The 56,959-nt window shown below is 68.3% G+C and carries 55 protein-coding genes and 2 pseudogenes (2 of these 57 running past the window's edge); 36 read left to right on the top strand and 21 right to left on the bottom strand.

Features of this window, described 5'->3' with window-relative positions:
* From OG729_RS37700 to OG729_RS37640, 13 genes are all read left to right on the top strand, one after another.
* On the top strand, positions 1–973 hold the 3' portion of the coding sequence (locus OG729_RS37700; RefSeq protein ID WP_405810587.1) for an aminopeptidase P family protein. 356 nt of this gene lie to the left of the window's left edge; only the last 973 of its 1,329 coding nucleotides appear in the window; its start codon lies beyond the left edge, outside the window; its stop codon occupies positions 971–973.
* Between the two features lie 77 nt (positions 974–1,050).
* Positions 1,051–2,199 (top strand): NAD(P)/FAD-dependent oxidoreductase, encoded by a 1,149-nt coding sequence (locus OG729_RS37695; RefSeq protein ID WP_405810586.1) that lies wholly within the window; start codon positions 1,051–1,053, stop codon positions 2,197–2,199.
* Positions 2,200–2,231: 32 nt separating this feature from the next.
* A complete protein-coding gene (locus OG729_RS37690; RefSeq protein WP_405810585.1) occupies positions 2,232–2,531 on the top strand; it encodes a (2Fe-2S)-binding protein in 300 nt (99 codons plus the stop codon).
* Positions 2,524–3,915, top strand: a complete 1,392-nt coding sequence (locus OG729_RS37685) for an FAD-dependent oxidoreductase (RefSeq protein WP_405810584.1) — start codon at positions 2,524–2,526, stop codon at positions 3,913–3,915. Before OG729_RS37690 ends, OG729_RS37685 begins: the two co-directional genes overlap by 8 nt.
* Positions 3,916–3,988: 73 nt before the next feature.
* Positions 3,989–4,897 carry a dihydrodipicolinate synthase family protein gene (locus tag OG729_RS37680; protein ID WP_405810582.1) on the top strand — a complete coding sequence of 303 codons (909 nt, stop codon included), beginning with the start codon at positions 3,989–3,991 and terminating at the stop codon, positions 4,895–4,897.
* A 16-nt stretch (positions 4,898–4,913) separates the two neighbouring features.
* Positions 4,914–5,915: a proline racemase family protein gene (locus OG729_RS37675; RefSeq protein ID WP_405810581.1), complete on the top strand. Its 1,002-nt coding sequence runs from the start codon at positions 4,914–4,916 to the stop codon at positions 5,913–5,915.
* Complete coding sequence (locus tag OG729_RS37670; RefSeq protein ID WP_405810579.1) at positions 5,912–7,282, top strand: aldehyde dehydrogenase family protein; 1,371 nt, start codon at positions 5,912–5,914, stop codon at positions 7,280–7,282. Before OG729_RS37675 ends, OG729_RS37670 begins: the two co-directional genes overlap by 4 nt.
* A 42-nt stretch (positions 7,283–7,324) precedes the next feature.
* Positions 7,325–8,044 (top strand): GntR family transcriptional regulator, encoded by a 720-nt coding sequence (locus tag OG729_RS37665; protein WP_405810578.1) that lies wholly within the window; start codon positions 7,325–7,327, stop codon positions 8,042–8,044.
* Positions 8,045–8,703: 659 nt separating this feature from the next.
* A complete protein-coding gene (locus OG729_RS37660) occupies positions 8,704–9,048 on the top strand; it encodes a MerR family transcriptional regulator (RefSeq protein WP_405810577.1) in 345 nt (114 codons plus the stop codon).
* A 354-nt stretch (positions 9,049–9,402) separates the two neighbouring features.
* On the top strand, positions 9,403–9,606 hold the full coding sequence (locus OG729_RS37655) for a cold-shock protein (RefSeq protein ID WP_046930152.1): 204 nt from the start codon (positions 9,403–9,405) through the stop codon (positions 9,604–9,606).
* A gap of 350 nt (positions 9,607–9,956) precedes the next feature.
* Positions 9,957–11,504, top strand: coding sequence for a DEAD/DEAH box helicase (locus OG729_RS37650; RefSeq protein ID WP_360885344.1), 1,548 nt, complete (start codon positions 9,957–9,959; stop codon positions 11,502–11,504).
* Between the two features lie 60 nt (positions 11,505–11,564).
* Complete coding sequence (locus tag OG729_RS37645; RefSeq protein ID WP_360885341.1) at positions 11,565–11,963, top strand: CBS domain-containing protein; 399 nt, start codon at positions 11,565–11,567, stop codon at positions 11,961–11,963.
* Positions 11,964–12,019: 56 nt separating this feature from the next.
* Positions 12,020–12,328 (top strand): SCO5918 family protein, encoded by a 309-nt coding sequence (locus OG729_RS37640; protein ID WP_405810574.1) that lies wholly within the window; start codon positions 12,020–12,022, stop codon positions 12,326–12,328.
* A gap of 132 nt (positions 12,329–12,460) precedes the next feature.
* On the opposite strand, the gene OG729_RS37635 is transcribed toward OG729_RS37640, so the two are convergent.
* The 4 genes and pseudogenes from OG729_RS37635 to dnaK form a co-directional block, all read right to left on the bottom strand.
* Complete coding sequence (locus OG729_RS37635; RefSeq protein WP_360885336.1) at positions 12,461–12,799, bottom strand: MerR family transcriptional regulator; 339 nt, start codon at positions 12,797–12,799, stop codon at positions 12,461–12,463.
* A 67-nt stretch (positions 12,800–12,866) separates the two neighbouring features.
* On the bottom strand, positions 12,867–13,124 hold the full coding sequence (gene grpE, locus OG729_RS37630; protein WP_405810572.1) for a nucleotide exchange factor GrpE: 258 nt from the start codon (positions 13,122–13,124) through the stop codon (positions 12,867–12,869).
* Between the two features lie 85 nt (positions 13,125–13,209).
* Positions 13,210–13,509: pseudogene (locus OG729_RS37625) on the bottom strand (nucleotide exchange factor GrpE); the annotation flags it as partial.
* A complete protein-coding gene (gene dnaK / locus OG729_RS37620) occupies positions 13,506–15,383 on the bottom strand; it encodes a molecular chaperone DnaK (RefSeq protein ID WP_405810570.1) in 1,878 nt (625 codons plus the stop codon). The gene dnaK and the pseudogene OG729_RS37625, both read right to left, overlap by 4 nt.
* 505 nt (positions 15,384–15,888) lie before the next feature.
* On the opposite strand from dnaK, the gene OG729_RS37615 reads away from it, so the two are divergent.
* The 5 genes from OG729_RS37615 (at position 15,889) to OG729_RS37595 (ending at position 22,070) form a co-directional block, all read left to right on the top strand.
* Complete coding sequence (locus OG729_RS37615) at positions 15,889–17,301, top strand: APC family permease (protein ID WP_360876638.1); 1,413 nt, start codon at positions 15,889–15,891, stop codon at positions 17,299–17,301.
* 337 nt (positions 17,302–17,638) lie between these two features.
* Positions 17,639–18,745 carry a PP2C family protein-serine/threonine phosphatase gene (locus OG729_RS37610; protein WP_405810569.1) on the top strand — a complete coding sequence of 369 codons (1,107 nt, stop codon included), beginning with the start codon at positions 17,639–17,641 and terminating at the stop codon, positions 18,743–18,745.
* A gap of 418 nt (positions 18,746–19,163) precedes the next feature.
* Positions 19,164–20,435, top strand: a complete 1,272-nt coding sequence (locus OG729_RS37605) for an MFS transporter (RefSeq protein WP_360876644.1) — start codon at positions 19,164–19,166, stop codon at positions 20,433–20,435.
* Positions 20,436–20,608: 173 nt separating this feature from the next.
* Complete coding sequence (locus OG729_RS37600) at positions 20,609–20,773, top strand: hypothetical protein (protein WP_405810568.1); 165 nt, start codon at positions 20,609–20,611, stop codon at positions 20,771–20,773.
* 85 nt (positions 20,774–20,858) lie between these two features.
* Positions 20,859–22,070: a cytochrome P450 gene (locus tag OG729_RS37595; RefSeq protein WP_405810566.1), complete on the top strand. Its 1,212-nt coding sequence runs from the start codon at positions 20,859–20,861 to the stop codon at positions 22,068–22,070.
* Between the two features lie 27 nt (positions 22,071–22,097).
* On the opposite strand, the gene OG729_RS37590 is transcribed toward OG729_RS37595, so the two are convergent.
* From OG729_RS37590 to OG729_RS37575, 4 genes are all read right to left on the bottom strand, one after another.
* The gene (locus OG729_RS37590) at positions 22,098–23,369 is read right to left on the bottom strand and encodes an ABC transporter substrate-binding protein (protein ID WP_405810564.1); all 1,272 of its coding nucleotides are present in this window, start codon (positions 23,367–23,369) and stop codon (positions 22,098–22,100) included.
* A gap of 80 nt (positions 23,370–23,449) precedes the next feature.
* Entirely contained in the window at positions 23,450–25,603 is a 2,154-nt protein-coding gene (locus OG729_RS37585) for a nitrate- and nitrite sensing domain-containing protein (protein WP_405810562.1), read from the bottom strand.
* Between the two features lie 416 nt (positions 25,604–26,019).
* Positions 26,020–27,291, bottom strand: a complete 1,272-nt coding sequence (locus OG729_RS37580) for an MFS transporter (RefSeq protein ID WP_405810561.1) — start codon at positions 27,289–27,291, stop codon at positions 26,020–26,022.
* Between the two features lie 84 nt (positions 27,292–27,375).
* Entirely contained in the window at positions 27,376–27,858 is a 483-nt protein-coding gene (locus tag OG729_RS37575) for an ATP-binding protein (RefSeq protein ID WP_360876663.1), read from the bottom strand.
* A 718-nt stretch (positions 27,859–28,576) separates the two neighbouring features.
* Here OG729_RS37575 and OG729_RS37570 point away from each other — a divergent pair.
* From OG729_RS37570 to OG729_RS37560, 3 genes and pseudogenes are all read left to right on the top strand, one after another.
* Positions 28,577–30,744 (top strand): annotated as a pseudogene (locus OG729_RS37570) (hypothetical protein).
* A gap of 107 nt (positions 30,745–30,851) precedes the next feature.
* Entirely contained in the window at positions 30,852–32,336 is a 1,485-nt protein-coding gene (locus OG729_RS37565) for an acyl-CoA carboxylase subunit beta (RefSeq protein ID WP_405810559.1), read from the top strand.
* Between the two features lie 60 nt (positions 32,337–32,396).
* Positions 32,397–32,597 carry an acyl-CoA carboxylase subunit epsilon gene (locus tag OG729_RS37560; RefSeq protein ID WP_405810556.1) on the top strand — a complete coding sequence of 67 codons (201 nt, stop codon included), beginning with the start codon at positions 32,397–32,399 and terminating at the stop codon, positions 32,595–32,597.
* A gap of 32 nt (positions 32,598–32,629) precedes the next feature.
* On the opposite strand, the gene OG729_RS37555 is transcribed toward OG729_RS37560, so the two are convergent.
* A complete protein-coding gene (locus OG729_RS37555; RefSeq protein ID WP_360876675.1) occupies positions 32,630–33,325 on the bottom strand; it encodes a GntR family transcriptional regulator in 696 nt (231 codons plus the stop codon).
* Positions 33,326–33,602: 277 nt separating this feature from the next.
* On the opposite strand from OG729_RS37555, the gene OG729_RS37550 reads away from it, so the two are divergent.
* From OG729_RS37550 to OG729_RS37535, 4 genes are read left to right on the top strand one after another with little or no spacing between them, the layout of a single operon-like run.
* Entirely contained in the window at positions 33,603–34,439 is an 837-nt protein-coding gene (locus OG729_RS37550; RefSeq protein WP_405811424.1) for a putative hydro-lyase, read from the top strand.
* A gap of 55 nt (positions 34,440–34,494) precedes the next feature.
* On the top strand, positions 34,495–35,259 hold the full coding sequence (locus OG729_RS37545) for a LamB/YcsF family protein (RefSeq protein ID WP_405810554.1): 765 nt from the start codon (positions 34,495–34,497) through the stop codon (positions 35,257–35,259).
* Positions 35,256–35,930, top strand: coding sequence for an allophanate hydrolase subunit 1 (locus OG729_RS37540; protein ID WP_405810552.1), 675 nt, complete (start codon positions 35,256–35,258; stop codon positions 35,928–35,930). Before OG729_RS37545 ends, OG729_RS37540 begins: the two co-directional genes overlap by 4 nt.
* The gene (locus OG729_RS37535; protein ID WP_405810551.1) at positions 35,927–36,823 is read left to right on the top strand and encodes a biotin-dependent carboxyltransferase family protein; all 897 of its coding nucleotides are present in this window, start codon (positions 35,927–35,929) and stop codon (positions 36,821–36,823) included. Before OG729_RS37540 ends, OG729_RS37535 begins: the two co-directional genes overlap by 4 nt.
* 48 nt (positions 36,824–36,871) lie before the next feature.
* On the opposite strand, the gene OG729_RS37530 is transcribed toward OG729_RS37535, so the two are convergent.
* The 3 genes from OG729_RS37530 to OG729_RS37520 form a co-directional block, all read right to left on the bottom strand.
* On the bottom strand, positions 36,872–38,146 hold the full coding sequence (locus OG729_RS37530; RefSeq protein WP_360876690.1) for an MFS transporter: 1,275 nt from the start codon (positions 38,144–38,146) through the stop codon (positions 36,872–36,874).
* A 207-nt stretch (positions 38,147–38,353) separates the two neighbouring features.
* Positions 38,354–39,646, bottom strand: a complete 1,293-nt coding sequence (locus OG729_RS37525; protein ID WP_405811423.1) for an RNA polymerase sigma factor — start codon at positions 39,644–39,646, stop codon at positions 38,354–38,356.
* A gap of 3 nt (positions 39,647–39,649) precedes the next feature.
* Positions 39,650–40,051, bottom strand: coding sequence for a YciI family protein (locus OG729_RS37520; RefSeq protein ID WP_360876693.1), 402 nt, complete (start codon positions 40,049–40,051; stop codon positions 39,650–39,652).
* 496 nt (positions 40,052–40,547) lie between these two features.
* Between OG729_RS37520 and OG729_RS37515 the strand changes: the two genes are divergently transcribed.
* On the top strand, positions 40,548–41,942 hold the full coding sequence (locus OG729_RS37515; RefSeq protein ID WP_405810549.1) for a M14 family zinc carboxypeptidase: 1,395 nt from the start codon (positions 40,548–40,550) through the stop codon (positions 41,940–41,942).
* Between the two features lie 99 nt (positions 41,943–42,041).
* On the opposite strand, the gene OG729_RS37510 is transcribed toward OG729_RS37515, so the two are convergent.
* The 5 genes from OG729_RS37510 to OG729_RS37490 are packed head-to-tail and all read right to left on the bottom strand — an operon-like array spanning position 42,042 to position 47,253.
* Positions 42,042–43,010, bottom strand: coding sequence for a hypothetical protein (locus OG729_RS37510; protein ID WP_405810547.1), 969 nt, complete (start codon positions 43,008–43,010; stop codon positions 42,042–42,044).
* Between the two features lie 15 nt (positions 43,011–43,025).
* Positions 43,026–44,021 (bottom strand): ROK family protein, encoded by a 996-nt coding sequence (locus OG729_RS37505; protein WP_405810546.1) that lies wholly within the window; start codon positions 44,019–44,021, stop codon positions 43,026–43,028.
* Positions 44,018–45,721, bottom strand: a complete 1,704-nt coding sequence (gene ptsP / locus OG729_RS37500; protein WP_405810544.1) for a phosphoenolpyruvate--protein phosphotransferase — start codon at positions 45,719–45,721, stop codon at positions 44,018–44,020. The genes OG729_RS37505 and ptsP overlap by 4 nt, the downstream gene beginning before the upstream one ends.
* Entirely contained in the window at positions 45,718–45,984 is a 267-nt protein-coding gene (locus OG729_RS37495) for an HPr family phosphocarrier protein (protein ID WP_405810542.1), read from the bottom strand. The genes ptsP and OG729_RS37495 overlap by 4 nt, the downstream gene beginning before the upstream one ends.
* 36 nt (positions 45,985–46,020) lie before the next feature.
* A complete protein-coding gene (locus tag OG729_RS37490) occupies positions 46,021–47,253 on the bottom strand; it encodes a PTS transporter subunit EIIC (protein ID WP_360876712.1) in 1,233 nt (410 codons plus the stop codon).
* A 257-nt stretch (positions 47,254–47,510) separates the two neighbouring features.
* Between OG729_RS37490 and OG729_RS37485 the strand changes: the two genes are divergently transcribed.
* The 6 genes from OG729_RS37485 to OG729_RS37460 all read left to right on the top strand — a co-directional run bounded on the left by OG729_RS37485 (position 47,511) and on the right by OG729_RS37460 (position 51,942).
* Positions 47,511–48,242 (top strand): GntR family transcriptional regulator, encoded by a 732-nt coding sequence (locus tag OG729_RS37485; RefSeq protein ID WP_360876714.1) that lies wholly within the window; start codon positions 47,511–47,513, stop codon positions 48,240–48,242.
* A 251-nt stretch (positions 48,243–48,493) separates the two neighbouring features.
* Positions 48,494–48,724, top strand: coding sequence for a glucose PTS transporter subunit EIIB (locus OG729_RS37480; protein ID WP_360876717.1), 231 nt, complete (start codon positions 48,494–48,496; stop codon positions 48,722–48,724).
* Positions 48,721–49,182: a PTS glucose transporter subunit IIA gene (locus OG729_RS37475; RefSeq protein ID WP_405810541.1), complete on the top strand. Its 462-nt coding sequence runs from the start codon at positions 48,721–48,723 to the stop codon at positions 49,180–49,182. Before OG729_RS37480 ends, OG729_RS37475 begins: the two co-directional genes overlap by 4 nt.
* Complete coding sequence (locus tag OG729_RS37470) at positions 49,179–49,916, top strand: HAD family phosphatase (protein WP_360876723.1); 738 nt, start codon at positions 49,179–49,181, stop codon at positions 49,914–49,916. The genes OG729_RS37475 and OG729_RS37470 overlap by 4 nt, the downstream gene beginning before the upstream one ends.
* Positions 49,913–50,923, top strand: a complete 1,011-nt coding sequence (locus OG729_RS37465) for a Gfo/Idh/MocA family protein (RefSeq protein ID WP_405810539.1) — start codon at positions 49,913–49,915, stop codon at positions 50,921–50,923. Before OG729_RS37470 ends, OG729_RS37465 begins: the two co-directional genes overlap by 4 nt.
* Complete coding sequence (locus tag OG729_RS37460; RefSeq protein WP_405810538.1) at positions 50,920–51,942, top strand: Gfo/Idh/MocA family protein; 1,023 nt, start codon at positions 50,920–50,922, stop codon at positions 51,940–51,942. The genes OG729_RS37465 and OG729_RS37460 overlap by 4 nt, the downstream gene beginning before the upstream one ends.
* A gap of 96 nt (positions 51,943–52,038) precedes the next feature.
* On the opposite strand, the gene OG729_RS37455 is transcribed toward OG729_RS37460, so the two are convergent.
* Together OG729_RS37455 and OG729_RS37450 are read right to left on the bottom strand one after the other, a co-directional pair.
* The gene (locus OG729_RS37455; protein ID WP_405810537.1) at positions 52,039–52,449 is read right to left on the bottom strand and encodes an ATP-binding protein; all 411 of its coding nucleotides are present in this window, start codon (positions 52,447–52,449) and stop codon (positions 52,039–52,041) included.
* A gap of 510 nt (positions 52,450–52,959) precedes the next feature.
* A complete protein-coding gene (locus OG729_RS37450) occupies positions 52,960–53,346 on the bottom strand; it encodes a helix-turn-helix transcriptional regulator (protein WP_405810536.1) in 387 nt (128 codons plus the stop codon).
* Positions 53,347–53,473: 127 nt separating this feature from the next.
* Here OG729_RS37450 and OG729_RS37445 point away from each other — a divergent pair, with 127 nt between their 5' ends.
* Together OG729_RS37445 and OG729_RS37440 are read left to right on the top strand one after the other, a co-directional pair.
* On the top strand, positions 53,474–53,965 hold the full coding sequence (locus OG729_RS37445; protein WP_405810535.1) for an STAS domain-containing protein: 492 nt from the start codon (positions 53,474–53,476) through the stop codon (positions 53,963–53,965).
* Positions 53,966–53,977: 12 nt separating this feature from the next.
* Positions 53,978–54,436 carry an SRPBCC domain-containing protein gene (locus tag OG729_RS37440; protein WP_405810533.1) on the top strand — a complete coding sequence of 153 codons (459 nt, stop codon included), beginning with the start codon at positions 53,978–53,980 and terminating at the stop codon, positions 54,434–54,436.
* A 41-nt stretch (positions 54,437–54,477) separates the two neighbouring features.
* Here the strand turns inward: OG729_RS37440 and OG729_RS37435 are convergent, their stop codons facing one another.
* Positions 54,478–55,584, bottom strand: a complete 1,107-nt coding sequence (locus OG729_RS37435; RefSeq protein WP_405810532.1) for a YihY/virulence factor BrkB family protein — start codon at positions 55,582–55,584, stop codon at positions 54,478–54,480.
* A gap of 105 nt (positions 55,585–55,689) precedes the next feature.
* Here OG729_RS37435 and OG729_RS37430 point away from each other — a divergent pair, with 105 nt between their 5' ends.
* Positions 55,690–56,028 (top strand): SsgA family sporulation/cell division regulator, encoded by a 339-nt coding sequence (locus OG729_RS37430; RefSeq protein WP_405810530.1) that lies wholly within the window; start codon positions 55,690–55,692, stop codon positions 56,026–56,028.
* A 193-nt stretch (positions 56,029–56,221) separates the two neighbouring features.
* Here OG729_RS37430 and OG729_RS37425 read toward each other — a convergent pair whose 3' ends face one another.
* Positions 56,222–56,455, bottom strand: coding sequence for a CsbD family protein (locus OG729_RS37425; RefSeq protein ID WP_405810528.1), 234 nt, complete (start codon positions 56,453–56,455; stop codon positions 56,222–56,224).
* Positions 56,456–56,873: 418 nt separating this feature from the next.
* On the opposite strand from OG729_RS37425, the gene OG729_RS37420 reads away from it, so the two are divergent.
* Positions 56,874–56,959: the beginning of a hypothetical protein gene (locus OG729_RS37420; RefSeq protein ID WP_360876752.1), read on the top strand. 211 nt of this gene lie beyond the right edge of the window; 86 of the gene's 297 nt are visible here — the first part of the coding sequence; the start codon lies at positions 56,874–56,876; its stop codon lies off the right edge, out of view.

The raw sequence follows: 56,959 nt of genomic DNA, 5'->3' as shown, positions 1-56,959 counted from the left end.
CCGCCGCTACGGCGAGTTCTGGGTCGGCCGGCGCCCCGACCTCGGCGAGGCGGAGCGGATGACCGGCATCCGCTGCGAGCACCTGGATGCGTACGGAAAACTGCCTCCCGGCCGCGACCCGTCGCGCGACAGGGAACTCGCCTCCGCGCTGAGCGAACTGCGGCTGGTCAAGGACGCCTGGGAGGTGGACCAGCTCCAGCTCGCCGTCGACCACACCACGTCCGGTTTCGAGGATGTCGTGCGGGCGCTGCCGCGAGCCCTGACACATCCGCGCGGTGAGCGCTGGATCGAGGGGGTCTTCGGGCTGCGCGCCCGCGCCGAGGGCAACGGCACAGGTTACGACACCATCGCGGCATCCGGCGCGCACGCCTGCGTACTGCACTGGATACGCAACGACGGCCCGCTGGACGCGCGGGAGCTGTTGCTGCTCGATGCGGGCGTGGAGACCGACTCCCTCTACACCGCCGACATCACCCGCACTCTTCCGCTCTCCGGGCGCTTCTCGTCCGTTCAGCGGCAGGTGTACGAGCTGGTGCTGGCCGCCCAGGAGGCGGGGATGGCCGCACTCAGGCCCGGCGCGAGCTTCCGGGACTTCCACCGGGCAGGCATGCGGGTGATCTCCGAGGGACTGGCCGAGTGGGGAATTCTGAAGAGCCCGGAGGGCGATCTGCACCGGCGCTACACGCTCTGCAGCAGTGGCCACATGCTCGGACTCGATGTCCATGACTGCGCGCAGGCCCGGGTCGAGACCTATCTGGACGGCGTGCTGACGGAGGGCAGTGTGCTCACCGTGGAGCCGGGCCTGTACTTCCAGCCGGACGACGAGACGCTGCCGGCCGAGCTGCGGGGCATCGGAGTGCGGATCGAGGACGACCTGGTGATCACCGGGGATGGTGCCCGCCTGATGTCCGGCGCACTGCCGCGGACACCCGACGGAATCGAGTCCTGGATGGGCGCGCTCCTCGACGGCTGACCGCCGCCCCGCGGTGCGCGTCCGGCCGGGCCTGGGAGGACCTTGGCAGAGAAAATGCCATGTGACATATTACTCTCGTGCCCACAGGAAAATCGCCGGACATCGTCGTCATCGGGGCCGGGGTGATCGGCGCGGCCTGCGCCTACTACGCCGCTCGGTCCGGCCTCTCCGTCACCGTGATCGACCGCGGCCCCGTCGCGGGCGGCACGACCGGTGCGGGTGAGGGCAATCTGCTGGTCTCCGACAAGGAGCCCGGCCCCGAACTCGAACTGGCGCTGCTGTCCGCCTCGCTGTGGCGGGAGCTCGCCGAAGCGCTGCCGCCGGACATCGAGTTCGAGGCGAAGGGCGGACTCGTCGTCGCCTCCGACGAAACCCGGCTGACCGCGCTGCGGGAGTTCGCCGCGGCGCAGTCGGCCGCCGGGGTGAAAGCGCTGGAGGTACCGGGCGACTCGTTGCACGAACTGGAGCCGCACCTCGCTCCGGGCCTGCCGGGAGCGTTCCACTATCCGCAGGACGCACAGGTCCAGCCCGCGCTCGCCGCGGCCCACCTGCTGCACGCCTCCGGCGCCGAAGTGCGGCTCGGCGAGGAGGTCACCGGGATCCTCACCGGCTCCTCGGGCGAGATTCGCGGTGTGCGGACCGCCTCCGGTGAGCTGCACACACCCCATGTGGTCAACGCGGCGGGCACCTGGGGCGGTGCAGTGGCCGGCCTGGCCGGCGTCTCACTCCCCGTCCTGCCGCGGCGCGGATTCGTACTCGTCACGGAGCCTCTGCCGCGCCTGGTGCGGCACAAGGTGTACGCGGCGGACTATGTGGCCGATGTGGCCAGCGGCTCGGCCGAGCTGCAGACCTCGGCCGTGGTCGAGGGCACCCCGGCGGGCCCGGTCCTGATCGGAGCGAGCCGCGAGCGGGTCGGCTTCGACCGTTCGCTCTCGGTGGAGGTACTGCGTCGGCTGGCCGCGCAAGCGACCACGCTCTTCCCGGTGCTCGCCGGGGTATCCGCGATGCGCACGTACGCGGGCTTCCGCCCGTACCTGCCGGACCACCTCCCCGCCATCGGTCCGGACCCCAGGGCTCCGGGCCTGTTCCACGCCTGCGGGCACGAAGGCGCGGGCATCGGCCTGGCTCCGGCCACGGGCCTGCTCGTCGCCGGCATGCTGAGGGGCAGCGAACTCCCGTTGCGGGCAGAGCCGTTCGCGCCGGACCGCTTCGAGGACCAGCGGTGACCGAAGACCCGTCACGGCAAGGAAGGAACAGCATGCCCACCCCCGCGGAACTCGTCCACGCCACTGGGCAGTCCTCGTTCGAGATCACGATGGACGGGCGCCCCCTGACCGCCCTGCCGGGACAGTCCGTCGCCGCCGCGCTGTGGGGCGCGGGCATCCTCGCCTGGCGGACCACCCGGGTCGGGGGCCGTCCGCGCGGCGCGTTCTGCGGGATCGGGCAGTGTTACGACTGCCTCGCCACCATCAACGGGCAGCCGAACCGGCGGGCCTGTCTGGTGCCGGCCCGGCCCGGCGACGCCGTCACCACTCAGGAAGGGCACGGCCGTGGCTGACCCGTACGACCTCGCGGTGATCGGCGCCGGGGCCGGCGGGCTCGCGGGCGCCGTGACCGCTGCCGAACTGGGTTTGCGTGTTGCCCTGCTGGACGCGGAGGCCCGGACGGGCGGGCAGTTCTACCGGCATCCCGACCCCGGGCTCGGCGCCGCGCGCCCCGAGAAGCTGCACCACGACTGGGCGGCGTTCACCCGGTTGCGGCGGCGGCTCGGGGACAGCGGCGCCGACCATCTCGCCGGGCACCATGTCTGGACGGTGACCCGCGGGCGGGAACTGTGGGACGTGCACGCAGTGACCGGGGACGACGGCGCCGATGAGCGGCCCGTACGGGTGCGCGCCCGCGCCGTACTGCTCGCCACCGGGGCCTATGAGCGGCAACTCCCCTTCCCCGGCTGGACGTTGCCCGGCGTGGTGGGCGCCGGTGGGGCCCAGGCCATGCTGAAGGCGGGTCTTGTCCTGCCCGGCAGGCGCATCGTCGTGGCCGGGAGCGGGCCACTGCTGCTCGCCGTCGCCTCCTCACTGGCCGCCGCGGGAGCGCGCGTACCGGAGGTGGTGGAGGCGTCCGGATATCTCGGATACGCACGCCGGCCACGCGCCCTCGCCACCAACCCGGGCAAGCTCAAGGAAGCCGCCGTCCATGGGGCGGCCCTGCTGCGCCACGGGGTCCGGGTGCGCACCCACAGCGCGGTCACCCAGGTGCACGGCACCGACCGCGTGGAGGGCGTCACGGTCTCCCGGCTCGACCGCGACTGGCGGCCGCTGCCCGGCACGGGCCGCCGGATCGCGTGCGACGCACTCGCCGTGGGACACGGGCTCGTGCCGCGGATCGAACTGGCCACCGGCCTCGGCTGCGCCGTCCGGCGTACGCCGGACGGCACCTTCGCCCTCGCGCTGGACGAGTACCAGGAGACCTCGGTGCCCGGCGTCTGGGCCGCGGGTGAGACCGGAGGCATCGGCGGCGCTCTCCTGGCGCTGGCCGAGGGGGAGCTGGCGGCCCGGGCGATCGCCGCACGGCTGCGTGGCACACCGGGCGTCAGTGACACGCTGCGCCGCCGCCGGACCCGGATGCGGGCCTTCGCCGACGCGATGGGCGCCGCACACGCGCCCGGCCCGGGCTGGCTCGAATGGCTCACCGACGACACCGAGGTCTGCCGCTGCGAGGAGGTCACCGCGGGTCGGATCCGCGCGGCCGTGGACGACCTCGGCGCCCGGGACGCGCGCAGCGTGAAGCTCATGACGCGCGCGGGCATGGGCTGGTGCCAGGGCCGCATGTGCGGCCAGGCCGTGACGTGCCTCGCAGGCGGGACCGACTCCCCCGAACGCCGCCCGCTCGCCACTCCGGTCCCGCTCGGTGTGCTGGCCGAGCTCGACCCCGCCGATTGAACCGCCGATACGGAGCCTTGCACGCTCCGTATCGGCATTAATAAAATGTCACACCTTACGGAAAGGCTCCTTCATGACCTCAAGCTCCTGGAACATCGCCCGCCCTTGGCGCGGGATCATGGTCGCCACCGCGCTGCCCCTGCGTGACGACCTGTCCGTCGACTACGACGCGTACGCCGAGCATGTCGCCTGGCTGATCGAGAACGGCTGCGACGGCGTCGTGCCGAACGGTTCGCTCGGCGAGTACCAGACCCTCACCGACGAGGAGCGGGCCCGGGTGGTCCGTACCGCCGTCGAGGCGGCGGGCGACGGCGCGCGGGTGATGCCCGGTGTCGCCGCCTACGGCAGCGCCGAGGCCCGCCGCTGGGCCGAGCAGGCCGCCGAAGCCGGCTGCGGCTCGGTCCTGCTGCTGCCCCCGAACGCCTACCGCGCCGACGAGCAGGCCGTCCGCGCCCACTACGCCCAGACCGCCAAGGCCGGGGTGCCGGTCGTCGCGTACAACAACCCCATCGACACCAAGGTGGATCTGACACCCGCGCTGCTGGCCGAGCTGCACGCCGCCGGGCACATCGTCGCGGTCAAGGAATTCACCGGCGATGTCCGCCGGGCCTACGAGATCGCCGAACTCGCCCCGGAACTCGACCTGCTCATCGGCGCGGACGACGTCCTGCTGGAGCTTGCCCTGGCCGGCGCGGTCGGCTGGATCGCCGGCTACCCCAACGCCTTCCCCGCCAGCTGCGCCGAGCTCTACCACGCCGCCGTCGCCGGCGACCTCGACACCGCCCTGCCGCTCTACAGGTCCCTGCACTCACTGCTGCGCTGGGACTCCAAGGTCGAGTTCGTCCAGTCCATCAAGCTGTCCATGGACATCGCCGGCCGCCGTGGCGGCCCGGTCCGCCCGCCGCGCGTTCCGCTCACGGGAGAGATCGAGGCCGGAGTCCGGGCCGCCACCGAAAAGGCCGTCGCCGACGGCCACCACTGACCACGGGAGCCCACGCATGCGTACCCGCCACGTCTTCCACGCCGTCGACTCCCACACCGAGGGCATGCCGACCCGCGTCATCACCGGCGGCGTCGGCGTCATCCCAGGCGCCACCATGGCCGATCGACGGCTGCACTTCATCGAGCACCTGGACCACATCCGCACGCTGCTGATGTACGAGCCGCGCGGCCACGCCTCCATGAGCGGCGCGATCCTCCAGCCGTCCACGCGCCCCGACGCCGACTACGGCGTTCTCTACATCGAGGTCTCCGGACTGCTGCCGATGTGCGGACACGGCACCATCGGCGTCGCCACCGTTCTGGTGGAGACCGGCATGGTGCCCGTGACCGAGCCGGTCACCACGGTCCGCCTGGATACTCCGGCCGGTCTGGTCTCCGTCGACGTACGCGTCGAGGACGGCGCGGCAAAGTCCGTCACGTTCACCAATGTGCCTTCCTTCAGCGTCGGCCTGGACCGCACGGTGGAGGTGCCGGGGTACGGGAAGGTGACCTACGACCTCGCATTCGGCGGCAACTTCTACGCCTTCGTCGAACTCGACGAGCTGGGTCTGCCCTTCGACCGGGACCGCAAGGACGATCTGCTGGCCGCCGGACTGGCGATCATGGAAGCCATCAACGCCACCGACCGACCGGTCCACCCGGAGAAGCCGGAGATCGGCGGCGTCAAGCACGTCTACCTCGCAGCACCAGGCTCGAACGCGCGCCGTTCCCGGCACGCCATGGCCATCCACCCGGGCTGGTTCGACCGTTCCCCCTGCGGGACCGGCACTTCCGCCCGGATGGCACAGCTGCACGCCCGCGGCCTGCTGGCGCTGCACCACGACTTCGTCAACGAGTCCTTCATTGGTACGGAGTTCACCGGCCGGCTGGTGGAGGAGACCACCGTGGGCGGACTGCCCGCCGTGGTGCCCACGATCACCGGCCGCGCCTGGATCACCGGCACCGCCCAGTACTTCCTCGATCCGGACGACCCCTTCCCCGGAGGCTTCCTGCTGTGACCACCGTCGTCTCCCACAATCCGGCGGAGCCCTCGGACCTCGTCGTCGAGGCTCCGGCCGCCGGCGCCTTCGCCGCCGCCGAAGTGGTGGAACGGACCCGCACCGCCCAGCCCGGCTGGCTGCTGGGCGGGGCGGCCGCCCGGTCCGCCGCGCTCACGGCGATCGCCGGGGCGATCGAGGCCGCGGCCGACGAACTCAGCGCGCTGGCCGTACGTGAAGTGGGCAAGCCGGTCACCGAGGCGCGCGCCGAGGTGGCGCGGACCGCCGCGATCTGGCGGTACTACGCCCAACTGCCGTACGACCCGGTCGGCGAGGTCCACGAGCCCGCGGCCGGCCCCGGGCTGCTGCTCACCCGCCGCCGCCCGCACGGGGTCGCCGGGCTCATCACGCCCTGGAACTTCCCGTACGCGATTCCCAGCTGGAAGGCGGCCCCCGCGCTGGCCGCGGGCAATGCCGTCGTCCTCAAGCCCGCGCCCGAGGCCACCGCCTGCGCCCTGCGCCTGGCCGAACTGATCCAACAGCCCCTGCCCAAGGGCGTGTTCACGGTGGTGACCGGCGGGGCGACCGAGGGCCGTGCCGTCGCCTCCACCGCCGACGTGGTGTCCTTCACCGGCTCCACGGTCACCGGCGGCGCGGTGGTGCGCGCCGCGACGTGGCGGGGCATACCGGTGCAGGCCGAGATGGGCGGCCTCAACGCCGCGATCGTGCTGCCCGACGCCGACATCGCCGCGGCAGCCGGGCAGATCGCCGCCGCGATCGCCGGATACGCCGGGCAGAAGTGCACGGCCACCAGCCGGGTGATCGCGGTCGGCGCCGCCCTCGGCCCACTGCGTGAGGCCCTGTCCGAGGCGCTGCGCGCCCTGCCGGTGGGCGATCCCGGCGAGCCCGCGACCGTCTGCGGCCCGCTCATCTCTTCGGCCGCACGCGACCGCCTCCTCAGATCCTGGGAGTCCGCTTCGGTACTCGCGGGAGGAACCGTGTCCGATGCCCCTGGCTGGTACGCGGCCCCGACCCTGGTCGAGAAGGTCCCTGTCGGCCACACCCTGCTGCGCGAGGAGGTCTTCGGCCCGGTGGCCGCCCTGCTGCCTGCCCAGGATCTGGCACATGCCGTACGGATCACCAATTCCGTCCCGTACGGCCTGGTCACCTCGGTGCACACGGCGGACCTGGACACTGCGTTGTACGGGCTCGACCAGCTCGACACGGGCATGATCCGGATGAATGCGCCGTCCACCGGCGTCGACTTCCATCTGCCTTTCGGCGGCGCCAAGGCCTCCAGCCACGGGCCGCGCGAACAGGGCCGCGCGGCCCTGGAGTTCTATTCCACCGGCCGCACTTATACCCTCGCACCTGCGAAAACAACGTGACATTGTACGCTGGTGCTCCGAGGCGGCACGGAGGGGAACACCATGGGGCATCTGAAGCGCAATCTGGTCACGGCCCGGGAGCGGCTGCGCGACCAGGTGGCCCACGCCCTGCGGGCCGCGCTCATCTCCGGCGAACTCCGCCCCGGCGAGGTCTACTCCGCGCCGGGGCTCGCGGAGGACTTCGGCATCTCCGCAACGCCGGTGCGCGAGGCGATGCTCGACCTCGCCCGCGAGGGTCTGGTCGAGCCCGTACGGAACAAGGGCTTCCGGATCACCGAGGTCAATGAGCGCGATCTCGACCAGTACACCGAGATCCGCACCCTGATCGAGGTCCCGATGATCGGCCGGATCACCCGCAGCGCCTCCCGCGAGGACCTGGAAGCGCTCCGGCCGGTGGCCGAGGAGATCGTCCGCGCAGCCCGCGAGCACGACCTCATCGGCTATCTGGAGGCCGACCGCCAGTTCCATCTCAGCCTGCTCGGTCTCACGGGCAACGAGCGCCTCGTCGAGACCGTCGGCGATCTGCGCAAGCGCTCGCGCCTCTACGGGCTGACGACGCTGGACGAGCGCGACCAGCTGCTGCCGTCCGCCGAAGAGCACCTGGAGCTCCTCGATCTGATGCTGGCCGGTGACGCCAAGGGCGCCGAGGCCTGTATGACCCGGCATCTGGGCCATGTGCGCTCACTGTGGGCGGAGGGCCTCAAGGACGCCGAGACCCCGGCGGGGCGCCGCCCCAAGCGCGGCCGGGCCGCCGCAGGCTGACGGCCGCTCGGCGCCCCAGGCACAGGCGCGCCCTCGCGCCATCACCTTTCCGCTGGACCACTCGACCAGCGCGACGCCGGCCGCAGCACGCCGGTCACCTCCCGTGCCGCGGCCCGCTTCGAGCTGCGACCCGCTTCGAGCCGTCGCTTCAGACAGGCAGTGCAAAGTAGCTGCCCTCCCGAGCCACAAAATCTATCGTGGCCAACATAGACATTGCATGCCCTCATGGTTAGAGTTTCTCTCGTAGCCGACGAAGTCAGCGATACGCGGCAGAGACGAACTGGCGCGAGCAGTACACGGCACGGCAATGGAGTCGCGGGGCCAGGAAAGCAAGAGGGCCTCGGGGCTGATGGCCGGGCCGGGCGGCCTCGGGGCCGCCGTGCAGCACCGCATGTTCAGATCAATGCAACCCGTAGAACAGAGAGGAGCAGACGCCATCAGGATCGCCCGGGCGAGGATCCAGTTCGCTCGGGTACCGCAGGCCCCGATTGGAAGGTGGTCCCCGGTCACGCATCCTCGATACCCGCACTGCCGACCTCAAGGACGGACAAGCGGAATACGAAAGCCAGCGCAGAGCGCCGGCAGATGGTGTTGATACCCCTCGGGGCCCCGGTGTGTATGCACCGGGGCCCCTCGACGCGTTCAAGAAAGAGGTGCAAATGCCCCAAGAGAACCCACCGCAGGCCACCGATCGATTCGACGATGACGACTTCCCCGCCTACACCATGGGTCGCGCCGCCGAGATGATCGGTGCTACGCCTGGCTTCCTCCGAGCCGTCGGCGAAGCCCGGCTGATCACCCCCCTGCGGTCCGAGGGCGGCCACCGCCGCTACTCCCGCTACCAGCTGCGCATCGCCGCTCGCGCACGCGAGCTCGTCGACGGCGGCACGCCGATCGACGCCGCCTGCCGCATCGTCATCCTGGAAGACCAGCTCGAGGAAGCCCTGCGACTCAACGAGGAACTGCGCCAGACCTCAGACTCGAACGGGGCCACCGACTCCTGATCGACGCCCGACCGACTCCCGAGGGACGGCCAACCTCACTCCCCGTTCCGCCCAGAGGCGCTCCCCGCACTCGAATATCTAGTGCCGCAGGCGCAGATATTCGAGTAATGCGCGATGAGGGTTTATGGCGCGACGGGCGGAGTGATATTACTCGCCGCGCCCGGCTGCTTGCGCCGTGCTATCGTTATGTCTCAGTTGCAGTTGTGGTTCCCAAAAGACTTCAAGTGCTCGTGCCGGCTTATACGCCGGAGCGTGCACTTCTTTATTTCCGGTGTTTCCGGACGGGGCAATCATCGCGGCGACACGGAGCTCGCACAGTGCGGGCTCCGGGCACTGCCCCGAAGGAGATATGACATGGCTACTGGCACCGTCAAGTGGTTCAACGCGGAAAAGGGTTTCGGCTTCATCGAGCAGGATGGCGGCGGCGCTGACGTGTTCGCCCACTACTCGAACATCGCCACCCAGGGCTTCCGCGAGCTGCAGGAAGGCCAGAAGGTGAACTTCGACGTCACGCAGGGCCAGAAGGGCCCGCAGGCTGAGAACATCGTTCCTGCCTGACACACGACGCAGCTGGGGCCCGCACCTTGGGGTGCGGGCCCCAGCTCGTTGCTTTTCCGGGTTTTGACCAAGGCCGCGGCTTCACCCGCGGCACGGAGCAATACGTTCCACTCCGTCCCGCGGGCAGTCCGCCCACGGCTCCCGACGGACATACAGGTCCCCCGTTCCCCATGATTCGGCATCCCAGCCGCTTCGGCGCATGTCAGTCATTTTGACGCGTCGGCCCCGACCCTTTTCAGGCCGCGGCCGGACTTCGTCTTCGTATTTTTTCGGCTCGTTCTTGCGATTTTCTGTGCCGCTCATTGCTGCCGAGAATCCCTCGATACGCGCCACATCGAGGAAGGTTCTGCATGAACCGCACAGCTCGCACGAACGACCGCTACTCCCGCACCCGCAAGGGCGGCAATGCAGGTTCCGGCAGAAGCGGCGGCTTCCGCTCGCAGTCGCAGGGACGCAACGGCGCTCCCGCGCGCTCGGCTGCCCCCAGCCGCTCCGGCGGATACGGGCGTCGTCCCGCAGCGCGCCAGGGAGAATTCGCGCTGCCCGTCACCATCACCCCGGCACTGCCCGCCGTCACCGCCTTCGCCGAACTGGACATGCCCGCTCCCCTGCTGGCCGAGCTCCGCACCCAGGGGGTGACCGTGCCGTTCCCGATCCAGGCGGCAACCCTGCCGAACACGCTGGCCGGCCGCGACGTTCTGGGCCGCGGGCGCACCGGCTCCGGAAAGACCCTCGCCTTCGGCCTGGCCCTGCTGGCCCGCACCGAGGGCAAGCGCGCCGAGCCCCGGCAGCCGCTGGCTCTGGTCCTGGTTCCCACCCGGGAACTGGCCCAGCAGGTCACCGATGCGCTCACCCCGTACGCCAGGTCGCTGAAGCTGCGCCTGGCCACTGTGGTCGGCGGTATGTCCATCGGCCGTCAGGCCGGCGCCCTGCGCGGCGGGGCCGAGATCGTCGTGGCGACTCCTGGCCGGCTCAAGGACCTCATCGAGCGCGGCGACTGCCGCCTGGACCGCGTCGGCATCACCGTCCTGGACGAAGCCGACCAGATGGCCGACATGGGCTTCATGCCCCAGGTCACCGAACTGCTCGACCAGGTACGCCCCGAGGGCCAGCGGATGCTCTTCTCCGCCACCCTCGACCGCAACGTCGACCTGCTGGTCCGCCGCTACCTGCACGACCCGGTGGTCCACTCGGTCGACCCGTCAGCGGGCGCGGTCACCACGATGGAGCACCACGTACTGCACGTCCACGGCGCCGACAAGTACGCCACCACCACCGAGATCGCCGCCCGCGACGGCCGGGTGATCATGTTCCTGGACACCAAGCACGCGGTGGACCAGCTCACCAAGCACCTGCTGAACAGCGGCGTACGGGCCGCGGCACTGCACGGCGGCAAGTCGCAGCCCCAGCGCAACCGCACCCTTGCGCAGTTCAAGACCGGCCATGTCACGGCGCTGGTGGCCACCAATGTCGCGGCCCGAGGCATCCATGTCGACAACCTCGACCTCGTCGTCAACGTCGACCCGCCCAGCGACCACAAGGACTATCTGCACCGCGGCGGCCGCACCGCCCGCGCCGGCGAGTCCGGCAGCGTCGTCACCCTGGTCCTGCCCAACCAGCGCCGCGACATGACCCGACTGCTGGCCGATGCCGGCATCACCCCGCAGACCACCCAGGTGCGCTCCGGCGAGGCCGAACTGAGCCGTATCACCGGCGCCCAGGCGCCCTCGGGTGTTCCCGTCACCATCACCGCACCGGTGGTGGAGAAGACACAGCGCGGCGCCTCCTCGTCCCGCGGCCGGCGCAGCCGTCCCGCTCAGACCCGCCGCTCCCCCGCTGCGTCCCAGGGACGGTCCGGTACCTCGCAGCGCCAGTCCTCGTTCCGAAGCGCCGCATGAAGTCGCAGCCCTCGTGGTCGTGAACCGGTCCACTGATCCACCGAACACGGAAGGTGTCCATTGACGCTGCTTCTCCCTCAGCCACGGCAGACGGACCGCATCGGCCTGACTGCCGCCGACGTCATGACTTCCCACGGACCGCAGGTCGGCGATGACATGATCGTCGACGTCGCCCTGTCCGTCCTCATCGGCGCGGGCGTGGGCCATGTGATCGTGCGCGGCGACGACGACCGCTGTGCCGGTCTGGTCTCCCGGGCCCAGCTCACCGCGTACCGCAGTGGCTCCTGGTACTCCGAGGACACACGGTTGCGGGACATCGTCCACGACCGGGGACCGTTCACTCTGCCGGAAACGTCCCTGCCCGAAGCGGAATACGCCATGCGGGCCCGGGACCTCGGCGCCTCGCCCGTCGTCGACGAGGACGGGTACATCCTCGGCGTCCTCGCCCTCACCCGCTGAACTGCCCGTGGCGGGCACTCCGTGTCCGCCCTTCCCTCCAACCTTGTTGAGGCATCATGCGCTGCGTCATCGCCCGTTTCCCCTTCGACCTGGTCAAGAGTGACGTGCAGCAGTCGATGAAGGGCATCAAGCCCGAACCCGTCACGGGTGAGTCCGTGACCATCGGCCGCCGGACCTACCCCGTCAAGCAGGTGGGCGAAGTGATCACCGGACAGGATCGCCGCGACTTCACCGCAGGCGAGGTGACCAGGGCACTCACCCGCCTCGGTTTCACCTGCCACACCGCCCCCGCGCTCGCCCATGCACCCGTCCTCAGCCCGCTCGAGACTGCGTCGGCGCAGCTCGGAACAGCGGCAATTATGTGACGGGACCCTTATGTGGCGCCCGCATGACGCATGTTCACCGTCGTTCACGACGCCGAACAGGCTGCCTCGCCCCTGGCACACAACAGGGGCCGAGGGGCGCGCAGTCATCACTCCCCTGTCCGGATGCGTCTCTCAGCCGGGGCGCTGCCCATCGGTGGGCAGTCGTCCGTGCTCGTCGGCCGTGTCGCTCGCGGCCAGTTCGGCCTCCAGTCCGCTGATGCGCTCCTGCAGGGTCAGCACCCGGCGGACGCCGACGAGCGTGAGTCCCTCGTCGATCAGCTTTATCGCCTCGGACACCTGACCGATCTCCCGGCGGGAGTAGCGGCGCTGCCCTCCCGCCGACCGGGCGGGAGCGACCACGCCGTGCTCGTCCAAGCGCCGCAGGAAGGCGATGCGGACCTTCAGCATGTCCGCGACCTGGCCGATGGTGTAGAGCGCGGCATCGGCGTCGTCGATGGGTAGCCCGCCCATCCGGTCCTCCTTCTACAGGCTGCGGCGCCCTACAGGCTGCGGTACCGCCCGTCCGCGACGATCTGGTTCACCGCGTCACCGGGCGCTCTTTGCTTCCGGGCGATGAACCGGCCTGCGGTTCGGCTACCGCCACTTCGGCGGGGCGCAGCAGGTGGTCGCCGACGCGGTATCCCAGGCGGAGGATCTCGGTGCAGGTGGGGTACTCGACCTGGTCGCTGGAGGTGTACGAGACGGCCTCGTGCACGACCGGGTCGAAGGGGTCGCCCGCAGTGCCGAAGGATTCCAGTCCGAGCGTCGCCAGTTCGGCCTCCAGCGCCTGCGCCACGCGCTCGAAGCCGCCCGGTCACCTCTCCCAGTTCAGTGGCCTCGGAGAGGGCGTCGAGCACAGGCAGGAGCCGGCCGAGCACGTTGGCCACGGCGATCTCGCGGACCGCGAGGCGATCGCGGCGTACCCGCTTGCGGTAGTTGTCGTATTCGGCCTTCAGCCACTGCAGGTCTGCCGTGCGTTCCCGCAGTTCCGTCTGGAGCCCGGACTCATGAGGTGGCGGCTCGGCGGCGGCCCGGTCACCGCGGCCGGGCGTCGCACCAACGGCCGGCTCGTCGCCGCCGGCGGCCCGGGTCGGGAGGGTGGCCGAGTTGTGTGGTGACCTGTCCCCGACGATCTCCAGCGGTGGGGCAGAGAGGCCTGGGACGTCAGTGGGACGCTTCATCCTGTGCTTCCCTCCTGCTTGTCCTCATCGACGATCTCCGCGTCGACGACCTCCTCCTCGCCGTCGGCAGCCGTACCCGACCCGGACTGGCCCGTGTCGCCGGTGGCACTGCCGGGGCTTTGGGCCTGCGCGTTGGCATACATCGCCTGGCCGAGCTTCTGGCTGACCGCCGCGAGCTTCTCGGTGGCGGTGCGGATCTCGGCGGTGTCCTCGCCCTTGAGCTTCTCCTTCAGCTCGCCGACCGCGGTCTCGACCTCGGTCTTCACCTCGCCGGGAACCTTGTCCTCGTTGTCCTTGAGGAACTTCTCGGTCTGGTAGACGAGCTGCTCGCCCTGGTTGCGGGACTCCGCGGCCTCACGCCTGCGGCGGTCCTCATCCGCGTGCCGCTCGGCCTCGCGGGCCATGCGGTCGATGTCGTCCTTCGGCAGCGAGGAGCCGCCGGTGACGGTCATCTTCTGCTCCTTGCCCGTGCCCAGGTCCTTCGCGGTCACGTGCATGATGCCGTTGGCGTCGATGTCGAAGGCGACCTCGATCTGCGGGACCCCGCGGGGGGCCGGCGGCAGACCGGTCAGCTCGAACATCCCGAGCTTCTTGTTGTACGCCGCGATCTCGCGCTCGCCCTGGTAGACCTGGATCTGCACGGACGGCTGGTTGTCCTCGGCCGTGGTGAAGATCTCGGACCGCTTGGTCGGGATCGTGGTGTTGCGCTCGATCAGCTTGGTCATGATGCCGCCCTTGGTCTCGATACCGAGGGACAGCGGGGTCACGTCGAGGAGCAGGACGTCCTTGACCTCACCCTTGAGGACACCGGCCTGGAGGGCGGCGCCGATGGCGACGACCTCGTCGGGGTTCACACCCTTGTTGGCGTCCTTGCCGCCGGTCAGCTCCTTGACGAGCTCGGCGACCGCGGGCATACGGGTGGAGCCGCCGACCAGGACCACGTGGTCGATCTCGGACAGCTGGATGCCGGCGTCCTTGACGGCGTTGTGGAACGGGGTCTTGCAGCGCTCCAGGAGGTCCGCGGTGAGCTGCTGGAACTGGGCGCGCGTGAGCTTCTCGTCCAGGTGCAGCGGGCCCTCGGCGGAGGCCGTGATGTACGGCAGGTTGATCGTGGTCTCGGTTGTGGCCGAGAGCTCGATCTTGGCCTTCTCGGCGGCTTCACGCAGCCGCTGCGTGGCCATCTTGTCCTTGGTCAGGTCGATGCCGTGCGCGTTCTTGAACTGCTTGGCCAGATGATCCACGATCCGCTGGTCCCAGTCGTCGCCGCCCAGGTGTGTGTCGCCGTTGGTGGCCTTCACCTCGACGACGCCGTCGCCGATCTCCAGCAGCGAGACGTCGAAGGTGCCGCCACCGAGGTCGAAGACGAGGATCGTCTGGTCGTCCTTGTCGAGGCCGTAGGCCAGGGCTGCCGCAGTCGGCTCGTTGATGATCCGCAGCACCTTCAGGCCCGCGATCTCGCCGGCTTCCTTGGTGGCGGTGCGCTGGGAGTCGTTGAAGTACGCCGGGACGGTGATGACGGCGTCCGTCACGTCCTCGCCCAGGTAGGCCTCGGCATCGCGCTTGAGTTTCTGCAGCACTCGTGCGGAGATCTCCTGTGCCGTGTAGCGCTTGCCGTCGATGTCGCCGCTGTCGGGAAAACGCCAGTCCGCCTCACCCACGTGGCGCTTGACCGACCGCGCGGTGCGCTCGATGTTGGTGACCGCCTGACGCTTCGCAACCTCACCCACGAGCACGTCGCCGTTCTTCGCGAACCCGACCACCGACGGGGTGGTCCGGGCACCCTCGGTGTTGGTGATGACCGTGGGATCGCCGCCCTCCAGGACGCAGACCACCGAGTTCGTCGTTCCGAGGTCGATACCTACTGCTCGTGCCATGGTCTCACCTGCCGATATGGAGCAAATCTCCCTGTAAACCGGCATAGAACGTCATGGCGAGCCTGTCAAGATGCTCCACTTCGAGGCATATAGGCGATATGTGGCCCTACCACTGCGGGGAGCGTACAGCGGGGCGACCGACCGGCAGTGGACGCGGTCCGGACTACGGACGGGATTGCGGCGAGTTTCTGGACCGTTGCTTCGGATATCGCAACAACGGCATGAAACGGGTGACGCATGCACTCGACCCAAACCATCTTCGATTGCATGGTCATCATCCGATTTCGTCTGGTGATTCCGTACCAGTGACGCGATCGGCCATGGAAGTCGCACAACGTATACTCAGAGGCAAGTACGGATTCCGTAGGTAAATGGCCGTTGACGTTGCGGTTTTCGCAGGGTTGCATGACGCCCCGGGAGCAGGTACCACCCAACACACAGCCGCCGGAGGCGATAGCGCTCCCCCTCGATACCCGTTGTACGAGTCGATCGGAACCACCACTCCATGACCGAGACGCTTCGCACCCCCGCCCCCGCAGTCCCCGAAGTCCCCGTGGCGGTGGATGACAGCACTCCCCAGAAGCTCAAGCGTTCCATCGGTGTCGTGGGCGGCACCCTGCTCACGCTGTCCTGCGTGACCCCCGCCTCCACGCTCTTCGTCGTTGTTCCCGACCTGTTCTCCAGCCTCGGAACGGCGACCGCGCTCACCATCGCGATCGGCTCCCTGCTCTGTATCGCCGTCGCCTTCTGTTACTCGGAGCTCGGCACCCTCGTCCCGAGTGCCGGCGGCGAGTACGCCATGGTGTCGACCATGGCCGGCCGGCTCGCGGGCTGGCTCGTCTTCGTGCTGTCCCTCCTCGTCGTGATGATCGTGCCGCCGGTGATCGCCATGGGCACAGCGGACTACCTCGCCCCGGTCATCCACCTCAACCCCTCGTACGCCGGCGCCGGTGTGATGCTGCTCGCCACCCTGGCAGGCCTGCTCGATCTGCGGGCCAACGCCTGGATCACCGGCGTCTTCCTGGTACTCGAAGTGATCGCCGCGGCCGTCGTCGCCGTCCTCGGGTTCGCGCACTCCCAGCGCGGCGCGGGCAGCCTCGTCGACCTGACGGTGGCCGGTTCCCAAGGGAAGGCCGACCCGGTCACGGCGATGCTGATCGTCTCGGGGCTGGCCATCGCGCTCTTCGTCACGCAGGGCTTCTCCACCGCCGTCTACCTCTCCGAGGAACTGGACAACCCCCGCCGCAACGTCGCCCGCACCGTCCTCACCACCCTCGCCATCTCCACAGTGATCATCCTGGTACCGGTCATCGCCATCACCATGGGCGCCTCCGACCTCCAGGCCCTCACGAGCGGGGACATCAGCGGCATGGTCACCGCGTGGAGCAACTCCGCCGTCGGCACCTTCGTCAGCCTCTGCGTGGCACTCGCGATCATCAACGCGGGCATCGTCATGGTCATCCAGAACTCCCGCGTCCTGTTCGCCTCCGCCCGCGACAAGGCCTGGCCGCAGCCCGTGAACAACGCGCTCGCGAAGCTCGGCCGCTTCGGCTCCCCGTGGGTCGCCACGCTCCTCGTGGGCGTGCCCGGAGCGCTCCTGTGCTTCGTGAACCTGGACACGCTCTACGGCGTCACCGGCGTCTCCGTCACCGGCATGTACCTCCTGGTCGCCGTGGCCGCGCTGCTCGCCCGCCGCGGCTCGCACGCCCACCAGCCCGCCTGGCGGATGCCGCTGTGGCCCGCCATGCCCGTGCTGCTGATCGCCGTGCTCGCGTACATCCTCAGCCAGCAGGAGGTGACCTACCTGCTCTGGACCGGAGGGATCACGGCCGTCGCCACCCTGTACTGGGTCGGCTACCTGCGGCCGCGCCGTGCGACGAGGTGGCTGGTCTCCATCCCTGAGGACGCACAGGCTTGATGCTTGTCGGCCGACGAAATCCCGGTATCCAGTGGGGTCAGCCTCGCCCAGGAGACCTTCGGTGCAGTCCGCGCCCGAGAAGCTGCCCGGGCCGGACGTCGCAGGCGCCCGCGTCGCGTTCCATGCCCACCCTCCTCAACTGAGCACCGCGCGTGCGCTGTTCAGGTCTCCTGGCAAGGCGCTGCACGCACGGGGGTTCCACCAGCGTCTCGGGCCAAATGCTCGCACGGGGCATCCCATGACAGATGCCGTGACGGGATGCCGGCGAACAGCCTTCCCCTACGTTGCACCGCAGCGATCAAAGGCGCGGGGACCGTCGCAGGTGTAAGCAGAAGGTATGAGCGTTCGCCACGGTCTCACCCGTCTCGGCAGGTCCGGACGGTCGAGCCGTGGGTTGGTCGCCGTCCCGCTCGCGATCATCGTGGCGATCACTGTGCTCGACATCCACTCTCCGACGACCATCCACCTGGGGCCGTTCCTGGTCGCAGCGCCCGCGATCACCGCGTCATTCGCCGGGCCCGGGCTCACCGCCGCCATCGGAGCCGTCGCCGTCGCGGCCCAGATCGTCATCGGCCAGCTGCACGGCGGTCTGACGACACCGAACCACCAGGCGCAGATCGCCGCCCTCATCGTGATCTCCGCGTTCCTGACACTCTTTCGCTATGCGCTCGACCGGCACGAGCGAGCGCTGGGCCAGGTGCGGTCGGTAGCCCTCGCGGCGCAGCAGGTCCTGGTGCGGCCCCTTCCCCACCGGATCGGACCGCTGCGCATCGCCTCCGCGTACATCGCGGCCGAGGCCGAAGCGCAGATCGGCGGTGACCTGTACGCGGCGGTGCCCGCGCCTGGCGCGACCCGCCTGGTCATCGGCGACGTCCGCGGCAAGGGCCTGTCGGCCATCGGGGAGGCCGCGGGCCTGGTGGGCGCCTTCCGGGGGTCCGCCTACCGGAACCTTTCGCTGCCCGGCATCGTGGCGCACCTGGGAAATTCCGCGTACTGGAACACGACCCACCTCGCCAAGAACGACCCGGAATCCGAGGAGTCGTTCGTGACCGCCCTGGTGCTGGACGTCCATGACCACAGCCCCTCTGTCGCGATGGTGAACTGTGGGCATCCTCCGCCGTTGCTGCTGCGTGACGGGGGTGTCCAGACACTCGAGGTCAGCGAGCCCGCGCTCCCCTTGGGCCTCGGCGCCACATCGCCGAGCGACTACAAGGTCGAAACGTTCGTCTTCGAGCCCGGCGATCTCCTCCTGCTCTACACCGACGGGGTCATCGAGGCCCGAGACCACGCCGGCACCTTCTACCCACTGGCCGATCGGCTCGCCTCCTGGAACGCGGCCGACCCTCAGTCCCTGGTGCAGAACCTCCACGACGATCTGCTCCGGTACGCCGGCGGAAACCTGGGCGACGACGCGGCCATGGTCGCGATCGCAAAGTCCGCCTGAATTCCGGGGCCAATCCCCTCATCCCGGGTCGGCCGCTCATCCAGCGGCCACTTGCGCGCGCCCACCCGCCCCGCGCCGTCGGCGATTTCGCGGACGCGACGTGACGCTCTTCTTGGCAGCGCTCGGCCGAGCAGTCCGCGCGTGAAGGGCGATGCCAAGGCCTGCCTCGGACGTCACTGACAGGTTTACCAAACAGCAACCAAAGCCATCGTAGAAACTTCCCCTCAGCCTCTTGAAGGATCGTTGAACAATTCCTACGTTGTTCATCACACACGACGGAGCCGTCGGTGGTGCAACACAGCGGACGTGCCTCATGAACGCAGGGCATGGGCGCATCGGTATTTCCGCTGACAGCGGCTCCGCAGACGTCAACGACGTCTGTCTTCCCCTCTCCCGCAGTCCAGCGAGGTGCAGCACCGTGACATCCACACCCACCCGACCTCCCGTGGTCGAAGACCAGGTGACCGGGTCATTCGCGTGGTACCGCTCGTTCACCCCCAAGGGCCGTCGCGCCTTCAAGGGAGCATTCGGCGGATTCGCTCTTGATGCGTACGACTTCCAGGTGCTGCCGCTGAGCATGGTCGCCATCACGGCCTACTTCAGCCTCACCAAGGCCGAGACGGGCCTGCTGACCACGGTCACCCTGCTGATGTCAGCAGTCGGCGGAATCCTCGCCGGCATGCTGATCGACCGGGTCGGACGGGTCAAAACCCTCATGATCACCGTGACCACCTACGCAGTGTTCACCGTCCTGTGCGGTTTCGCCACCAGCTATCCGATGCTCCTGGCATCCCGGGCTCTCCAGGGTGTCGGCTTCGGCGGTGAGTGGGCGGCCGGCGCCGTCCTCGTGGCCGAGTACGCCAGAGCCCGCTACCGCGGCCGCGTACTGGCCTTCGTCCAGAGCTCCTGGGCCGTCGGATGGGCCCTGGCCGTCATCGTGTCCACCGTCGTCATGGACAACGTCGAGTCCGACCTCGCCTGGCGCGTGATGTTCTGGACCGGCGCCCTGCCGGCCCTGCTGCTGATCTACGTCCGCCGCAACGTCAAGGACGCCCCTCAGGTGACCGAGCGGCTGGCGGACAAGACGGCACGCGTCCCCCTTTCCTCGATCTTCCAGGGCAACCTGGCTCGCAAGACCTTCTTCGCCTCCCTTCTGGCCACGGGCGTGCAGGGCGGCTACTACACCATCGCCACCTGGCTGCCCACCTACCTCAAGACCGAGCGCGGACTGACCGTCGTCGGTACCGGCGGCTACCTGTCCACCCTCATCACCGGCGCCTTCTGCGGCTACCTGACCGGCGGTTACCTGACCGACCGGCTCGGACGCAAGAAGTCGTTCGCCCTGTTCGCGGTCCTCAGTGCCGGCCTGCTGATGACCTACATCAACATCCCGCAGGGCCAGAACACCATCCTGCTGGTCCTCGGCTTCCCGCTCGGCTTCTGTTTCTCCGCCATCTATGCAGGGTTCGGTTCCTTCCTGGCCGAGCTGTACCCCAGCGCGGTCCGCGGCACCGGCCAGAGCTTCACGTACAACGTCGGCCGCGCCGCGGGCGCGTTCTTCCCCACCGCCGTCGGCTTCCAGGCAGGAGCCGGCGTGGGCGGCGCACTGATCTACGGAGCCATCGGTTACGCCATCGCCCTGGTTGCCCTCCTGGGCCTGCCCGAGACGCGGGGCATGGAACTCGAGTAGAAACCGACCCTCCACCGCGCGGGCCCGCCGTTCCGACGGCGGGCCCGCCGGCACTTGCACACCAGGACAAGAACAGACGGCGGCTTCGCCATCGCTCCCGGCCTCCCCGCAGATGGCGAAGCCGCTCCCACCCCGGTCCCAAAGCGAGGGTCCCCCTGAGAAGGAGGACTGATGTGCTCGATACGCTGGTCCCCAAGGGTCTTTCCGGCGAGCTCGCCGCGCGGGTGGGGGCGGTCACGGTACTGGCGACCTTCGACGACCAACCGCTCGCTGCCGTCGCCGCGGCGGGGCAGGTTCGGCGTCACTGGTCCGGCCACCGGGTGACGCTCAACGCCTGAACCGTTCCGTGCCAGAAGCCCATTCCCTCAAGGTGATCAGACAATGAACCTTCGCCCGTCGGCCCCGAGCAACCACGGTCAAGTGGTGACGACACCGACGTGCCCGTACACCGCCGGGGCCGCGCTGGACCCGGCCGACGCCGCCTTCGCCGCCGACCCCCACCCGTTCTACGCGGCCCTGCGTGACCGCGCTCCAGCCACCCGGGTACGGCTGGCCAACGGCTCCGACGCATGGCTGGTCACCGGCTACGACCAGGTCCGAGGGGTGCTCGCCGACGCCCGGTTCTCCAATGTGCCACCGCGCGGTGCCGGGCGTCCCAAGCCCGACTCCCCCGGCCAACAGGCCCGTGCCCTGCTGGCCCGGCACATGCTCAACACCGACGCCCCCGACCACGTACGCCTGCGGCACCTGGTAACGAAGACGTTCACACCCCGACGGGTCGACGCACTACAGCCCCGCATCCATGAACTGGTTGCCCGGCTGCTACAGGAGATACCCCGCGATGCCGAGGTGGATCTCGTCGACGCGTTCGCCTTCCCGCTGCCGGTTCTCGTCATCGGCGAGGTGCTGGGCGTGCCGCCCGCCGACCGCGACGCACTGCGCGAATGGACCTACCAGGTGGGCTCGCCCGCGCACACACTGCCGCCCGGCGCGCTGGACGATGCCTGGTCGTCACTGCACGAGTACTTCAAGTCCCTGATCGACAACAAACGCCGCTCCCCCGGCGACGATCTGTTCAGCTCTCTTGTACAGGGCGAGCTGGACACCGACGAGCTGCTGGCCATGGCGTTCCTGCTGCTGTTCGCCGGCTACGAGACGACGATGAACCTGCTCGCATCGGCTGTGCTGCTCCTGCTCACCCATCCCGAGGAGTTGGCAGAGCCGCACTGGCCGCACGTGGTGGAGGAAACACTGCGGCACGCCAGCCCCTTGGAGGGAGCTACATGGCGGCGCACGGTGGAAGAGGTGGAGCTGACGGGGACGCGCATCCCGGCCGGTGCTTCCGTACTCGGCGTACTTGCTGCCGCCAGCCGTGACCCACTGCGCTATCCGGAGCCGAACGCCTTCCGGCCTCAGCGGTGGGCCGACGAACGGACACCGCCGAGCCTCGCATTCGGGCACGGGCCGCACTACTGCGTGGGAGCGCGGCTGGCCCGCCTGGAGGCGCAGATCGCGCTGCCCGTCCTTTTCGAGGCGTTTCCCGGCCTGCAGCTGACTGTGGACCCGGGACAACTGCCCTACCGCCCAGGGCTACTGGTGCGTGGACCGCGTGTACTGCCCGTCCGCACCCGCTGACCTCCGGAGCCCTCGCCGGCGTGGCGGTTACTCACGAGCCTTCTTCAGTGGCCAGCGAACGCTCGTCTTGGCGACATCGTTGGGATAGACCACGTGGTAACGCCCGTTGATGAGTTGTTCGACCGTGCCGCGGGCGCCCGTATTCTGGTGGTTCTCGTCGAAGCGGATACCGTCCCAGGGCATGATCGTGTCGCGGCCCGGTATCTGCAGCGTGGCCAACGCCGCGCGGATCCGGCCGGGTTCGGCGGATGCGGCCTTGTCGATCGCCTGCGCGACGGTCATGACCGCGGTGAAGGCGCGCGCCGCGACATCGTCCATCGGGGCGTTGAAGCGCCGCCGGTACCGGTCGAAGACAGCCCTGGCTGTGGGAACGCGCTGGGCAAGGTCCGGAGACCAGGCTGCGCGACTGCACAGACCGGCTGCCGCCTCTCCATGGGTTTTCACGAACTTCGGATCGGTGAACCCTGCGCCGAAGGCCAGCAAGGCGGGTGGGTCATACCCCCTCGATTTCAGGGCGTCTATGAGACGCCGGGCACTATTTGTGTAGGCAAGGGCGAACACCACATCGGGCTGGGCCGACTGGAGCTGCTGGACCTGAGCGTTGAGGTCGGTACTGTCCACTGGGATGGTCACGTCGCGGACGACGTTTCGGCCGCTCTGTGCCGCGAGCCGGCTGATCAGGGCGTCTCCATCCCTTCCGTACCGGTCGTCCGAGTGGATGACGGCGATGCGCTCGGTGGCTGTGCCCGTGTTCTGTTTCTCCTTCAGCAGTGAAAAGAGCATCTGCCCGAGCGTCACATCGGTCGGACCGGTGCGGAAGAACCAGTTGAGGTTGCGCTCCGTGAGGGAGGCCGCGGAGGAATCGCCGTTGACGAACGGAACTCGCATCTCCTCCGCGTGCGCGCTCGCGGTGAGGGTGACCGCCGACTGATACGCGCCGACGAGTGCCTTGGCGTGGCTGTCACGGACCAAGTGGTCGACAGCGGCGGGTCCGCGGTCCGGGTCACCCGCCGTATCGGCGAACCGTATCCGGATGCCGGCGCCGTCGAGGTGCGGCAGGCCTCGCCCACGGGAGAGAGGCAGATCGATCGAGGGTATGGCCTCGTTGACGATCTCCTCCGCGAGTTCGGCGCCATGCCGTGCGCTCTCGCCGAGGGCCGCATCGGGACCGGACAGCGGAGCAAGGTACCCGATGGTGACCGATCGCTCGCCGACGCCGGCGTGGTCTGCGCTACCGGTGCACGAGGCGATGAGCACCAGCGCCGTAAGGGCGAACAGTGCCCTGGTCCGGGCAAGCAACCGGTCTGCCTTTCCTGCCGAGTTAACGCAGCGGACCCGAAGACGGGAGCAGAGACTGGGGAGGGAGAACGTCAGGTGGTTCACTGCTCGCCGTCCGGGTCGGTTGTGGTCATGCTCTCGACGAGTCTGCGATGAGTCCGCCAGTCCTCGACGGAACCGAAGACCGCGGAAGGGGTGGAGTAGTCGTCCGAGCCGACAGCTGCCTCGGGCGCAGAAGTCCCGCCCTCCGCATCGGTGTCAGGAGACTCCAGCGGTACGGGTTGCTGCGCAGGGCCGTCCCCGACGCCGGACGACAGGGTGGCTGTCGGCAGCCCGGCGAGGAGTGCGACGGGGATCATCACCGAGGCGGTCACTCCCCCATGGACGGAGGGTGCGAGCCACACGCCGATCCCGTGCCTCGCGGCGAGCTGGCTGACCACGAACAGTCCCATGGTGCGAACCGACGACGGGTCGATGGCGGGCGGCGTGGCGAGGCGTCGGTTGGCGGCATCGAGCCGGCCCGCGTCCATGCCGCTGCCGTGATCGGTGATCTCGATGCACAACCCGGCCGGCTGGGGGGAGGAATACCACCTGACGATGACATTGCTCTCCGGCGGTGAGAAGGCGGTGGCGTTCTCCATCAGCTCGGCAAGCAGATGAATGACGTCGATGACGGACTCGGAGGTGAGGGTCACGTCGGGGAAGTCGGCGATGATGATTCGGGTGTAGTGGTCGACTTCGGATGTGGCGGCCATGAGGACCTGAGCGAGCGGGAGCGCCTGGGAGTGGGCGCGTTTGTTCTGCGAGCCGGCGAGCACGAGCAGGCTCTCGCTGTTGCGCAGCATTCGAGTGACGAGGTGGTCGATCGCGAAGAGACTCTCCAGTTGGTCGGGGTTGACTTCCTTCTGCTCCAGACCGTCGACGAGCCGCAGCAGTCTGCTCCCGAGTTGCTGGCTACGGAGGGAGAGGTTGACGAACATCGCATTGACGCTCCGGCGCAAGGCCGCCTGATCCTTGGCCAGTCCGAGCGAAGCCTGCTGGAGTGCGTCAACGGCACGTGCCACTTCGCCGATCTCGTCCGGCGAGGAAGCATCGATGGGAACGGCCTTCAGGTCACTGAGATCGTCGACCTGGGCGCTCCGAAGGCGCTTGACGGCCTCGGGCAGTCGCCGGTCGGCGATCTCCATGGCCGACAGCCGGAGCCGCTGAAGCGGCATGGTGAGGGAGCGCACCACAGTGATCGAGCTACCGGCGGCCAGGGCAAGCATGACGAGAACCTGCACTGCGGCGAAAAGCGCGGCACGCTGCTGCCGTGACTGCAGGTCCTGTGAGCGGGAGACCAAGGCGTCAAGGACGTGTGCCTCCACCTCCTGCATGAGCTGCAGCTTCTGTGATGACGACCGGTACCATTCGTCGGCCTTGAGTCCCAGCCGTGAGGCGCCGGCCAGCTCGCCGGCACGGTTCTCCAACGCTTTCGTCCGGGTGACCGCTGCTCCCTTGACCCGGTCGGCGTAGAAGGCCTGCTGCGAGGCGCTCGCCGCGGAGAGGAACTCCTCCACGGTTTGCTCCTGGCGTGCGACCGCTCCCGCGAACTCCGGGAACTGGCCGACCAGGAAGGTGTTGCTGGTGAAGACGGCGTTGAGTTCTGCGCGTGACTGGCTCGTGTATTCCGCGGCTTGGGAGATCAGGTCCAAGCTGCGGATCTCCCTCGCCAGAGCCTGGGCTCCCGGTTCTGTCGTGAGGCCCGATCCCAGATTCAGCAGGCTGGAGATGACGTCCGTGTACTGGGCCTGGACCGAGCCCCGCGTCAGACCTGCGGCATCCACGGAAGCGCGCAGTTGCCGAAGACCGTCCAGCGCGTCGGCAACCTCCTCCAACCGGGTTTGGAGCGGAGTGCCGAACGGGGCTTCAATCGTTCCGGACGCCTGCTTGTAGGCAGCGACGAGGCGGTCGGCGGAGGCCCGCTGAGTACGTACTGCCTTGCCTCCCGATGTGCGGCGGCCGGCAATGTGTCCGGCGGTGAGGTCCCGCTCGTTCTGCAGGGCATGGACGAGCTCGAGCGTGGGCCTTTCCAACTGCGCCAGGCCGGAGAGGCGCGCGTAGTCACTCGCGTCCCCGAGCGAGCGGGAAATGGTGCCGACGACCAGCACGGCGGCGAGCAGCGTCGGAACCGCGACAGCGGCCGCCAGCTTCCAGCGAACCCGCCACGTGCGGGGCGAAACGAAACGGGCGACAACTCCTCGGCCGGATGGCATCCCGAGTCGGCCGACTCGACGGTCGGCGGGACCACCGCCTCTACCGGTTCCGGGTCTCGACCATGAGGGGTGTCTGTGGGATGTGGAGCGTGGCTTTGCAGTTGGGGCGGGTTGTGCGGGCACGGTTGGACTCACTCGCCTCTCGCGGAGTTGCTGGGTCGAGGGCGGCGCTGCGACATGGCCTGCGCAAGAGCGGCCTGTCCACCGTTCTGCCGAAGACGGTGGCGCAGGCACAGGCGAAGATCGCGCGCTCGAAGATACGAAGGTAGGAACGTTCAACAATCCTGCGAGAGGAATGTAGCCGCTTCGGGTCTCCCGGTCCACAGGTTGGTGTCGTTTTGCTGCGTCGGCGCCCAGGCTCAACGCACGCCGTGGAGCGCCACCTACGCGGTCAGTACAGAGGGCTGTCTTCGCGATCAGGTGAGTTCGGTGCCCCGGGTTTCGGGGAGGCCCAGAAGGGCGACGAGCGCGAGCCCGTATCCGAAGGCGCCGTAGACGAGAGCGCCGCCGACACCTGCCGACGAGAAGCCGACAGCCGTCGGGAAGATCGCCCCGAGCGCGCGTCCGACGTTGTAGCTGAAGCTCTGCCCCGTGCCACGAACCGCGCCGGGGTAGAGCTCTGCCAGGTAGGAGCCGAAGCCGGAGAAGATGGCCGAGGCGCTGAAGCCCAGGGGGAAACCGAGTATCAGGAGAAGGGAGTTGGAGCCCTGAGGGATGTTGACATAGGCCATCAAGAGGCCCGCGCTGAGGAACGCGAACAGGGCGAAGACGATCCGGCGGCCCAGGCGGTCGACGAGGTGACCCGCGGTGATGTAGCCACAGAAGGCACCGCCGATGAGGACGAAGAGGTATCCGCCGGTGCCGACGACCGTCAGTCCGCGCTCGTTCTTGAGATAGGCGGGCAGCCAGGTGGCGACGGTGTAGTAGCCCCCCATCACACCGGTGGAGAGCAGGGTCGCGAAGAGCGTCTTGCGGGCGAGGCCGCCGCGGAAGACCGATGACAGCGGAGCTCGTGCTTGCTTCTTCGCCATCCGCTCCGTCACCTCGGGAGCGTCCTTGACGTTACGGCGCACATAGACCAGCAGCAGCGCCGGCATCGCCCCGGTCCAGAACAGCACACGCCAGGCGACGTCTTGGTCGACGTTGTCCATGACGACAGTGCCGACGATGACGGCCAGCGCCCAGCCGACCGCCCAGGCGCTCTGGACCCAGGCGAGGACTCGGCCGCGATAGCGTGCACCGGCGTACTCGGCGACCAGGATCGCCCCGGCCGCCCACTCACCCCCGAAGCCGATTCCTTGCAGTGCCCGCAGGCCCAGCAGCATCGGATAGTTCATGGCGAAGCCGCACAACACGGTGAACAGGGCGTAGGTGGTCACGGTGATCATGAGGGTCCTGACGCGGCCGACTCTGTCGATCAGGCCTCCCGCGACAACGCCGCCGAGCGCGGACGAGAGCAGGGTGACCGTGGTCAAGAGGCCGGTCTGGGCCGTGCTGAGGCCGAAGTAGGCCGCGATGGCGACCATGCCCATCGGCAGCACGAGGAAGTCGTAGGAATCAAGAGCGTATCCGCCAAAGGCCCCCTTGAAGGCACGGCGACCCTGTGGAGGCAGCGACCTGTACCAGCTGAACGGCCCGGTCGTCTCACCAACGGCTGCTGCAGGGGGACTGGTTGGAGTGGTTGTCACAGTCACAGTGACCTCACGGGAAGAGAGGGAAGCTGACGTTCGTTGAACAGTCCTTCATGACGTCCGCCGGACAAGGGAGGCAGGTCAGCTGCCCACCAGGGACGCGTCGGGCTCTGGTTCGGCCGCGAACTCGGCCCACACCACGTAACCGTGAGGCAGCCGCCAGGTGCCCCACTTCGAGGACAGGGCTTCGACCAGATACAGACCCCGTCCATCGCAATGGGTGTCATCCCCCTCCTCACGCGGAGCAGGAATGCCGTTCCAGCCGGATCCGTAGTCGCCCACCTCGACCCGGATCACATCGTCGTCAGCCGCAGTGCGGATGCGCCGTACGGTGTGCCAGATGGGGCCCGACCCGTGGCATATCGCATTGGTGACGAGTTCGGAGACGATCAGTGTCACGTCGTCGATCAGATGACACAGCCGCCAGTCCTGCAGCCGGTCGGCAGCCTGCCGCCGGGCCGACTGAGCGGATTCGGCCGATGGAGGCAGGATCCACGTTGCTCGATCCGGGGCGCCAACACTCGGGACTGCGGGATAGCCCTGAGGGGAGGTGAAGGGGGACATGGCTTGCTCGCTAGGGAAGGGCGTGGCCCGAGTTGCCGGAACTCCAGGTGGCCGCGCGGCGGTCCGCCTACGAGAAGGCTCGAGAGCGGGAGGACGATGGCTGGCGCCGCGGCATTGGCTGGACTTCGAGAATGAAGCCAATCCGACCCGAGTCGCAGCCTCTGCCTAACCTCTGCGTAGAATTGTTCTACAATTCCTTTATTGGACTATCACCTCTTCCGGCGCGCCGTCAACCCCTCCCCGCACCCGCAGGCCTCGCAACCCTCTGAACAGCGTCGATTCATCGACCGAGTTGAGATGTCCACGTCGAGCACGCTCATTGGACCCGTGGCAACGGTCGACACCGGGCGTTCAGGGCGCCGCCGCGACGACGGCCACCGCGTCCGACCACTCTGAAGTGGCCAGACATTGACGCATTGAAGAATCGTTCTACAATCCTTGGGTGTTCGTGGCCGCCAGCCACGTACGTCGCCCCGGCTTACGCCGTCGCGGGTGCCCCCGGTCCGGCCGACGCCTTCTCAAAGCCCTTCCCTCCGGGCCGAGTTGGCCGGTGCGGCTTGGTCGCTGTTCAGCGCGACCTCCGCCGACGGCTCACCAAGGAACAGCACCTCAACGCCTACAAGGCCGGGACCGTTCTCGGCACAAACCTCTTGTGCCGAGTGATACGAGGACAGACCACCACGTCACGCTTCGGCAGACGACAGGAGCCAGGTGAGCCATGCAGACCAAGCTGGACGCAGCCAAATCCGAGCTGCTCGCCCGGGCGGTTGCGGCGGCGCAGAGCGACCGCACTCGCCCAGCGCACAACAGTCTCCCTACGGGCGCTCTGACCGCCTACCTGCGCGACTACTACCTGCACACCGCGCACGAGGACCTCGTCGACCGGGATCCGGTCGACGTCTGTGGGGCTGCTCTGTCCCACTACCGGCTTGGGCTCGATCGTCCCCAGGGTTCCGCCGCGGTGCGTGCGCACACGCCCACCGTTGAGGAGGACGGATGGTCCTGCGGCGGCACCGTGGTGGAGGTCGTCAGCCACGACATGCCGTTCCTGGTTGCCTCCGTCACCCATGAGCTCTCCCGGCAGGGCCACGCCATCCACATGGTCGTCCACCCGCAGTTGGCAGTCCGCCGTGACATCACCGGCAAGCTGCTGGAAATCCTCGACGTCGACGACTGCCTGCCCAGCCGCTCCTCCGACGCCGGCTGGCCGGCCGACGCGGCCGTCGAGTCGTGGATGCACATCGAGATCGACCGCGAGACCGACGCCACCCGCCTCCGCCGACTCGAGGCCGACCTGCGCCGGGTCCTCACCGACGTCCGGTGCGTGGCCGAGGACTGGTCCAAGATGCGCGCTTCCGCGCTGCGCATCGCCGACGAACTCGCCGAAAGGCCCCCGGCAGGCATGCCGGAGCAGGAGGCCGGCGATGCCTGGGAGCTGCTGCGCTGGCTCGCCCACGACCACTTCATCTTCCTGGGATACCGCGAGTACGAGCTGGCGGAGGCCGACGATGACCGGCACGAGGCATTGCGGTCCATCCCTGGCACGGGACTGGGCATTCTGCGCCACGACCCGCGCGCCGACGCCGACGACCACCCGGCCGGTGCGGCTTCCGGGCGGCTCAGCGCCGCCGCACGCGCCAACGCCCGCGAGCGGAAGCTGCTGGTGATCACCAAGGCCGACAGCCGGGCCACCGTGCACCGCTCCTCCTACCTCGACTACATCGGGGTGAAGAGGTTCGACGCCGAGGGCGCTGTCATCGGTGAACGGCGATTCTTCGGCCTGTTCTCCTCGGCCGCGTACATCGAGTCCGTCACCCGGGTGCCGGTGGTCCGCCGCAACGTGCACGAACTCCTCGCCGCGCGGCTCTCGCAAGCCGCCCGCTCCTGGATGGACGGCTTCAACGAGGCGCTGACCGCGGAGTGCGGCGAGGAGCGCGCCACCGAGCCGGCCCGCCGTTATGCCCACGCCTTTCCTGACGGCCACCGCGCCGACTTCTCGCCACGTACCGCCGTCACCGACGTGCGCCACATCGAATCCAGCACGACGGTTCTGGTCAACAACACGGTCAGCAGCGCCGGAACCACCTTCCTGTACCGCATGTGGGAGGAGACCGGGGCGTCCGGCGAAGAGATCGTACGAGCGCACACCGCTGCCCGCGCCATCTTCGGCCTCGAGCAGATCTGGAGCGACATCGAGGCGCTGGACAACCAGATCCCGGCATCCGTCCAGACCACCATTCGCCTGCACTCCCGCCGCCTCCTGGAGCGGGCCACCCGCTGGCTCCTCAACAACCGCCGCCAGCCGCTGGACGTCGCCGCAACCATTGAGATCTTCCGCGACCGCTGCAACCTGGTGCGGACCCAGCTGCCCACGCTGCTCGCAGGAACCGAGCGGGACTGGTACGAAGAGGTGCTGGACGAGCTGACCGACGCTGGAGTGCCGGCCGAGCCCGCCCAGCGCGTCGCGGGCTTCTCCTCCGCTTTCCCCGCTTCGTCGCGATCGCGGACCGTACGGGCACAGCGCCCCTGGAGATCGCCGAGGTCTACTACGACCTGGCTGACCGCCTCCGGATAACGCAGCTGCGAGGCCGGATCATCGAGCTGCCCCGCACCGACCGCTGGCAGGCCATGGCCCGCGCCGCCATCCGTGACGAACTCTTCGCCGCCCACGCGGCGCTGACCGCCGACGTCCTCGCCTGCGGTACCCCTGGCGACGGGCCGCGGGAGCGGTTCGATACGTGGGGGAGCCGCAACGCGAGCCCCCTCAGCCGAGCCCGCGGCACGCTGGCCGACATCGAGACGTCAGGCACTCACGACCTGACCAGCCTTTCGGTGGCGATGCGGGTCATCCACACCCTCGTGCGCAGCGGTTCCACGCGCGTGTAGCGACGAGTCGAGCCTCTCATCGGCCCCCGCCCCCTCAACCCGCCAAGCGCACCCGCTCCAGCCCACCTCAACCCTGCACCGCTCGCAAGAACAGGAACAAACGCCGCATGGCCGTAGTAACAGACACTGATGCCCGTACCGCTACCGGGAGAATGGCGGATCTGCGGCGGCGGATCGACGATGCCGTGCACGCCGGCTCGGACACCGTTCAAGACCCGCACACCGCAGGTGGGATGACTGCCCGTGAGCTGTTGGAGCAACTGCTCGACGACGGCTCCTTCATGGAGCTGGACGCCGTCGCCCGACACCGCGCGGACAACGTCGGCGCGGAGAAGACCCGCGGCCGCGGGTCGGAGATGACCCGCGGCCGCGGCGAAGGCCTCGTGACCGGCTACGGCGAGGTCGACGGCCGCCCGGTCGCCGTCTTCTGCCAGGACGTCACTGTCTCCGACGGTGCCCTGGACGAGTTCCACGGCAAGAAGATCACCAAGGTGCTGGACTTCGCGCTGAAGACCGGCTGTCCGCTCATCGGCATCAACGACTGCGGCGCCGCCCGCATCCAGGAGGACGCCGGCGCCCCGGGCGTCCACGGCGAGGTCCTCCGCCGCAATGTGCATGCTTCCGGCGTCATCCCGCAGATCTCGCTGATCATGGGATCCTGCACGGGTGGTGCGGTCCACTCCCCTGCCCTCATGGACTTCGTGGTGATGGTCGACCAGACCTCGCGCCTGTTCATCAACGGCCCCGAGGTCATCAAGACCGTCACCGGCGAGGACGTCGGCTTCGAGGAACTGGGCGGCGCCCGTACTCACAGCACAAGCTCCGGCGTCGCACACCACTTGGCCGCCGACGAGGAGGACGCCGTCGAGTACGTCAAGGCGCTGCTGTCGTACTTGCCCTCCAACAATCTGGAGGAGCCGCCGGTCCACCCCGAACCGGCCGACGCAGAGACCGGCATCGAAAGCCTGGTGCCGGAACTGGACCGGATCGTTCCCGACACCGCCAACCAGCCGTACGACATGCGCAAGGTCATCGAGCCCGTACTGGACGACGGAGAGTTCCTGGAGACGCAGGCGCTCTTCGCGCCCAACATCGTCACCGGTTTCGGCCGCGTCGAGGGGCACCCGGTCGGCATCGTCGCCAACCAGCCGATGCACTTCGCCGGCTGCCTGGACGTTGACGCCTGTGAGAAGGCCGCGCGGCTGATTCGTACGTGCGATGCCTTCAACGTCCCCGTGCTCACCTTTGTGGACGTTCCCGGCTTCCGGCCCGGCGTGGACCAGGAGTACAGCGGCATCGTCCGCCACGGCGCCAAGTTGATCTACGCCTACGCCGAGGCCACCGTCCCCCTCATCACCGTCGTCACTCGCAAGGCATGCGGCGGCGCCTACGACGTCATGGGCTCCAAGCACCTGGGAACCGACCTCAACCTCTCCTGGCCCACCGCCCAGATCGCTGTCATGGGCGCCCACGGCCTCGACGCGGTGATCAGGCCGTCCGAAACGCGGCAGCACATCATCCGCGGACTGCGGGCGTTGCGCAGCAAGCGCGAGACCCTGCCGCCCAAGAAGCACGGCAACATCCCTCTGTAGGCCAACGGTCAACGCCCGCCCGGCCCGGCGGCGGTCCCCTCACCACGTCAGGAACGCACCATGCCCTCCATCCAAGTACTGCGCGGCCGGCCCACCCCCGAAGAACTGGCCGCCGTCGTCGCTGTGCTCCAGGCCCGGGCCACCGACACGGCGGTCCCGCCCCCACTTCCCGCTAGGCCTCGGGTGTCCGCGTGGGCCGACCGCGCCGCTGCGATCGCGATGCGCCGGCCGTCCCGGCCCCGGCTGATGCAGGTGCGGTGAGTCGAGCTCGTGCCCGGTAGCTGTGAGCCGGGCTACGAAGCGATGGCCTCGGAGTGCCTCTTGACGAGCTGCTTCTCGGCGTCATTCAGGTACGACGCAAGGAGCAGCTCCGCATTGACCGTGTCCGCCGCCTTGAGGGCGGCAAGGATGTCACGGTTGCGTGCCAGGTACGGCTCGTGGAAGGCGCGCGTATTTTCCATTCCGTGGAAGACCAGGCGCAGTTCGGCGAGTACACCGCGCATCAGGTCGTCCAGGCGGGTGCTGTGGGCAAGGGCGACGATGGCATGGTGGAAGTGGATGTTGGCGCTGCCCAGCTCGCGCCAGTCGCCTTCCTTGGCCGCCTTCTCTCCTTCGGCGACCGCCGCCTCGGCCTTGCTCAGGTCGTAGGGCGGCATACCGAGATTGCGCACCGCTGCGCATTCGATCAGCCTGCGCACCTGGTAGATGTCGATGACGTCCTGGACCGTGAGGACACGGACGAAGACACCCCGGTTGAGTTCGTGTACCAGCAGCCGCTCGTGGGTGAGCAGGCGAAAAGCCTCCCGGAGGGTGTTGCGCGAGATCCCCAGGGCGTTGCCAATGGCGTCTTCCGAGAGCTTGCTGCCCGGCGGCAGGAAGCCCTCGGCGATACGCGCGCGCAAGATGTCAGCGACCCGGTCGGCGGTGCTGGAGCGCCCGAGTAGTGCGCGGTCACTGAAGAGCCCGGTCGGGTCGACCTCGGCTGCCATGGTTCATTCCTTCTCACGCCGGCCGCCGGGACCACCGGCGGGCTTGGAAGCAGGCCTGCTAGGAATCAGTCAACCGGAAACGTGGGAACAAAACAACAGAGAGCTTGTCGGATCGTTCAACGATCCTCTATATTGATGTTGTGTTGCGGTGATCCGCCGGTCATGTTTCGCCTGGCCCAGCCCTCAGGGCGGCAGGTCAGCAGTGGGCAGCGGGGACAATGTCTCCCGTCACGGCTCGCAACCGCACAGCTGTGCCGCTGTGAAGCGGCGGTAACTTCTGGGTCGGCCGCGCGCGGCGCCCGTGACGAGAGGACTGCTGATGACCACAGTCGCCCATCCCGGTGCCCTGACGCCCGCCCAGGCGCGGACCATGTTCCGCGAGGGTACGAGCCAGCCCACCGGGGGCTGGTGTGCCGCATACACCCAGGTCAATCTCATCTCAGTCCCGTCCGACTGGGCCCATGACGTTCACATGTTCTGCCGGCAGAACCCCAAACCCTGTCCAGTGCTCGACATCGCGGACCTGGGGTCGTGGAACACGGCGCTCGCCCCTGGCGCCGACCTTCGCACCGACCTTCCGCTCTACCACGTCTGGGAGCACGGTCGGCTGATCGCCGAGCAGACCGACGTCGTCGATCTCTGGCGCGAAGACCTGGTGACCTTCTTGATTGGATGCAGCTTCACCTTCGAGTCCGCGCTGACCGACGCGGGCGTGCCGCTACGGCATGTCTCCCAGGGAGCCAACGTTGCCATGTACGTGACGGATCATGAGTGCCGTCCGGGCGGCCGGCTGCGCGGCCCCTTGGTGGTGTCCATGCGCCAGGTCCCGGCCGGCCTCGTGGATACCGCGACTCGCGTGACCGCCCAGATGCCCGCGGTGCACGGCGGCCCGGTCCATATCGGAGACCCGGCGGGCCTGGGCATCCAGGACTTCGCCCATCCGGACTTCGGCGACCCGGTAGAGGCCGAGCCGGGCGATGTGCCCATGTTCTGGGCGTGCGGCGTCACTCCCCAGGCAGCGCTGATGGCATCCCGGCCGCCGTTCGCGATCACTCACGCGCCGGGTCACATGCTGATCACCGATGCCCGGGACACGGACTACCGCGTTGGATGACACCGGAGCAGCAGAGGGTATGGGCAGCGGACGGCTTCAGGGAGACCACCAAGCGATGACAGACATCGTGATCGACCTCAACGCAGACCTCGCGGAGGGCTACGGGCGATGGATCCTCACCGACGACGAGGCCATGTTGTCCGTGGTGACCAGCGCCAATGTGGCCTGCGGCTTCCACGCGGGCGATCCCAGCATCATGCGCAAGGTCTGTGACATCGCCGCCGAGCGGGGTGTGCGGATCGGAGCGCAGGTCTCCTACCGGGACCTGGCCGGTTTCGGACGACGGGCCATGGACGTGCCCAGCGACGAACTGGCCGACGAGGTCACCTACCAGATCGGTGCGCTTGAGGTGTTCGCCCGGGCAGCCGGGGCGAAGGTGGCCTACGTCAAACCACATGGGGCCCTCTACAACCGGGTCGTCGCCGACAAGGAACAGGCGTCCGCGGTAGCTGCGGGCACGCTGCTCGCCGACCCCGGCCTGCCGGTCATGTGCCTGCCCGACTCGGCCATGCATCTGGAGGCACAGCGAGCAGGACTTGAGGTGATCAGCGAGGCATTCGTCGACCGCGCCTACACCGCGGCAGGGACGCTGGTACCGCGCGGCGAGCGGGGCGCGGTCATCACAGATCCCCGGCAGGTCGCCCACAGGGCGGTCATGCTCGCCCGGGAAGGCCGCGTCACAACACAGGACGGGGAGCCGGTGCACGTACAGGCGCGATCGCTCTGCCTGCACGGCGACACCCCCGGCGCGGTCGAGATCGCGCGGCACGTCCGCGCAGCGCTGGAGGCGGCCGGAGTCACGCTGGAGGCGTTCGCATGAGACTGCTGCCAGTCGGCGAGGACTCGCTGCTCATCGACCTGGACACACCGCAAGAGGCCCAGGCGTGGCACGCCGAGATCCTGCGCCGCCACGGGGAAGGCACGCTGGCACCGGTCCGGGAGATCGTCCCCGGAGAGAAGACCGTGCTCCTGTACGGAACATCCGATCTCCCGGCCCTGCATACGGCGCTGCGCCGCTGCTCCGTCTCCCCCCTGGCGACGGACAGCGGTCCCCTCGTGGAGATCCCCGTGCACTACAACGGAGCCGATCTCCCCGCGGTCGCCGAGATGTGGGGGGTGAGCGAAGACGACGTGGCGCGAGTGCACAGCGGCGTCGAGCACCGGGTCGCCTTCTCTGGATTCGCCCCCGGATTCGCGTACATGACCGGACTCGACGAGCGGTATCACGTGCCTCGCCGAGACGAACCCCGCACCACGGTTCCCGCAGGATCCGTCGCCGTCGCAGGCCATTACACGGGCATTTACCCGCGTCCCTCGCCGGGCGGCTGGCAGCTGATCGGAACAACTCCCGTACGCCTGTGGGACTTGGACCGCCGACCGGCGACGCTGCTTGCGCCGGGCACGCGGGTGCGGTTCGTACCCCAGGGGCCTGCCGACGGGAACAGCGCGGGATGTGTGGGACGGACGAACGCCGAGGGGGCCGTCGTATGAGCGGCAAGCTGGAAGTGGTACGCGCCGGAGCGCTCACCACGATCCAGGACCTGGGACGGTTCGGCCACGCAGGCTTGGGCGTGCCCCGCTCCGGAGCACTCGACCAGCCGGCCCACCGACTGGCGAACCGGCTGGTGGGCAACTCGGCCGACGCCGCAACGCTGGAGACCACGCTGACAGGCGTGGCTGTGCGCACCACCCAGGCCGTGACCGTCGCGGTGACCGGGGCGCCCGCGCCGGTGCGGATCGACGACCGGCCGGCGGCGTGGGCGAGCGCTGTGCATGTGCCCGCCGGTGCGGTGCTGGATGTGGGCGCCGCCACCAGCGGTCTGCGCAGCTATGTCGCCTTCAGTGGAGGCATCGCGGTCGCCCCCGTACTCGGCAGCCGTTCCACCGACCTCCTCTCCTGCCTCGGGCCCGCCCCTCTCAGGGACGGAGACAACCTCCCCCTGGGAGAGCCGCTCGGCCACTCGATCCATACCGACATGGCGCTGTGGGAGGCCCCGCCGCAGGAGCTGGTGCTGCCCGTACTGCTCGGTCCGCGCGACGACTGGTTCACCGCTGCGGCACTGCGCACCCTTGGCGCAGCCCGGTTCGCCGTCTCCTCACACAGCAACCGAATCGCGCTGCGCATGAACGGGCCTGTCCTGGAGCGGGCCGTGCACGGTGAACTGGCCAGCGAAGGCATGGTGCTCGGGGGGATCCAGGTGCCGCCGGACGGCAAACCCGTGGTCTTCCTCGCCGACTGCCCGACAACGGGCGGCTATCCCGTGATCGGCGTCGTGCCGGAGAGCCGGCTGGCCGCAGCCGCCCAGGCGACGCCGGGCCTTCCGGTCCGCTTTGTGCCGATGCGCCGCCCGCGCCTCAGCCTGTCCGGGCGGTCCGGGCGGTGATGAGCGATCAGCAGGGACAGCGGCGTCCCGGCCGACGCAATGGCGGGCTCAGAAGAGTTCGGTGCCGCGGGTTTCGGGGAGGCCCAGGAGTGCGATGAGGGCGAGCACGTAGCCGATGACTCCGTAGATCAGGGCTCCCCCGACGCCTGCGCTGCCTGCTGTAAAGCCCACTGCTGTGGGGAAGAACGCGCCCGCGGCGCGGCCGACGTTGTAGGTGAAGCTCTGGCCGGTGCCGCGTACGGCGTTGGGGTAGAGCTCGGCAAGGAACGAGCCGAATCCGGCGAAGATGGCGGAGGCGCAGAAGCCCAGCGGGAAGCCGAGGAAGAGCAGAACGCCGTTGGCGCCCTGCGGGATGTTGATGTAGGCCAGCAGCAGGCCGGCACTGAGGACCGCGAACAGGGCGAAGGATTTCTTGCGCCCCAGCAGGTCGACGACGTACCCGGCGGTCAGATAGCCGCAGAAGGCACCGGCGATGAGCAGGAACAGATAGCCGCCGGTGCCGACCACCGTGAGGCCGCGCTCGGTCTTGAGATAGGTGGGCAGCCAGGTGGCGATGGTGTAGTAGCCACCTTGCACGCCGGTGGCGAGCAGTGTGGCGAAGAACGTCTTGCGCGCGAGGCGCCCCTGGAAGATCGATGTCAGCGGGACACGCGCTTCCTTCCGAGCCAGCCGCTCGGTGACCTCCGGTGCGTCCTCGACGTTGCGACGCACGTACACCACCAGCAGCGCCGGCAGGGCGCCTGTCCAGAACATCACCCGCCAGCTGAGATCGGGGTCGAGCCGGTCCATCACCACCGTCGCCACGATGACGGCCATGCCCCAGCCGACGGCCCAGGAACTCTGGATGAAGGCCAGCGCACGGCCCCGGTAGCGGGACCGGGCGTACTCGGCCACCAGGACAGCGCCCGCCGCCCACTCGCCGCCGAAACCCAGACCCTGCAGGCCCCTGCACACCAGCAGCATCGGATAGTTCACGGCGAATCCGCACAGCACGGTGAACAGGGCATATGTGGACACCGTGATCATGAGGGTCCGGACCCGGCCGACCCGGTCGATCAGGATGCCGGCGAGGATTCCGCCGACTGCTGACATCAGCAGGGTGACCGTGGTCAGTAGGCCCGTCTGCGCCGTGGTGAGGCTGAAATAGGCGGCGATTGCCACCATGCTCAGCGGCAGCACCTGGAAGTCGTAGGAATCAAGGGCGAATCCGCCGAACGCGCCCTTGAAAGCCCGCCGCCCCTGAGGGGTGAGAGACCGGTACCAGGCAAACGGACCGGTCACCTGGTCGTCGGCCGCCTCTGGCCGGGTGGAGGTGGGTGTCACGGTGCTGTACCTCGCTGCACTGCGGGAGATGGGAAGGCACAACGCGGGGATTCAGTGGTGCGCCCGGGCGAGGGGACGGCGCCGTCGGCGCAGAACTACTCAGAAGTCTGCCCGAAGGTGCCGGGCGGGTCTATCCATACGCCCTCGCGGAGCGCAGCGTCATGGCCGGTTACGCGCAGCATCCAGACCCGGCAACGCCGCCGGCGGTCACGTCGCGGGGCCGTCCTCGGTTTGCGTGGCACTGCCCGCCGCGTCCGAGGCGAGCCGGGCAGCGCGGATGGTGAGGTGGTGCCGTTCCGGGAGGCTGGTCGTACGGTTTGCCGCCGCGCGGTAGTTCTCGATGGCGGCCTCCCGGTCGCCGAGCATTTCAAGGAGATGGGCACGTACCGCATACAGGCGGTGGTGTCCCGTGAGGCGCCCGTCGGCGTCGAGGGCCTCGACGATGTCGAGGCCGGCGGCCGGGCCGTCGACCATGGCCGCGGCGACGGCTCGGTTGAGTGAGACCACGGGATTGGCCGAGAGGCGTTCCAGTACGCCGTACAGCGCGAGAATCTGCGGCCAGTCGGTGTCTTCGACGTGCTTGGCCTCGTCGTGGACGGCGGCCACCGCCGCCTGGACCTGGTACGGGCCGACGGGGCCCCTGGGCAGGGCGGCGGTGACCAGAGCGATGCCCTCGTCGATGGCACGGCCGTCCCACAGGCTCCGGTCCTGTTCGGCGAGCGGGATCAGTTCGCCGCCCGGTCCCGTGCGTGCCGGGCTGCGGGCATGGTTGAGAAGCATCAGCGCGAGAAGTCCGGCGACCTCACTGTCATCGGGGAGGTGCTGGTGCACGGCTCTGGCCAGCCGGATCGCCTCCCGTGACAGTTCGACGCGCTGCAGATCGGGGCCGACGCTACTGGTGTAGCCCTCGTTGAAGATCAGATAGAGAACGGACAACATCGCATCGAGCCGGGGCGCCCAGTCGGTGCGGTCCGGCATCTCGAAGGGGATCCCAGAGGTCTTGATCCGCTGCTTGGCCCGGCTGATCCGCTGGGCCATGGTCGCCTCGGGGACCATGAAGGCCCGTGCGATCTCGGCCGTGGTCAGACCTCCCACCGACCGCAGGGTGAGGGCGACCGCCGACGCGGGCGTCAGGGCGGGGTGAGCGCACATGAACAACAGGATCAGTGTGTCGTCCCGGTCCGGCGCCTCCTCTTCGTCGGCCGCCGGGGCCGACCGCCGGTCGGCGGGCTCTCGTCTGGCCGCGAGATCCTCCCGGCGCCGGCGCGCCCGTTCGCTGCGCACCTGCTCGGTCAGGCGCCGGCTTGCGACCTGGATCAGCCAGCCCCGCGGATTGCGCGGCACACCCTCGCGGGGCCACTGGGTGGCGGCGGCCAGCAGCGCCTCCTGAACCGCGTCCTCGGCGGTGTCGAAGTCCCCGTAACGCCGAGTGAGCACACCGACGACCTGCGGCGCCAGTTCGCGCAGCAGGCCGTTGGTGTCCCTGTCCGTTGTGGCCAGTGCCTACAACTCCTCGGTCGGTGCCGACATCACCTGGCGCACCTCGATCGCCATGTTCAACGGAGCGCCGCCGGGACCGGGTGCGGTCGAGATGTATGCGGCGATCTCGTACGCGCGCTCCGCGCTCTCGCAGTCGACGATCCAGTACCCCGCGAGGAACTCCTTGGTCTCAGGGTAGGGGCCCTCGGTGATCAGCGGCGCTCCGGTCTTCCCCGCGCGCACGATCCGGGCCTGTTCCGGCATGGCCAGCCCCTGTGCCTCAACCAGCTCGCCCGCGTCGGCGATCTTCTTGTTCGCGTCCATCATGAATCCGATGTGCGCCTGAATCTCCTCCGGACTCCAGGTCGCGATCGACGGGAAGTCCGCAGTCTGCTCGCTGAACTGCATCAGCAGCATGTACTTCATGGCCTGCTCCTCACACTCGTGCGCCTCGTCGGCGCTCTCACGGACAGGTAGAAACTGGCGCCGCGTTCTCGACATCCTCGGCGAAGATCTGCCGAAAAAGTTCACGACGGCCCGGCTGGAGCCGACGTGCCTGCTTATGCGGGCGCAACGGCCTGAGCGAGGGAGCCCGGCAGACATTCACGTCCGCGGCCACCCGGTGACCGTCTCCCTGATGGCGGGCGCGGTCCAGCGGAGCTGCTGAACCGCCGCGCGCCGTAGTAGTCGCACGCCGCAATCCAGTGAGGATGGCTGCTGCCTGCCCCCTCTCGATCGCGGCACGAGAACGGCTGTTGTGTAGCCAACCTCCCTCTGTGCACGCGCCGTTGACGTGATGGACGTCATTGACCCGGGGAGCCGATCCTCATATTGTTTGGGCCCAAATCTTCTTACGCTGCGTGGCACCGCCCCGCAGCAGGGCGGGACATCGCGTCCTCCCCCCACTCGCCCTGGAGGTACCTTGCGCACACGACCACGTACCGCACTGCTCGCCGCCACTGCGGCCGTCGCCGGTGTTCTGACCGCCGTCCCCCTCGACTCGGCCGAGGCAAGCCGCCCCGCTGCCGACGTCGCCACCACGAAGCTCTACGAGTTGACAGTCCCCGCCAGGACCACGGTGGCGAAGGACGCCGAACTGCTGGAGGCCCAGGGCTTCGACGTCCTGGAAGGCAGCGGTGGCGGCAAGGTCAAAGTGCTCGCCGACCCGACCGAACGCGAGCGGCTGATCTCGCTCGGCTTCAGCGCCACCGTCACCCGGAGCCTGCCGCAGGTGCGGTGGAAGACTCCCAGCACCACCGACAGCACGTACTACGGTGGCTATCCGACCGTAACCGGCCAGTACGCGCACATGGACAAGGTCGCGCGGACCAAACCCGCCCTCGCCAAGGTGGTCAACTACGGCGCGTCCTGGCGCAAGAAGAACGACCTGGGCGGTAGCAAGCTCAAAGCGATCTGCATCACCCGCATCGCCGGCCGGAAGGACTGTTCGCTCGACCCGAAGGCGCCCAAGCCCCGATTCGTGCTCATGGGCCAGATGCACGCGCGCGAGATCGCGACCGGCGACGTCGCCTACCGCTGGATCGACCATCTCGTGGGCAACTACGGCACCGACGCGACGGTCACCTCACTGCTGAACTCCACGGAGTTCTGGGTCATTCCGGTCGCCAACCCCGATGGCGTCGAGATTGTCCAGGAGGGCGGCGACGCACCCTATCTGCAGCGCAAGAACGCCAACACATCCAATGGGCAGGACTGCGCGATCCCACCGACCGGGCAGAGCCAGAGCGGCGTGGACCTCAACCGGAACGCCGGTTTCCAGTGGAACACCGGCGGCTCGTCCGACGACCCGTGCAGCCCCGCGTACCACGGCCCCACGGCCGACTCGGAGCCGGAACTGACCGCCGTCCAGACGCTGTTCCGCAAGCTCTACCCCGACACCCGCGGCCCCGCCCTCACGGACATCGCCGCGGCTGACACACGCGGCATGTTCATCAGCCTCCACAGCGACACCCGCATGGTCCTGTTCCCCTGGGCGTTCACCAAGGACGACGCCCCCAACGACGCCTCGCTGCGCGCCATCGCCGCCCAGCTCGCCGCGGACACCGGTTTCACCCATGGGCAGCCGGGAGAACTCCTCTACACCGCCTCCGGCGGGACCGACGACTGGGCCTACGGGGAGTTGGGCATCCCCAGCTTCACCATCGAGATCGGCAGCACCACGGACACCACATGCAATGGCTTCCTGCCGGCGTACTCCTGCATGGAGTCTTCGTACTGGCCAACCATGCTGCCTGCGCTGCTGAACGCGGCGAAGTCGGCGCGCGCCCCCTACCAGGTGAGCCAGTCCTCCCGGTAGGCCATTCGATGATCTGATCCCCGTTTCCACCGCCGGGTGGGCGGAGTTGGCCGATGTCGCTTCGCCCACCCGGTGCGGGATCACTCCGGACCAGCCGTATCAACGGCAGGCACGAACACGGCATTCGATGAAAACGTCGAGTGGCGCACCGTCAACTTCCCAGGGCCAGGCCGTGACCGTGGTTCCGATCGCCTGGAAGACATCACTCGCGTCCGTCAGCCGGTCGGCCTTCGTCAGCACGAACGCGAGCAGATTCAGGTCCGCGAGAGCGGCTGCATGCCGCAGGAATCCGGGACTCAGCCAGCTCGTCAGCGCGTGGTCCAGGAGGGAGCGCTCACGGTGCTGGTCCCAGTGCCGGCGTGCGGTGAGGGCTATCACTCCGCCCATGTCCACAGTTCGCTGGTAGCGGCCCAGGCTTGCGGTGAGCTCCAGAGAGGCCACCGGGGATCCGGGCGGCGCGGAGGCGACGACGGCGTCGACGAACTGGACGGTGAGGACGTTCGATCCGCACTCCTCCGGAGAGCAGTAGCGGAGCATCTGCAGGTGTGCTTCGCGGTTCCAGGGGTGTCGTTCCACGACCCGAACCCACACGGGTTGTGTCTGGGGTACGGACGCCCGCAGGACTCGGCAGCAGCCGAGCATCGCCACCCAGGGCGCCGGGTCGGCGGGGAGGAGTTCGGCGGCATGGCGACTGGTGCCGATGACGGCTTCCGCGTCCCTCAGTGATCCGTTTGCCCGGGCCACAGCGAGTTGAGCCCAGGCGTGGAAGAGGATCGCATCCGGGTTGGTGGGCTGGCGGGATCGCCATTGGTCGGCGAGGACGAGCGCGTCCGGCATGTCGGCGAGAACGCTGAGTCTGTGCGTACGTCTGTCCCAGTCTTCGCCGGCTTCCCGGAGTATCTGTTCTATCGGGTAGGTGAGGGCTCCTCGGTCGTTGGACTCGGCCAGGTTGTCGCCCTGGGCCGCTATCTGGGCTTCCACGTGTCCGATGGCTCGTGCGAGCTCGGTGTCGTCGAGTTCCGGTTGGAGCCTGGGGCGGGACTGTCGTGCCCTGGTGCGGAACCACATCGGAGAATCACGTCCTCATGAGATCCGTGGCAGCGCCGCAAAGGGCAGCTGCTGGGTGCTCCCGGCCGGCTCGATGGTTTCGAGGGCGTGGAGTGCGGCGCCGAAGAGCCCGGCATTCGCTCCGAGCGGGGATATCCGTACGCGGGGTGCCGAGCGCCAGGCGAGGCTGTCCCGCAGCGTGCGGCGCACCGGTTCCAGCAGGTGCGTGCCTGCTCCGGTCATTCCTCCGGCCAGCACGATGAGTTGGTGATCGAGCAGGACGGTCGAAGTGACCAGAGCGCGCCCGAGGGCGTTCATGCCCTCCGCCCAGATGCGCTGTGCCACTTCGTGGTCGCCCAGCCGGGCGAGAACATCCTCTGCCCCGTTCGCCACTCCCCCGGCTGCCCGGTAGCGGCGCACCAGTGCGCCGGCGGCGGCATAGGCTTCGACGCAGCCTTGCTGCCCACAGGTGCATGGCTCACCGTCGGCGAACACCGGGATGTGCCCGAACTCTCCCGCGATTCCCTGGGCACCGTGCACGATCCTTCCACCGGTGACGATGCCTGCAGCGAGGCCGGTGCCCAGAACTACAACAAGCAGTTCGTCGACTCCGGCCCCGTGGCCGAGGCGGAGTTCCGCGAGACATGCGGCGCGTACGTCGTGCTGGAGGGTGACAGGAACCGTGAGTTGCTCCTGGACGGCGGGGGCGAGAGCAACATCTCGAAAGCCGAGATTCGCGGCGAAGTGCACGATGCCGGTCGTGCTGTTGACCAGGCCGGGCGCGCAGAGTCCGACTGCTGTCGTGTGCGGTCGTACGAGGGCGCGGGCGACAGCCGTGACGGCATCAACAACTGCCTGAGGGCCTTGCTGGACGGGGGTCGGGCGCCGCAGGATCTCCGCGACTCCTCCCTGGCGGTCGAGGCGGGCGGCCTTGATGGTGGTGCCGCCGAGATCGACGGCGACCACGCTCGCGTGCTGGTCCTTCGAGCCGCAACTGGTAGGGCTGGTCCGGGACGGTGAAGAAGTGGTCATGAGCCGTTCGTCATCATTTCTCGTACGGCGCCCCGGGCGGCCTCGGGGCCGTCCGCCCGAAGAGCACCGGCGGCCATCTGCTGGCACTGCTGACGCGTGAGGTCGGCAATCCGGTCCCGTACCGGAGCGATCGAACGGGCGGCCATGGAAAGGCTGTTGACGCCGAGACCGATGAGCACTGCGGCCAGCTGTGGATCGCTCGCGGCTTCTCCGCATACTCCGACAGGCCGTTTCAGTACGGCCGCCGCACTGCACACCCAGGCGATCAGATCGAGGACTGCGGGCTGCCAGGGATCCAGGAGTGCGGCGAGAGTGTGGGCGGTCCGGTCGGCGGCGAGGGTGTACTGCGCCAGATCGTTGGTGCCGATGCTGACGAAGTCGACATGGGGCAGGAGATCGCGTGCCCGCAGAGCCGCTGCGGGCACTTCGATCATGACACCGACGTCGGTGACACCATGGCTGCGGGCCAGACGGGCGAAGTGTGCGGCCTCCTGAGCCGTGGAGACCATGGGAGCCATGACCCGCATCTGCGCACCGACGTGCTTCTGGGCCAGTACGAGGGCCTTGAGCTGCGTCTCCAGGCTCTCGGGGAGGCCGGCCGCGACGCGGAGTCCGCGGACGCCCAACGCCGGGTTGTCTTCTGGTTGCAGCCCGAGGAACGGGAGCGGTTTGTCCGAGCCCGCGTCGAGCGTGCGTACCGTGACGGTGCGGCCTGTGAAGGGTGCGAACGCCTGGGTATAGACCTCCACCTGCTCATCGAGGGTCGGGGCCTCGCGCCGGTCCAGGAACATGAACTCGGTACGGAAGAGCCCCACCCCTTCGCTGTCTTCGGCCGCCGCCCGCCGAGCGTCTGCCGGCGTGCCGATGTTGGTGAGGAGGGCAACGGGGTGCCCGTCGCAAGTCCTGCCGTGGCCGCTGGTACGCCATTGGTGCCTCGCCTGCGCCTGTATCTGCTCCTGGACTTGGCGGCGGCGGGCGGCTGAGGGGTGGCCTTCGACAGTACCCGTGGAGCCGTCGACTATCACCGATGCGCCCTCCGACAGCACTGCGGCCTCGGCGCAGCCCACCACGGCCGGCAGTCCAAGACTCCTGGCGATGATGGCGGTGTGACTGGTCGGCCCTCCTCTCTCCGTGAGCAGTCCTACGACGTCGCTGTCGGCGAGACCGGCGGTGTCTGCGGGTGAGAGGTCCGCGGCGGTCAGGATGAAGGGATGACCCGGCTGGGGAAGTCCCGGCAGGGGCACGTTCAGCAGCACCGCGACCGCCCGGTTCCGGATGTCGCGCAGATCGGCCACCCGCTCGGCCATGTAGCCGCCGAGTTGTTCCAGCTGACGGCAGTAGCCGTCGACGGCGAGAGTCACGCTGTGTGCCGTGGGCACACCGTTGCCGATGTGTACGGCCACGGCCTTGATGAGTTCAGGGTCCCGGGCCATCGCCGCGCCGGCTTCCATGATGGTGCCCGCTGGGCCACCCGTTCCTGCGGGGCCACCCGTTCCTGCGGGGCCACCCGTTCCTGCGCGGGTCAGTTGCTCGGCGACGGCGGTCATGGCTTCCCGGACGCGCTGGACTTCATGGCCGTGGTCGGCGCCGGGGTCCTGGTCAGGGTCCGTCGTCACAGGGGGTGTCATGCGCATCAGCGGGGCACATGCCAGTCCGGGGCTCACGCCGCAGCCGTTGATGGTGAGGGGCGTGAGGGTCATGCGTCCAGCTCCGAACTCAGCATCTGGGCCAGTTCGTCCAGGACGGGCTCAGCGCCGTCGCCCTCCGCGGTGAGAGTGACCTGCTCGCCGAACTTCACTCCGAGGGTCATGATCGCCAGGAGGCTGCTCGCGGCGACCGGAGCCTTGCCGTGGACTTCGAGGGTCACCGCAACCGCGGTTCGGGATGCGGCTTGGGCGAAGGTTGCGGCGGGCCGGGCATGGAGGCCACTGCGGGTACCGAGGTGGACGACGCGCTGCGCCATGAAGAGAGTCCTTTCAAGGGAGTTGGGACGAGGACGTCAGGGCGCGGCCGGGATCTGGCGCTCTTCCTGCGTCTCTGCCGGTTCGTCCTCGCGACCTGGCGTGCGCAGGTTCCAGCGGCGGATGACGAAGCGGAAGAGCAGGTAGTAGACGACTGCGTAGGCGAGGCCTATGGGGATGAGAAGGACCGGGTTGGTGGCCTTGCCCCAGTTGAGGACGTAGTCGATGAGGCCTGCGGAGAAGGTGAAGCCGTCATGGATGCCGAGGGCGTTGACCAGTGCCAGTGAGGTACCGGTCAGGAGCGCGTGTACGACGAACAGTGGCCAGGCGACGAAGAGGAAGGAGAACTCGAGAGGCTCGGTGATACCGGTCAGGAAGGTCGTGAGCGCGCCGGAGAGCATGATGCCGCCCACGATCTTGCGCTTCTCGGGCCGGGCCTCGCGCCAGATGGCCAGGGCCGCGGCCGGCAGGGCGAACATCATGATCGGGAAGAACCCAGTCATGAAGATGCCTGCGTGAGGGTCGCCCGCGAAGAAGCGGTTGAGGTCGCCGTGGGCGTTGCCGTAGTCACCGAGGATGAACCACACCAGCGAGTTCAGAATGTGGTGCAGGCCAACGGGAATCAGCAGCCGGTTGGCAGCGCCGTAGATGCCGCCGCCGATAATGCTGTTGTCCGCGACGGCCTTTCCGACGGAGGTGAGTCCGTTGTTGAACACCGGGTAGACCAGGCTCATCAGGACCCCGACGACGAGGGCGGCCACGGCGGCGAGGATCGGGACCAGTCTGCGGCCGCTGAAGAAGCCGAGGTATGGCGGCAAGGTGGTCCGGTAGAAGCGCTGCCACAGGAACGCCGAGAGCAGCCCCATCACGATGCCGCCGAGCACCCCGTAGTTGACCAGAGCCTGCGCTCCGGCCGTGTCCTTCTGTCCTTCCAGCACGAAGGGCGACATGGCGGTGAACACGCCGTCCAGGACGAGGTAGCCCACGAGCGCGGCCACAGCTGTCGAGCCGTCCGCCTTCTTGGCGAAGCCGATCGCGATGCCCACGGCGAAGATCAGCGGCAGATGTGTGAAGAGAGCACCGCCCGCGGCGGATATCACCTTCGCCGCTTCCTCCATGCCGGAGAAGCGGCCCAGCACGTCGTCCTGGCCGAGCCGGAGGAGAAGCCCGGCAGCCGGGAGCGTGGCGATGGGCAGCATCAGGCTGCGGCCCAGTTTTTGCAGTCCCGCCAGGCCGGAGCGGCGGGCGGGTGCGGTGGAACTCGTACTCATGACGACCTCGATGCACGGGAGGGACTGAGGGAGCGGGATGAGCGGCCGTAGGCGGCCGGGAGCGGGAGATCCCCGAACCACTGGACAGGACCGGTAGTATCTGGTCATGACCAGTTGGCTGCCAGAATGGCCCGGCCCCAGGAGTTGTGTCAACCGTCACGACGAAGTCATGGACGTTCAGGGAAGGTGCATACTGGTTACTACCAGTTGCAGGAGTGATGGCAGAACGCCATCGGAGGATCAAGGGTGGGAATGGCATGGCCAAGCCGCAGCAGATCGCTTCGAATGGCATGGTGCCCAAGCACGCACAGTTGCGCGCCATTTTGGTCGACATGTGCACGAACCAGCTGTCGCCCGGGGATGCCCTTCCCAGCGAGCGCCAGCTCTGCATCGATCACGGCGTCAGCCGTGTGACCGTGCGCGAAGCCCTCAGTCAGCTGGTGGCCGAAGGCCTCGCGGTGCGCGTGCACGGCCGGGGTACGTTCGTGGCCGAGCGGGCTTACCGCTCCGAGCTGCGCCTGGCGTCCTTCCACGAGGACATGCGCAGGCTTGGGCTCGAACCGAGCACCGTGATCCTTTCCGTCAGCCGGGACACACCCGCGCCCGCCACGATCACAGCCCTGGAGCTCGCCCCCAACCAGGACGCCTGGCACGTGCGACGACTCCGGCTGGCCAACGGGACGCCGATCTCCGTGGACGACGCCTGGTACAACGCAGAACTTCTGCCGGACCTGGACGGCGTCGACTTCACGGCTTCGATCTACGAGACACTCGCCGTCCAGTACGGCTACCCGGTGGACCGCGCCGAGCAGATCGTGGGGGCCGGCCGCGCGCCCGCGGAAATCTCCACGCTGCTGGGCATGAGCAAGGGCGGTTCGGTCATGACCTTCGACCGCACCTCCTACAGCGGCAAGACACCGATCGAGCACACATATTCGTGGTTCCGTGCCGATCGGTACCAGCTCCATATGACGCTCGCCGATCGGTAGAGGTCCCGTAGCAGTCGCGGTACGGCCGGGCTGGGCGGACCCGGGATTGGCCGTGTGCGACAGGTTGTCATGCACACGACATTCAGCACGCGCGACCCGACCCTCGCATATTGCGCGACCCCTCCGCGGCAGGTACCTTCTGGTCATAACTGGTTATGACCAGCATGCGTCGCCCAGAGCGTCGACACGAGAGTGCGACCCCCGGTGAACGCCCCAGTGCGCTTCAGGTTCCCAACGCGAGGAGAACTCCCATGTCGAAAGCCCAGCAGATCGTGGACGGCCTCGGAGGGGCGGAAAATCTGCTCGACCTCGAGGCCTGCATTACGCGGCTTCGCACTGAGGTCAGGCACAGCGACGCCGTGGATGTAGCCGCGCTGAAGGCGTGTGGCGCCCACGGTGTACTCGTGTCGGGGAATGTCGTCCAGGTCGTCGTGGGGCCCGAGGCCGACACCCTCGCCGAGGACATCAAGGAACTGCTGTGACTCTCACCGTCCACTCTCCCCTGGCCGGCGAGATCACTGAGCTGCACCGAGTACCGGACGCCGTCTTCGCCTCCGAACTCGTCGGGTCCGGCCTGGCCGTGGACCCGGTGGGCACGGGCGGGCCGTGCGCCGCGCAGGCTCCCATCAGCGGAAAAATTGTGAAGCTGCATCCCCACGCCTTCGTGGTGCAGGCAGCAGACGGAACCGCGGTACTTGTGCACCTGGGCATCGACACGGTGCGCCTGGACGGGGAGGGCTTTCATCTCCACGTCTGCGAGGACGACAGCGTCGAAGTGGGTCAGCAGGTGATCACCTTTCACCCGGACACTGTTCGCGAGAAGGGCCTGTCCGCGATGTGCCCCGTGATCGTTCTGGGCTCCGAGCCGGGCTCGGCGAAGCCATGGGCCTCGGGGGACGCAACAGCCGGCTCGATCCTGTTCACCTGGCCGACCGCATGAGCGGCACCGACGCGGAAGCCGGCGCCGACATCCTGGCCATGGCCGACGCCGTCCTGCTGGACATGGACGGAACCCTCGTCCTGAGCGAAGCCGTACACCGCCAGTGCTGGCAGCTCTTCTTCGACTGCTGGGGTGTCGACGTCGCAGACACCGAGTACGAGGAACTGTTCATGGGACGCAGGCCGAGTGACGTGATCGTCCAAGTGGCCGGCCCGTGGTCCGGCTCCGATGTGACGAGCGCCGTCGGGCTCATGACTGAGCACGCGGTACAGCTCGTGAGCACCGTGCCCGTCGTGCCGGGCGCCGGAGAGTTGCTTCGCCGGCTGCACGGCCTCGGCATCCCGATCGCTGTGGTCACCAGCGCGGGCGCCGCGTGGGCCGAGCGGATTCTGACCGCCGTCCTGGGGGTGCGGCACCTGGTGGATGTCGTCATCACCGCGGAGGAAGTCACGGACGGAAAGCCGTCACCCGAGGGATACCTCAAGGCGTGCAGCGGGCTGCGCGTTCCTCCGGAGAGGTGCGTGGCCTTCGAGGACTCCCCCTCAGGCGTCCGCGCACTCATGGCCGCAGGTGTGCGGGACATCGTCGGCGTGACCACAACCACCGCTGGAGCAGACCTCATGCGGTTCGGCGCGCGCTGGACTCTGCCGGACCTCCTTCCTGACCGGGTCCTGCCCGCCCTCGGCCACAAACAGCACCAGGACATCAAGGAACAGGAGGTCGAAGCACCATGACACAGCTCGACGTTGCAGTAATCGGTGCCGGTTACATCGCACGCACCCATCTGCCCGCCTGGACCGGCCTGGGCGCCCGTATCCGACTCTTCGCCACGGACGGTCAAGTGGGGCCACTGGCCGATGAATTCGGCGCGACCCTGGCCACTTCGCTGCACGATGCCATCGCCGGCGCCGCAGTGGTCGACATCTGTACGCCCACCACCACGCACAGGGACATCGCACTGGAGGCCGCCGAAGCGGGGGCTCACATCCTGTGCGAAAAGCCCATGGCCTTGTGTGCCAGCGAGGCCCAGGACATGGCCGAGGCAGCCGCACGAGCCGGTGTTCAGCTGTACCCCGGTCACGTCGTACGGTTCTTCCCCGCCTACGTACGACTCCGTGCGGCAGTCCGCACAGGGCAGTTGGGGCAAGTGGCCGTTGCCCGGTTCACCCGCACCGGCAGATATCCGACCTGGAGCCCATGGTTCGCCGACACGTCCCAATCCGGCGGGATCCTGACGGACCAGATGCTTCACGACATGGACATCGCGCGCTGGCTCTTCGGTGACGTGGTCCGTATCCATGCCACACAGCGAGGCCATCTCACCGCGCCGGCTCCGGTGGCCACGGGCAGCGCCACCCTCACTCATGCCTCCGGCGTGATCTCGCAGGTCTCCGGCGTATGGGGGCCACCGGCGACGCCGTTCCGCTACACGTTCCACGTCGCAGGATCGAAGGGGACGATCTTCCACGACTCCCAGGCGCATCTCGGCCTGCGCGTGATCGGCGGGGGCGGCGGAGACGCAGCAGGTATCCCCACCGGCGACTTCGGCGAGGATCCTTTCGCCGTTCAAATCCGCGAGTTCGCTGCGGCGTTCCAGGGCGGGCCGCCGCCGCGGGTGGACGCCCTGGACGGGGTCGCGGCTGTCCGCATGGCCGAAGCCGCCCGCCTGTCCGCAGTCACCGGCAAGGCCGTCCAGATCGACGCTCCAGCCCTCCTGCTCACCGAAGGAATCACGTCATGAAGGTCGCCGTACTGTCCTTCGCCCATGTGCACGCCACCGCGTACATCGAGCTGCTCAGAGACTGGCAGGACGTCGAACTGATCACCTGTGATCCCGACGGCTCACCCGATGACCCCACACGCGGCAGCCGCCTTGCCCGCGCACTCGACGTGCCCTACACCGACAGCGTCGAGGAGGTCTTCACGCTCCGGCCCGACGCCGTCGTGATCACCAGCGAGAACGGCAAGCACAGAAGCCTGGTCGAGTGCGCGGCAGCCGCAGGCGCTCACATACTGTGCGAGAAGCCGCTGGCAACCACCGAGGACGACGCCCGGGCGATGATCGACGCCTGTGCGCGCGCCGGTGTAAGCCTCATGACGGCCTACCCCGTACGGTTCAGCCCCGCATTCGCCGCGCTTCGCCAGTCGCTGGCCGACGGATCGGTCGGGAATCTGCTCAGCGTCCAAGGGGTCAACAACTCGTCCGACCCTTCCCTGGAACGTGCCTGGTTCGCCCGGCCCGCCCTCTCCGGCGGCGGAGCGGTGGCCGACCATACGGTCCACATCGCCGACCTGATGGATGTACTGCTCGACGGCGAACAGCCGGCATGGGTGTACGCCCAGGCCAACAAGCTGCTTCAGCCCGACAATGACACCGCTGGCGTCGAAAGTGCGGGACTCGTCACCCTCGAATACCCCAGCGGAGTCGTCGCCACCGTGGACTGCAGCTGGAGCCACCCGGCTCAGCACCCCACCTGGGGCGGACTGACCATGACATGCGTCGGCGACCGTGCCATCGTCGAGTTCGACGCCTTCCCCCAACTCCTCGACGGATTCGACTCCACGCAGGGCAGCCCGCGCTGGGAACCTGGCGGCACAGACCTCAACCAGGCCATGCTCGAAGCCTTCCTCGATGCCGCCCGCACGGGCCGCCAGGCACAACCCGACGGCCAGTCCGGCCTACGCACGCTCCAGATCGTCGAGGCCGCTTACCGTTCACTTGCGACCGGTCAGCCTGTCGCCCTGCACTCGAGCAGCTGATCCTCGCCGCAAGTGCACCCTGGTCCACCGCCGCAGGACGAAGACCGCGTGCTGCGGCGCACCCATGCGCTGGGCTCCGGATCGTGCAACGGACCGTCAGGGCGCGGGGGAAGGGGTTGCCCAGAGATGGTGCAGTTCCGCCCAGTGGGTGACGCCGCCGGAGTGGACTACGGTGCCGTGCTGAGTCGCGACGGCGGTGACGATGCACATGCCGCGGCCGTGCTCATCGTGCAGCCCAGCTGTCCGCGGCTCGTCCACCGGCCCGCCGTCGGTGACTTCGATTCGGAGAATGCCGCGTCGGCTGGTCACTCTCAGAACAGCCGGTGGCAGTGCATGGCTGACGGCGTTGGTGACCAGTTCGGAGACGAGCAGGAGGGCATCGCCGACGACCTCCGGTGACACGTGCCAATGCGCGAGGAGCGCGTCGACACACCGGCGGGCATGCCCCACGTCGCGGGCGGCGTGGGCAACGGGGCACATGAACTCCTGGTCACGGGTATCACCCACGGGCTGTCCCGCGCCCTTGATGTTGGGCCCGACCTGGCGGTCCCCGTCGTGAGCTTCAGGCGCCGGCGGCATGAGGACTTCAGGGGGCGTCGTTGCGATAGCCGGTCCGTTGATTGCCATGACGACCTCTGTTTCCCGGAACTGTGCGTGTCGCCGGGCCTTGTTTCCGCGGCGGGAGCGCAGGTGGCTGTTGCTTGGCACTGGCATTACCTTGGATTACTGGTAATAACCAGTTATTACCAGAGTGAGCCTGGCGCCTGAGGATGTCAACAGCTGAATGACAGCGGGCATGCGTCGCACCCCGAACGCATTGATGGCGTTCGGGGATGGGGAACTGTGAGGCGACGGGGGGAGCGGATCCTTGAACATGCCCCGTCCGAGGCGGGACACGGTGAACCTGATCGATCGGCCCTTGGGCAGCTCCTGACGAGGAGGCCGGCGCCTGCTCCAGAAGGAGCGCCTACCGCCCGCAGGACACGTCAAACCGGTCGGGGTGGGACCCCGGACGCCTTACGAGAGCCGGTCGTGCGTGTTGGCCGGGTCTGCGCGGCGGCCCTCCGGAACAGGCCGGTCCGCGGTGTCGTCCCCCGCACCGTCGGACCCCACCGGGTTTGCGAAGATCTCGAGGAGCGGCGCGATGTCCCGATGCTCTTCCGCCGGATGACGGAACCTTCCTCCGATCAGGCGATACTTGTTTCGGCGGCCTTCGCGCGTGTGGGTCAGATACCCGGCCGCCTCCAGGTCGGAGACAACAGCCTGGACGGTCCGCTCAGTCAGCTCCAGAGCCTTGGCAAGATCGCGAATCCGGACCCACGGATCGCGTGCGATGGCCGAGAGCACACGCGCATGGCTGGTCAGGAACGTCCATGTGGTGCGGGGTGCTGGGGCTTCGTCCATGGCCCCATCGTACGTTCCCTTATGCACGCTTCGCACTACCCGAAATCAGATTCAGGTATCTATTGACGTGTCTCCCGGCGTGTCTCAGCATGGGGTCAGAGGGACATCTCGTTCGAGGGAGATGATCATGGCTTCCCCTTCAGGCGGCTTCGAGAGGCCCGGTTCGCACTCCTCGCACCGCATTGGCGGCCGGACCGACAGCAGCCGCCTCACAATCACCGTGACCGCGGCCGCCGGAGGCCGCGCCCGAGTCGTCGTGGTGGGCGAAATCGACCTGGACAGCGCGGCAGACCTGCGCCGGGTGCTCGCCGTCACCCTGCAAGCGTCCACAGGCCTCGAAATCGATCTCGCCAGGGTCGCCTTCTGCGACTGCTCCGGCTTGCACGTACTCATGGACGCCCGCTACGAGTCCCTGGCCTCGGGCCAGACCGTGGCCGTGATCGACGCCAGCCCCCGCGTGCGGAGGCTGCTGGGGCTGACCGGCACCCTCGACCTCCTTGCCATCACGACCAGCGACGACGCCAACGGCGATCCCCTGCCCGCCAGACGCAACCACCCACGCCAGCCACGGAGCGGCCGACCGCTTCTGGAGCGCGGCACCGATGATGGACGGCCTTGAAGGAGGTTGGCGATGGCCAACGACGGCGGCCTCAGGCTGCACATGGAGCGTGTCCTCCGCGCACCGCGCTCGGTCATTTTCCAGGCCTTGACCGAACCGGAGGAACTGGCCAAGTGGTGGGGCCCCGACGGGTTCAGCATTCCGAGTGTGGAAAGCGACCTCCGGCCGGGAGGTGACTATCGGATCGCCATGCAGCCACCGGAAGGCGATCTGTTCTACCTGGTGGGGGAATTCCTGGAGGTCGAACCTCCCCAACGCCTGTCCTACACCTTTCGGTGGGAGGATCCCGATCCTGAGGATCGGGAGACGGTGGTGACGCTGTCGCTTCGCGAAATCGGTGGTACGTCGTCCGAACTGATCCTCACTCAGGGCGACTTCGCCACTGAGCGGCGCCAAGTTCTCCACGACGAGGGCTGGACCCAGAGTCTCGACAAGTTGGAAGAGCTGATGTCGCCGACTGCCTCGCCCTAGGAACGTGCAGCAGGTCGACGATCACCGCGCACAGCTGCCGGTCAGCGGGTGTCTTCGCCGCCGCGCCCGGCCTCGGTCGACTCGACGCCCATACGCCTGCGGTCCTCCTCGCTCCACTTCCGGGTATCCCGCGGCGGAACATACGGCTCCTCGTGCACGGGGTGCCCGCCGAGGATCGCGCGTTCGCGGGACAGCTCGGCGTCGAACTCCAGCCCCAGCAGAATCGCCAGATTCGTGATCCAGAGCCACACCAGGAAAACGATCACTCCGGCCAGAGTGCCGTACGTCTTGTTGTACGAGGCGAAGTTCGCCACATACAGCGCGAAGCCGCCGGAGGCGATCATCCAGATCACCAGGGCAAGGAAGCTGCCGGGCGTGATCCACTTGAAGCCGCGCCCCTTGGCGTTCGGCGACGCCCAGTACAAGATCGCGATCATCACGGTGACGAGCACGATCAGGACCGGCCATTTCGCGATCGACCACACCGTCAAGGCCGTGTCCCCGATGCCCAGGGCAGTACCGATCTGGCGAGCCAGAGCACCCGTGAGCACCACGATGAGCACGCTGAGACATGCCATAAGCATCAGTACCACCGTCAGGGCCACCCGCAGCGGCCCCACCTTCCACACCGGTCGGCCTTCCGGCATGTCGTAGACGGCATTGGAGGAACGGATGAACGCCGCCACGTAGCCCGACGCGGACCACAGCGCACCAAGCAGAGCTACGACCGCCAGGACAGAGCCGGTTCCACTGCTCGCCTGCAGCTGCTCCACCGCACCCGTGATGACGTCTCGCGCTGAACCCGGCGTGAGCTGCTTGATGTTGTCCAGGACAGTCTGCGTCGCCGACTCCCCCGCGATGCCCAGAAGGGAAACCAACATCAGCAGCGCGGGGAACAGCGCCAGCACTCCGTAGTAGGTCAGCGCTGCCGCACGGTCGGCCAGCTCGTCTTCCTTGAACTCGCGGATCGTACGGCGCAGCACCGCCCCCCACGACCTCTTGGGCAGCTCGCTCGGCTCGTCCGGCGCCGTTGCCTCCACCTGCGGATCCGGGCCGGCCTCGTGGCTCTCGGCGTCCGCCGCCCGGCCTGCACGGCCGGGCCGGTCATCTCGGTCGCCCGCGGTCTTCTGTCGCCATGTCCCAGCCATGGAACACGAGTAACCGCAAAACCCGGGATGAATCATGTGATCCGTTACGAAAGGGCGCCTCTGTGGTCAGGGAGGCCGTACTGAACGATTCCCGCGGGGCAGAGATTGCGGCTCGAGGCGGCGTGTCGAACACGCTGTTCTGGATACCCAGACCTCCAATCCCCCGGGCCGGTCGCCTGGCAGCTGTCCCGCGAACTGCTGTACTCCGGCACCCGCGTCCTGTCCGGCATCGGCGACGTCAGGATCTGGCCCACCAGGATGCCCGGAACCGCCGACACCGTACGGCTGCACCTGGAGCCGAGCCACGCGTTCGCCCTCATCGAAGCGGACAGAGCCGGCTTGCGAAACTGGATCAGGCGAACCTTCGACCTCGTCCCGGCAGGCACCGAGTCGCGGCATATCGACTGGGACACACTCGCCCATCGCCTGCTGAGCGAGCGATGAGGAGCTGCCCGGGCTGACTTCACGAGCTGCCATCCCGCGGCTCGACCGCCACCGCGCCCCAGGCGAAACGGGCCGAGCCGACCGCCTCTGCGGTCGGCTCGGCCCACACACCGGCGCGTATGCGCGAGGTAAAACCCCGGGCAGGTCACTTTCTCACCGCGGCCCAATTCCCGAATCGCGTCATGCCGATTCGTCACTTGTGCTTACGGGCCTTTCCCTTGAGTTCCTCCGCCGTGCCCTTCACGGTGTCCTCGACCTCTCCGGCAGCCTGGCGGGTCTTACCCTCGACGCGGTCTCCGGCCCCCTTGAGACGAAGGTCGTCCTTGCCCGTTGCGCGTCCGACTTTTTCTTCGGCCTTACCCATTGTTTCCTGGGCCTTGCCGCGAATCTTCTTGCCCGCTGCCATGCAGATCAGCTCCTCGACCAAGTATCGCGTCCATTTGGTACGTTATGCGGCTACCTCGATCAGGAGCTCGCAAACGTCATTCGGCTTCGTATTCGCCATCCGTATGGTCTTCTCCGCAATCCGAAAGGGATACACTCGTCCAATCATCCGCATTAGCGCAGGTCAGACCGCTCTTCCAGGACCACCTCCGCCGGATTCTTGTCATCGCACAGACCGAGGAATCGCGGTGGCGCAGGAACCGCTACGGAGGGTCGAAGTCTTACGCCGTATATGGGACCTGATGTCTTCACTGCGCCTTCGGTGTCATCGCGCACATCCGCCCGGGGCCACTCCGGCATCGCCGCGCGCACCCGTCCGTCAGGTGTCAGACTCGTAGAACGGCTCCCGGAAGTTGCCGCGGGCCTTCCCCTCCCCTTCCCCCGTCCCGTGAGGGTGCACCATGACCTGGGCATCGTGGACCACCACCGGCATCTACGCAGGGTCCGGTGGCGTGCTCACCGACGAAGTCGGCGTCATTCGAGGTGA

It is taken from the genome of Streptomyces sp. NBC_00210, assembly GCF_045160975.1.
Lineage (GTDB): Bacteria > Actinomycetota > Actinomycetes > Streptomycetales > Streptomycetaceae > Streptomyces.
This window is presented reverse-complemented; position numbering and strand designations above follow the sequence as displayed.

Bases quoted from the DNA above. Each gene is read 5' to 3' on its own strand.
- OG729_RS37690 (WP_405810585.1), top strand. From the start codon at position 2,232: ATGCCCACCCCCGCGGAACTCGTCCACGCCACTGGGCAGTCCTCGTTC.
- OG729_RS37680 (WP_405810582.1), top strand. From the start codon at position 3,989: ATGACCTCAAGCTCCTGGAACATCGCCCGCCCTTGGCGCGGGATCATG.
- OG729_RS37675 (WP_405810581.1), top strand. From the start codon at position 4,914: ATGCGTACCCGCCACGTCTTCCACGCCGTCGACTCCCACACCGAGGGC.
- OG729_RS37665 (WP_405810578.1), top strand. From the start codon at position 7,325: ATGGGGCATCTGAAGCGCAATCTGGTCACGGCCCGGGAGCGGCTGCGC.
- OG729_RS37660 (WP_405810577.1), top strand. From the start codon at position 8,704: ATGCCCCAAGAGAACCCACCGCAGGCCACCGATCGATTCGACGATGAC.
- OG729_RS37655 (WP_046930152.1), top strand. From the start codon at position 9,403: ATGGCTACTGGCACCGTCAAGTGGTTCAACGCGGAAAAGGGTTTCGGC.
- OG729_RS37650 (WP_360885344.1), top strand. From the start codon at position 9,957: ATGAACCGCACAGCTCGCACGAACGACCGCTACTCCCGCACCCGCAAG.
- OG729_RS37640 (WP_405810574.1), top strand. From the start codon at position 12,020: ATGCGCTGCGTCATCGCCCGTTTCCCCTTCGACCTGGTCAAGAGTGAC.
- OG729_RS37635 (WP_360885336.1), bottom strand. From the start codon at position 12,799: ATGGGCGGGCTACCCATCGACGACGCCGATGCCGCGCTCTACACCATC.
- dnaK (WP_405810570.1), bottom strand. From the start codon at position 15,383: ATGGCACGAGCAGTAGGTATCGACCTCGGAACGACGAACTCGGTGGTC.
- OG729_RS37615 (WP_360876638.1), top strand. From the start codon at position 15,889: ATGACCGAGACGCTTCGCACCCCCGCCCCCGCAGTCCCCGAAGTCCCC.
- OG729_RS37610 (WP_405810569.1), top strand. From the start codon at position 17,639: ATGAGCGTTCGCCACGGTCTCACCCGTCTCGGCAGGTCCGGACGGTCG.
- OG729_RS37585 (WP_405810562.1), bottom strand. From the start codon at position 25,603: ATGCCATCCGGCCGAGGAGTTGTCGCCCGTTTCGTTTCGCCCCGCACG.
- OG729_RS37575 (WP_360876663.1), bottom strand. From the start codon at position 27,858: ATGTCCCCCTTCACCTCCCCTCAGGGCTATCCCGCAGTCCCGAGTGTT.
- OG729_RS37565 (WP_405810559.1), top strand. From the start codon at position 30,852: ATGGCCGTAGTAACAGACACTGATGCCCGTACCGCTACCGGGAGAATG.
- OG729_RS37560 (WP_405810556.1), top strand. From the start codon at position 32,397: ATGCCCTCCATCCAAGTACTGCGCGGCCGGCCCACCCCCGAAGAACTG.
- OG729_RS37555 (WP_360876675.1), bottom strand. From the start codon at position 33,325: ATGGCAGCCGAGGTCGACCCGACCGGGCTCTTCAGTGACCGCGCACTA.
- OG729_RS37545 (WP_405810554.1), top strand. From the start codon at position 34,495: ATGACAGACATCGTGATCGACCTCAACGCAGACCTCGCGGAGGGCTAC.
- OG729_RS37540 (WP_405810552.1), top strand. From the start codon at position 35,256: ATGAGACTGCTGCCAGTCGGCGAGGACTCGCTGCTCATCGACCTGGAC.
- OG729_RS37535 (WP_405810551.1), top strand. From the start codon at position 35,927: ATGAGCGGCAAGCTGGAAGTGGTACGCGCCGGAGCGCTCACCACGATC.
- OG729_RS37520 (WP_360876693.1), bottom strand. From the start codon at position 40,051: ATGAAGTACATGCTGCTGATGCAGTTCAGCGAGCAGACTGCGGACTTC.
- OG729_RS37510 (WP_405810547.1), bottom strand. From the start codon at position 43,010: ATGTGGTTCCGCACCAGGGCACGACAGTCCCGCCCCAGGCTCCAACCG.
- OG729_RS37505 (WP_405810546.1), bottom strand. From the start codon at position 44,021: ATGACCACTTCTTCACCGTCCCGGACCAGCCCTACCAGTTGCGGCTCG.
- ptsP (WP_405810544.1), bottom strand. From the start codon at position 45,721: ATGACCCTCACGCCCCTCACCATCAACGGCTGCGGCGTGAGCCCCGGA.
- OG729_RS37495 (WP_405810542.1), bottom strand. From the start codon at position 45,984: ATGGCGCAGCGCGTCGTCCACCTCGGTACCCGCAGTGGCCTCCATGCC.
- OG729_RS37490 (WP_360876712.1), bottom strand. From the start codon at position 47,253: ATGAGTACGAGTTCCACCGCACCCGCCCGCCGCTCCGGCCTGGCGGGA.
- OG729_RS37485 (WP_360876714.1), top strand. From the start codon at position 47,511: ATGGCCAAGCCGCAGCAGATCGCTTCGAATGGCATGGTGCCCAAGCAC.
- OG729_RS37480 (WP_360876717.1), top strand. From the start codon at position 48,494: ATGTCGAAAGCCCAGCAGATCGTGGACGGCCTCGGAGGGGCGGAAAAT.
- OG729_RS37470 (WP_360876723.1), top strand. From the start codon at position 49,179: ATGAGCGGCACCGACGCGGAAGCCGGCGCCGACATCCTGGCCATGGCC.
- OG729_RS37465 (WP_405810539.1), top strand. From the start codon at position 49,913: ATGACACAGCTCGACGTTGCAGTAATCGGTGCCGGTTACATCGCACGC.
- OG729_RS37460 (WP_405810538.1), top strand. From the start codon at position 50,920: ATGAAGGTCGCCGTACTGTCCTTCGCCCATGTGCACGCCACCGCGTAC.
- OG729_RS37450 (WP_405810536.1), bottom strand. From the start codon at position 53,346: ATGGACGAAGCCCCAGCACCCCGCACCACATGGACGTTCCTGACCAGC.
- OG729_RS37445 (WP_405810535.1), top strand. From the start codon at position 53,474: ATGGCTTCCCCTTCAGGCGGCTTCGAGAGGCCCGGTTCGCACTCCTCG.
- OG729_RS37440 (WP_405810533.1), top strand. From the start codon at position 53,978: ATGGCCAACGACGGCGGCCTCAGGCTGCACATGGAGCGTGTCCTCCGC.
- OG729_RS37435 (WP_405810532.1), bottom strand. From the start codon at position 55,584: ATGGCTGGGACATGGCGACAGAAGACCGCGGGCGACCGAGATGACCGG.